Below are 57032 nucleotides of genomic sequence, written 5' to 3'. Positions count from 1 at the left end.
TGGTGAGCGGCACCGCCAAAGTCACCATCGATGGCCAAGAAACGCTGCTGGCCGAAAACCAATCCACCTACATCCCCCTGGGCCACACGCACCGCCTGGAAAACCCCGGCAAGCTGCCCCTGCATTTGATTGAAGTGCAGAGTGGCAGCTACCTGGGCGAAGACGACATCGTGCGGTTTGAAGACCACTACGGGCGCCCGCATTGACCAGCCAATGGGCTGCTTTCTACCCACATGACCCATCAAGACCCCACCGCATTGCCCACGGCTACCGATACCGCTTCTCTGCTAGAGCAGGCCAACACCCAATGGCAGACCGGCGACTGGCCTAGCCTGGCCAAATTGCAGCGCGACACCCTGCAACACCACCCCGACCGCGCCCACCTGGCACTGCTGGCTGCTGCAGGGCGGCTGCAAATGGGCAAAGACGCGGAGGCCAAATCCTTTATTCGCCTGGCCCAAGAGTGGGGTGCCAGCAAACAGCACATTGGCCAGATGCTGATTGCCGGCTTGCATAACAGCATCGGCCGGGCTGCTGCCATAGGAAACCAGGAGCAACGTGCTCTGCAGCATTTTGAAAATGCCATCCTGATTGGTACACCAAGTAGTGAGGCCAAGCTACTTACTCAGGCACGTGCTGGCGAGCAACTACGCCAATTAAAGGCTTCAGAAAAAAAACAGCTAAATCTAGAAAAAGATAATACGTTAGAAAATAACTACTGTATTAAGCTTGGTTATAAATCAAGAACTGAATATGTTCACTACGACGATCTTGAGGAAGAGGATGAGTGGCAGCTAGAGGTGTATCTTCGAGCCTACGGATTAATAAAGAGAAATGAGTGGAAGACTGTTGCTGATATTGGCTGTGGATCGGCGTACAAACTAATTAAGTATCTTGGAGATTTTGAAACTATTGGATACGAGCTTTCGGTAAACGTGGAAAAATTGATAGAGCGTTATCCAGGAAGGGACTGGAGAGTATCTGATTTAAGTAGTGAGGAAGAGATAAAAGCGGACCTAATTATTTGCTCGGATGTAATTGAACATCTTGTTGATCCAGATGTTCTTATGACATATCTTTCAAGGCAGCATTTTAAATTGCTTATTTTATCAACCCCTGAAAGAGATATATGTCGCGGAGTCAATGATTTTGGGCCTCCAAAAAACCCAGCACATCAAAGGGAATGGAACTTTGATGAATTTGGGCAGTATGTATCAAGGTTTTTTAAAATAAACGAGCATGTCATAACAAACAATGAGCAGGGAACCCAAATGGTGATATGTAATCGCAAGGTTGCATAATGTTAAGAGGCGGTTTAAATGGTGAGCGAGAAGAATGCCACTGAAGAATTTCCAATTAATCAACCCCGTGGCATTGGAAATCTTGCACCAAACCCATTGTGCAGGGCATTGATGTTGGCGCGAAAGAAAGATATATTCATCTCTCTGGGCGCGATATTCAATTCAGTACATTACGTGCGGCAAACTTATCTCGGGGGGGGGAGGGGGGGGGGCACGAAACGCGTACCCTGAAGCTGACATCTCGCTCAACGAGAAGTCACAGAAGCGACAAATTGGTGTTCGGCGGATTCAAGTATGAGCTGCAACATGGTTTAACGATGCGTGAAACATCTCGAGGAGTATCTTGAGTCTCAGCCGCACTTGCGCTCAACGATTGTCCTGATGGCTCGTACAAATGACGGTAACTAGCGTTGTACGTGGTCATGATGCCTAGACATCCTTATCCACCTATCACAGGGTTCATCTATATTGCACATCGTACTTGAATTTGCCCTTCAATTGATTTATTAATACGCAAGTTAAGAGGCACCATTGAGTAATTATTTTTCTTTTCAAAATGCTAACGCCCTCTTTCGCAATAACGAATTTGATAAGGCGCTGAAAATATATTACGAGCTGGAAAAAAGAAATTTACCCGATCAGCTCAGAAAATCGCTTCGCATAAATATTAAGTATTGTGCTGCAAGAGCAGTAGCCAGCGTGGGAAAAATCGGTTCCTTCAGAGTTGAATCAATCGATGAAGTATTGGTAGACATAAATTCATCGCTACAACCATCTGAACTAAAAACTGGAATTACTGCACTCATCCGGGCAAAAAATGCAAGTCGATTTCTGCGCCTTGCTGTCGAATCTGTAGCTCCGGTAGTGAACGAAGTTATTCTGGTAGACAACCTTAGCTCTGACGATTCAGTGCAAATTGCGCGTGAATTAGAACAAAAATTCAAAAATGTTAATTTCTATCGCTATGATATTAATATTCCAGTGGTAGGAAAACAGCATGAAGAGGCTGTTGCAAGTGGTTCAAAAAACACGCTAGGAACATACTATAACTGGTGTCTTTCGAAAGTGACGCACACGAGCGTCCTAAAGTGGGATGCTGACTTCGTATGTATACAGAATAATCTGAAAAAATTAATCAGTCTATACTCGCTTGACTCGGAGGACTTCGAAAAAGTGATCTGGTGCACAGGTCTGACTGCTTATAACGGAATCAATATCAATATAAATTCCTACTACGACGAGTTTCGTATATTTTCTAAGAAGCATGGCGGCTTTTGGGAAAATTGGAAGGGATGTGAAACACTAACGCCAACTATAAGTCGATCTCCTCGTAAATATATTTATCCGTCGCTTAAAAATGTCAAATCCGAGGAGCCAGATCAAATTAATTTGATGAAGCAGGCTAGCCCGCCAATATTTGTCGAAATAAAAGATCATCATAATCTAAAGTCTGAGACAATGCTCTTGGATAGACGCGACAAAATTGATAACGCGCTGATAGAAAAATATCGGCATGACCGGCTTGATTATATTGCGCCAAATATTCTGAACATCTTCCGTATACTCATTGTGCTTCCCAACTTAAATTTGGGTGGCGGTAATTACTGGGCTAAAATAATCATTGACCAATTCAGTTACATTGGCATTCAGGCTTGCATCGGCAGTCTTTCAGTTTCCGGTGGTGGGTCGTCGAACTCCTTCTACGGCGTAAACAAAGAATCGATAGTACACCTGAACCAAGATAATATAGTTGAAGTTCTCAATAAATTTGACGTAACCATTTCAACTTCCCGATTGGAGTTTTCTCATGAAGAACTCAGGACTAAGCTGTTTTTCTTTACGCATTCCGACACGAGTTATATAAATAAGCATATTATTAATAAGCCTTTTAAAATAATAGGCCTAAATAAAGCAACGCAAGAAAAATTTCGAGCAAATGGGCGTGAGATTGATATTCTCCGAAACTATCTCCCCAAGGTAATGGTTTCTAAAAATGTCCGCCGCAGTTCAAAGAAAGTGTTGTTCTGCAATCGGATATCCGAAGACAAAAACATTCCAATGCTCCTTTCGGCCTGGAAATTGGTAATCCAAAAAATTCCAGATGCTGTCTTGACAATATTGGCAGGCGGAGCTGACAATAAGTCTTCTGATTTTAATCATGCTAGGGCATTAATAAATTACTACGGACTTTCACACTGTGTTGAACTGCTACCTAGTGTTAAAAACGTTGAGCCTTACTATATCGCGACGGATCTGGTGGTGCTTCCCTCCTTATCGGAAGGCTGTTCCTATGGGCTTTTAGAAGCGATCAATTACGAGCTCCCAGTTATTGCAACTGATATTTATGCAAATAATGAAGTGACCCGCGGCTACATGCCGACATTTACATTCCCTGGTCTGAAGGACGTCGGAAAAGATATTTTCAGTGTGCCTGAGGGTGATTTATATGGATCTTTATTGAATGCGGTTGGGTACATGAATCTTAATATATTCTATCAGACAAGTACTAACGGTAGAGTTAATTATGAACTTGTTACTGGCTATTTCGATGCACTTGGTCTCGATTTCAAGTTGCATAAAAATAATATAAAAACTTTAGTTCCCACATTAGTGAGTAAAAAATTGCTTTCTGAAGAACTTCCCGCACTTCAACTTCATGGTGAATTATGTTCCAAGTATCTTGAAAATACGAGCAAGCTATCCGAGGAAATCTTATCCGCCTTCACTAATATTGAAAATCTCAAGGATAAGGCTATCGAGCTTAAAACGCTTATAAGCCCTGAATATTTTGATCAGGCTAGGCATCTTTCAAGTCTGTGTAATATTGTATTTGGAGATAAAATAAATTTTTTTGGCCATTTCGATAACTCGGATGATGGCTTGTAAAATTATCGGCGAGATCTATCTATTCTGGTTGATATTATGTATAAAGTTAAAGATGCCACAAGCGCTCTGGCTAAAAATGATTTTGAAAAGGCCATTGAAATATACAAAGATTTGAAATTTAAATATGCTACATCAGCTTTTGATTTAACGATTGATTATCTGGAAAAAAAAATCATCGATAATTTCGCGCTTAATTCTGAAAAGCCAACGAAATTTCCAGTAGGTATTTCCTCTATCTTTGAGGCGCTTGGCGTCGAAGCTATATATGTCGTTTCTATGCGCTCTCAGATCGAGAGGCGCATGCGAGTAATACGAGAGCTAGATCATCTTGGACTTTCTCATCTTCTTCGCTTTATCGACGGAATTGAAGGGTACTGTGATCCAGAGGCACAGTTGCTGTATCAGAATTATCTTCAGCGTAGTTGTGATACTTGCCTCAGCTCGAAGCACATACCGCTATCCGCACAGAAAATCATGAAGAAAAATGCAACAGTCGGCACTTTCGGCTATCTGTTGTCTCAAAAAAAGCTTTTTGAGGATGCCCTGCGTTCCGGATTGCAAAGAATTTGTGTTTTTGATGATGATGCTTTTTTTTCTGATCAGTTCGATTTGGAGGCGTGCACTCTTGCGATAAATAATCAACTCCCTAATGATTTTCTTATTTTTCATCTTGGGGCGTCTGAATATTCTGAAGAATATCCAGTTAATAATGTTTCTCCGGTCTCTCCGAAATTGTATTGTGCTATCCCGCACAAGACCTGCGGATCTTTTGCTACTGTATATACTCGCGAGGCATTTCAACTGATTTTAGATGGAATTAGTGAATTCGATGGTCCATTTGATAATGTTGCACTAGGCTCTGTCTACTTCAGATACCCGACAAGATGCCATGTTATTGCTCCAAATATCTGTGCTGCTGATGTACAAACTTCATCCATAAGAAACAGCCGTGATCAGTTTATCCATTCCGAAAAGATGCGCTGGTTATGCACTTCTGAGAGATACGAACAGTTTACAAAACCAATTTCTATTAATGTAATTGTTCGGAATATCTCTTCGTTGTCTGAGGATTTGGTTGGAAAAAGGGATAATAAATTTTTTCAAATTAGATTTTTTTATTGTAGTCAAGACTCAATTCGTCCTCTTCACTCCGCTCGATCTGCAAGTTATTCGTTCAATGCAAATGATAGTCAGCGCGCGTTCGATTCAATTTATTCAGCCTGCTCGAATGAGCTCCCGAATATTTTACCTCGGCTTCCGGATGCTGATTTTTGTGTTCTTTGGCCATCGAATATAAATTTAACCAACACTGAATTGGTAAATGCGTATTTCAGCCATCTTGGTTACCCGATCAGCACCACCTCTACCCCCAGCTCTTTCAAAACATTTGTTCAAAAATTTGAGTCGAAAACGGTCAACGGCAGGGTGTCAGTCATCATGCCAGTTGCCAGATCCTTCGATCTTGTAAAGCCAAGCATAGTGTCTGTCATTCAGCAAGATTATAATGATGTTGAGTTAATTATTGTTATCGACAGCCCTGCAAAAATTGATTTGGAGTGCATTAAAAGTTACATCGACGGAGAAATTGGCAAAAATAATCGAAAATCCTTTATCTTTAAGATTATTCAGCACTCTCAAGTTCGCTATGGATGCGGTGCCAGGAATACCGGCTTGTTCAATTCGTCCGGTGAGTATGTTTGTTTTTTAGATGACGACGATTTATATCTTCCGGGTCGAATTGCAAAGGCGATTAATTACTTGACATCCCCAGGTGGTTCAGAGTTCGAGGCCTGTTATTGTGGCTACAATGGCCTTTGGGCGCCAAGTGAAGGTGAGGATTTGTCTCGATATAAAGAAGGCAATCTCCTTTTTGATCTACTTGCCTTGCAGTATAAATCCCATTTTGTTCATACTGGAACTGTAACCTACAGAGCAAGGAGCTTATTCTTGCTCCAGGGCTTTGATGAAAAATATAAGCGTCATCAAGACATAGAGCTAAATGCGCGATACTTTAGGTATTGGCGGATTGGCTGTGTCAAAACTATGGGAATGGTGTTCAAGCCAAATCGGTCGAAAGTTAAACCTACTGTGGTAATTGATTTTTTATTAATGCTTTCTATTAAAAAGTATTTGCTTGAAGATTTTAGATTGGAAATCAGTCGATTCTCGAAAGATGAATTGGATGTTTTCTTGAGCGCACACGCTGCAGATCTCAAAGCACTGAGCCCCCACGGGGAAAATCTAGGCCCAGAGTCAGCAACTTCAATTTTAAGGTTGTTTCTAGAGTAAGAATATTTTAAGATATGCGAATTACTCACTGGGAAAATAGAAACTTAACATTCGACCGGAGTTTTGTTTCTGAATATATTAAGAAACGATAATTTAGCTTATCGATAGTGTGGTATCTAAGCGGGCGGAGGAGCAAGTGCTTTCCTATTCGTACAAGTACAAAAGCTATTATTGTGGTAGCAAGTTAGGGTACCTAGAGGATGCACTGGCTATTACTTTGAAAATTTCTGATGGGATGACGATTTTTTGGGTTGTTGAACGCGGTTTGTTGAGGAAAGTTCTGCGAGATGAGAAAAATTACTATTGTCGGTACCGGCTACGTTGGCCTGTCTAATGCGGTGTTGCTCGCCCAGCATAATGGAGTAGTCGCCCTCGACATCGTCTCTGAAAAGGTGGAGATGCTCAATCGTAGGGAGTCTCCAATTGAAGATGCGGAGGCAGAGGATTTTCTGCGCCACAGGCCGCTGAACTTGCACGCTACGCTGGATAAGACGGAGGCTTATGGTGGTGCTGATTACGTCATCATCGCAACACCCACCGATTACGACCCGGAAACGAATTACTTCAACACCCAGTCGATTGAGGCGGTGATTCGCGATGTCATGGCGATCAACCCGCAGGCGGTGATGGTGATCAAATCGACGGTGCCCGTGGGTTACACCCAGCGTATGCGCGAGGTGTTGGGAACGCAGAATTTGATTTTTTCGCCCGAGTTTTTGCGCGAGGGTCGGGCGCTGTACGACAACCTGCACCCCTCGCGCATTGTGGTGGGCGAGCGTTCTGAGCGGGCGCGGGTGTTTGCCGGGCTGCTGCAGCAGGGGGCGGTGAAGCAGGACATTCGAACCCTGTTTACCGACAGCACTGAGGCCGAGGCCATCAAGCTGTTCGCCAATACCTACCTGGCCATGCGTGTGGCCTTCTTCAATGAGCTGGACACATACGCCGCCACACATGGACTGGATACGCGCCAGATCATCGATGGTGTGTGCCTGGACCCGCGCATTGGCAACCATTACAACAACCCCAGTTTTGGCTATGGCGGCTACTGCCTGCCCAAAGACACCAAGCAGCTGCTGGCCAATTACCGCGATGTGCCGCAGAACCTGATCCGTGCGATTGTGGAATCGAACGCCACGCGCAAGGATTTTGTGGCTGAGGAAGTCATCCGCTGCAAACCGAAAGTGGTGGGAATTTATCGGCTGATCATGAAGGCGGGTTCGGACAATTTTCGTGCTTCCAGCATACAGGGGGTGATGAAGCGCCTGAAGGCCAAGGGGATAGAGGTCATCGTCCACGAACCCGTGCTGCAAGAGCCAGAGTTTTTTCGTTCCCGGGTGGTGAACGATTTGGAAGCGTTCAAGCAGCAAGCCGATGTCATCATCGCCAACCGCCGCACGGATGCGCTGGCCGATGTGGCAGAAAAGGTCTATACGCGAGATTTGTTTGGAGGGGATGCATGAGCGAACGGGAGCCCTTGGTCAGCGTGATCATCCCGGCTTTTAACCAGCAGGCCAGGCTTCAGCAGTGCCTACACAGCGTACTGGCACAGCCTGTGGCTAACATAGAAGTGCTGGTGGTGGACGATGGCTCTACTGATGCTACTGCGGCAGTAGCCCGTACCGTGGCACGCCAGGATGGCCGCGTCCGCTTGTTGCAGCAGGCCAATGCGGGGGCCGGCGCTGCGCGTAACTACGGGTTGCGCCATGCGCGTGGGTTGTATGTGCATTTTGTAGATGCTGATGATTGGTTGCAGCCTGATGCGTATGCACATTGGCAGCAAGCGGCTGTGAGCCATCCGCAGGCCGATGTGCTGCTGGCCAACTTTAACGAGGCCAATGCGGCCACCGGGCATGTGGCACGGGTGGCGGCCTATGCTGTAGAAGATGACGGTAGTGAAGTCGGCAGTTTTGATGCATACCATGCAGTGCTGCTGCAAGGCCCGGTCATGCCTTGGAATCGCTGGTTGCGGCGCGCATTTGTGCTGGGTTTGGGGGCCCAGTTTGACGAAATAGCCTTTGCTAACGATAGGGCGTTTCACTTTCGCACAGTGGTGCACGCGCGCCAGGTGGTGTTGCTGGGGGCTGCGCTGGTCAATTACCGGGTGGGAAACCCGCAGTCGTTGGCAGCGCAGGTGGGGCTACCACGCTTGCAGGCGAGTTTGTTTGCGTTTGAAGGCGCAACCCAGGCCGTCGCACATTTGCCACAGGCAATGCAGCACATGGTTTTTAGTCAGTGCATGCACGATTTGGTTGGCCTGTACGCGCGCGCTGCGCCGCAGCAGCAACCGGCTATGGCCCGTGCGCTGGTGCAGGGGTTGGCGGCACCTTGGGTGCCGTTCTCGCCATTTTTGTTTGATGGGGCCACGCCGGCATTGTTTGCGCAGGCCCCTTGGTGGGGCCAGTGGCAGGTGGTGCAACTGGTGGCGGGTGGTGCAGCCGCAGTGGATGCAGAGCAGGCCATTCCGGTGGTGTTTGCCGTTAATGCGGCTTATGTGCCATTCATGTCGGTGGCGTTGCAGTCTATTGACGATAGCTTAGCCCCTGGTTGGCGCTGCACGGTGTTTGTGCTGCACTTGGGCTTGCCTACAGAAACGGTGCATTGGCTGCAACAAGGTCTGGGGTTGGCCAAGCTGTCGGTGCACTGCATTCATTTGGGGGGCGCGTGCGGTGCTGTGGCTTTGCATACGCGCGCTCACTATTCGCCCGAGATGTATTTGCGGCTCTGGATTCCAGAGTTGTTGTCTGTTTATCCAAAGCTGGTCTATCTGGATGCCGATGTGGTGGTGCGCCGCAGCCTGCACCATCTGTATGCGGAAGATGTATCTGCCTGCGATGTGGCAGGTGTGCAAGATCCCAATAATGAAGGTCACAAGGCGTATGTGGAGCAGCGGCTGAATGTGGCCGCCGAGCAGTACATCAATTCAGGTGTGCTGGTGTTTAACACTGCCAACTGTCTGGCGCACAGTTTTCGGTCAGGTTGCTTTGCGGTGCTGGCTGCGCACGAAAAGCTGAACTGCCCAGACCAGGACATGATCAATGTGGCGTGCAAAGGCCGTATCGGGCTGCTGGACCCTGGATGGAACTACCTTTGGAACTACGGTTTTGCGCGCAAACGAAAGCCGCCAGACGGGCCAGCCTGGTTTGCCGACGTGTTTGAAGAGGCGCGCAGCAAAAAATACATCGTGCATTTCTCCAGTGCCATCAAGCCGTGGGATTACATGCACGATGAGGACGCAGACATTTTTTGGGAGGTGGCCAAGCGAAGTGCTGCCTACCGACAGGTTCTGCGCGAAGCCTGTCTTCGAAAGAGTGCAGCGCTGGCGCGGTTGCGGGCGGCGTTGGATGAAGCGGCCTGATCACCCTGTGTGGCACCAATTGCAGGCCCACGCCCAGCGTTGCTTGCAGCAGCTGGATTTGCGCCAGGCTTTACAAGCCACTGGGCGCTTTGCCCGCCTGAGCCTGCAGGCGCCCCATGTGCGGCTGGATTGCTCCAAGGGCCTGTGGGACGAAGCCGTGCTGCACGATTTGCTGCAGTTGGCCCAAGCTGCTGAGCTGCCACAGCGCCGGGCGGCACTGCTTGCGGGGCAGATGGTCAACCCAACAGAAGGGCGACCGGCGCTGCATGCGGCACTACGTGCTCCGTTTGCGCCGGTGGCACCCCATGGTTTGCAGCACCCCGTTGCAAGGTGCCCCGATGTAGAAGCGGGTATGCACACCATGCTGGCGCTGGCAGAGCAGTTGCGCACGCAAGGGCGGTTTACCGATGTGTTGCATCTGGGGATTGGCGGCTCGAGTCTGGGACCAGAATTGGCTCTGCAAGCGCTGCAGCCCTGGTGCCAAGGCGGGCCAAGGGTGCAGGTAGTGTCCAACATGGATGGGCACGACTTGCACCAGGCGCTGCAGGGTTTGGTGCCTGCACGCACGCTGGTGGTGGTGGCGTCCAAGTCTTGGACTACGGCAGAGACGCAGCGCAATATGGCGTCTGTTCTGGCATGGTTGCAGGCAGACCCCGCAGTGCATTGGCCGGATCATTGCGTTGCCATTACTGCCCGCCCTGCGGCTGCATTGCAAGCGGGGTTTGTACAGGTGTTGCCGTTGCCCGAGGGGGTGGGCGGACGGTTTTCGGTATGGTCTGCCGTAGGCCTGCCGCTGGCGCTGGCGGCAGGGCGTGCGGTTTTTGAGCGTTTTTTGGCAGGCGCCGCCACCATGGACGCCCACTTTGCCCAAACGCCACTTGCGCGTAATGCCCCCGTTTGGTTGGGATTGCTGGATGTGTGGTATTCCAGCTTTTTGCAGTGGTCGGGTCGCTGTGTGGTTCCCTACCACCATGGGCTGCGCCGTTTGCCTGCCTACCTGCAGCAGCTAGAGATGGAGAGCAATGGCAAGCAGGTGCATGCCGATGGTTCCCCCGTGGCACACCCAACTGCGGGCATGGTGTGGGGAGAGCCGGGCAGCAATGCGCAGCACGCATTTTTTCAGTGGTTGCACCAGGGCACGCAGCGCATTCCAGTGGACTTTATCGCCGCGCGCAAGGCGGCGCATGCCTTGCCTGGGCACCAGGATGCTCTGCTTGCCAATGCCTTGGCACAGGCGCAGGCGCTCATGCAAGGGGGGCAGGTGCAACCGGGGCAATTGCCCGGGCATCAGCATTTTCCGGGCAACCGGCCCAGCACCTTCATGCTGCTGGATGAGCTGACGCCCGAGTCCCTGGGCGCATTGCTGGCGCTGCATGAACACCGCGTGTTTGTGGCAGGCACGGTGTGGGGCATCAATAGTTTTGACCAATGGGGTGTGGAGCTGGGCAAAAACCTGGCCACCGATTTGCTGGGGCGCATGGCCAGCGGCGATGCGGCGGGACTGGATACTTCTACGGCGGGGTTGCTGGGGTGGTGTTTGGGTGCATGAAGAGGCTGACAAGCGATAATTCGAACTGCTCCTGGACCTGGGTTTCGACGTAGATTTTTTGATTAAATGATTTTGGGATTTATTATGTATGAAAAACGATTTTTAGCTTGCGGATTGGTTGCAGTTCTGCTTTTAGGAGGCTGCTCCAGTTATCCCGGGTGGATTGCTTCTTCTGGGCCCAATGTTTCGCAAATTACCGATCAAGATAAAATTGATAGCCCGATATTATTGGTTAATATAGATAGTACAGTGGTGCGCCAATTGACGGCTGCACAAAAGAAAGACTTTTTCGCAGAATCTTTAGCGACAAAAACCCCGCCAAAGTACACGGTGGGTGCCGGAGATGCACTGGAAATTGCTGTTTGGGAAGCGCCGCCAGCCGCACTGTTTGGCGCGAGTGTGGTGGATGCGCGTGCAGGTTTGACTTCGACCCGGCAAACCACTTTTCCAGAGCAAATTGTGAATGACAATGGTGTCGTCAATGTGCCTTTTGCAGGTGCTATCAAAGTGGTGGGTTTCACGCCGCAACAGATTGAGAAGACCATTGAAGCACGTCTTGCACGCAAGGCAAACCAACCGCAGGTATTGGTACGTGTGCTGCGCAACGCGACGTCCAATGCCACGGTAGTGGGTGAGGTTGCCAACAGCATGCGCCTGCCGCTGACCCCAAAGGGTGAGCGTGTGTTGGATGCTATTGCGGCGGCAGGCGGTGTGCGCCAGCCAATCGGCAAAATCACCATTCAGGTCAGCAGGGCAGGCAAGGTTTTCTCTATGCCGCTGGAGAGCGTGATCCAAGATCCGCTTCAGAACATTTATTTGCAGCCCGGTGATGTTCTTACGGCGCTGTTCCAGCCGCTCAGCTTCACAGTGCTTGGGGCCACTGGTAAGAACGAAGAGATCAGCTTTGAGGCGCAGGGCATTACGCTGGCGCAGGCGCTGGCCCGGTCGGGGGGCTTGCGTGACAACCAATCGGATGCGCGTGGCGTGTTTATATTCCGGTTTGAAGACCCGGATGCTGTACGGAATGCTGGTGACGCAGCCACTACACCTGAAGGAAAGGTGCCGCTGGTCTATCAGTTGAACCTGAAAGACCCAAGCTCCTTTTTGGTGGCACAGAGCTTCCCGGTCAAGAACAAAGACGTGATTTACGTGGCCAATGCACCTTCGGCAGAGTTGCAAAAATTTCTTAATATATTGACATCGTCTATTTATTCAATTAGTTCCACAGTTGATCTGGGTAAATAATTATTCTTGTTTGCCTGATACTGGTTTTGGTGTGATTTATATTGTCGATGTGACCCGATCTCTGGATCGGGCTATGCGTGGGCGTTTGCCAACGGGTGTGGATCGCGTCATCCTCGAATATATTAAGCATTTTCAGCAGAATGCCCAGGCTTTGGTGCGGTGGGGGGGGCGTTGGATCGTTATGCGGCCGCAGGCCTCACAAGAGGTGTTTTCTGCACTGTCAATGCCAGACGCTTCTTTGCCGTGGAGGTTACGCAGGTGGGTTGCACAGGCGTACGCATTCAGTTGGGATACCCCGGGTGAAGACTGCCTGCTTCTAAATATCGGCCACAGTGGTTTGCAAGATGCCGATTACGGCCTAAGAGTGAACGCCCTTGGCTGGCGAGCGTTGTATTTTCTGCATGACTTGATTCCTATCACACACCCCGAATATTGCCGGGCCGGGGAGGCCGTACTACATCACCAGCGTCTGCAAACCATGTTGTCCACGGCCGGTGCCATGGTGGTGAACTCTGCTGCAACGCTGGCTGATTTGCAGGCGTATGCACAGGGCCAGGGTGTGGCTCTGCCGCCCTGTGTGGTGGCACATTTAGCGCCCGGCAGGTTGCCTGCTGCCTCGCCGCAACGCCCACTGCAGCAGCCCTATTTCGTAATGTTAGGCACTATAGAGCCGCGCAAAAACCACTTGCTTGTGCTACAGGTATGGCGCCAATTGGTCGCACGGATGAAAGATGGAATGCCCCGTTTGGTTCTTGTGGGCCAGCGTGGGTGGGAATGCGAACAGGTGCTGGACCTTTTGGAGCGCTGCGATGTGCTGCGTGGAGTGGTGTTAGAGCAGCCCCGATGCTCCGACCAGGAGCTTGCCACGTGGCTGGCGCATGCACAGGCGTTGTTGTTTCCTTCCTTTGCTGAAGGCTATGGCATGCCTTTGGTCGAGGCGCTTTCAGTGGGCCTGCCTGTGCTGGCCAGTGATTTGCCTGCATTCCGAGAAGTGGCACAGCATGTTCCCGAATACCTTGATCCGCTGGACGGCCCTGCCTGGGCGCAGGCAATCATCGATTACATGCCCAACGCTGGCAACCAGCGGCGGCAGGCACAGTGTTGCCGTATGGCGGAATGGCAGGCGCCAACATGGGATGCGCATTTTGCGTGCGTGGACGATATGTTGCAAAGCAGTGGTGTTGGGTTGGCATGATGGCTCCCGATACCATGTATGCACTCGGTTTTGCGCTGCGAAAACGTCGGTATCTGCGCGCCTGCATTAAAACAGAACGGCTGGTATTTGTGGATTCAGTAAAGCGTGTGCCAGCAGGTGCGCAGTTATTGGTGTGGGGTTTGCCATGTCTGTCAACCTTGGCACCCGGTGTTCGAGTGATTCATGTGGAGGACGGCTTCTTGCGCTCTGTCGGCCTGGGAGCTGACTGGATCCGGCCTATGTCGTGGGTGGTAGATGGGCGTGGCATGTACTTTGATGCTACGCGTGAGACCGATCTGGAATCTATTCTGGCCACCGTCGATTGGTCTGCGGAACTGTTGCAACGCGCTTGTGCTTTACGCGAGCGCATCGTGCAGTTGGGTTTGACCAAGTACAACGTGGGTACGGGCTCTTGGAGTCGCCCCAAGGAATGCCGAAAGGTGGTGCTGGTGCCCGGGCAGGTGGAGACCGATGCGTCTATCCGTTGGGGATCGCCGGTTGTGCGTGGCAACTTGGCACTGTTGCAGCGCGTGCGTGCGGCCTGCCCAGATGCCTATATCGTCTACAAGCCACATCCGGATGTTGTTGCCGGACTTCGCCTGCGCGGGCTGCAGGAATCCAAGGTGGTGGAGTACTGCGATGAGCTTGTCTTGCATGCGCCTATGCACCAGTTGCTGGAACAGGTGGATGAGGTGCATGTCATGACATCACTGGCGGGTTTCGAGGCTTTGTTGCGTGGGCGCAAGGTTGTTTGCTATGGCCAACCGTTTTATGCAGGCTGGGGTCTTACCACCGATGTCCACCCACCGGAGCGCCGGAGGCGCCTGCTCTCGTTGGATGCCTTGGTGGCTGGGGCTTTGATTTTGTACCCCCGGTATTTCAGCCAAACTGGCAGTGCCGACTCCACGCCCGAACGGGCGCTGGACGACTTGGATGCTTGGCGCAGCAGCGCTGCTGCACAAATGCCCGCGTGGCGCCGAGCATGGAGACCTGTGTTGCAGGCTTTGGCGTGGTGGCAAGACGGCAAACGTCGCAAGGGCACATGATGCGGGCGCAAGTGTTTGAAACCATACATGATGTGGACCCCCAGGATTGGGACGCTCTTCTGAATGAGCGCTCTATTACCTTCTCGCATACGTTTTGGAAAATCATTGAGGAGTCACGTCTCAACGATTTTCGTTACAGATATGTACTATTTCGAGATGAAGACGATCAGCCAGTGGCGCTGGCGACCTTTTATGTGGTAACCACAGACATAGCCATTTTTTCTCCACCATGGTTACGCAGGTGGCTTGAATCGGTTCGCAGGGTTTTTCCGGGTTTTCTCAAGCTGAGAATGCTGGAGTGTGGAACACCCATTATTTTGAATAGTCCACCTATAGTTTTGCATCCTGATATTGATCCGGGCGAAATTGTGGATCGATTGCATGACGTCCTGAAAACCTATGCGCGCAAAAATCATATATTTTTGATGATTTTGCGGGATTTTGAGAAATTAGAGGCGAACTGGGCTTTGAAGCTTGGGGATCTTGGTTATCAATGGATTTTAGGGCTTCCGAATACCTATTTGAATATTTTCTGGGATTCGGTTGAAGAATATCGTGCGGCGCTGAAAAGTTACTACCGTAGCAAAATTAATAATCATTTGCGAAAAAATGCTGAGCTAGGTGTTCGGCATGATCTGATAGAGGATTTTTCAGGAATTTCTGAAGAATTGTGTCGTCAATGGCATGTGGTGCACGAGCGTGCAAATGAGTTTCAGCGTGAAGTCCTGACGTCAGATTTTTATAGAGAATTATCTCTACGGCTCGGTGGGCGGGCAAAAATAATACGTTTTTTTAGAGAAGAAATATTTGTAGGTCATGCGCTGCTTTTGCATGATAAAGATACTTTGCGCTGGCTGTATTTTGGAAGATCGGAGCCGGTGAACGATAGTCTGTATCTTTATGTGATTCAGGCGGTTATTCAGGCGGGTATTGATCTGAAAGTTCGGCGTATTGAAATGGGTTTGACCACCTACCCTATTAAACTTGATGTTGGAGCGCGGTTGGAGCCCATTCATTATGCAATTTGCTGCACCTATTCAGTACTGAATCCTTTGATAGGCTGGGGTTATGGTTTGTTGAATAAGCCGTCTAGTGTTCAAGATAAAGCGGTCTTTAAAAACGATGGCTCCAAGGAGGGCCCATGAGCCCCCAGGCAGACGCTTATCGTCACCAAACTGTGGCGGTAACCGGAGCCACTGGTTTTGTAGGGCAGTACTTGGTTCGTCGATTGTTAACCCATGGTGCCAAGGTGGTTGTATTGGTGCGGAATACTGTGCGCCTGCCTGCAGATTTGGCTCTGCAATGTCGTGTTGTCAACGGTGATCTATTGGATGTAGAAGCGCTGAATGCAATGCTGGAAGGTGTAACATACTTATTCCATTGTGCGGCCAATGTAGCCACATGGGGGCCATGGCAGACATATGCCAAGACCAATGTGGAGGGTGTACATGCTTTGCTGGCCGCCGTCACGAAAAATGGATCTTCCTTAAAACGTCTTGTGCATCTTTCAACGCTTGATGTTTATGGTTTTCCCGTATTACCTGCCGATGAGTCGACTGTTCTGCGAAAAGTGGCATACGGCTATGGCGAGAGTAAACGTCTTGGTGATCTTGCTGTACAAGAAAATGGTGCTCATACTGGGCTTTCCTATGTGGTGTTGCGCCCAGGAAATATAGTGGGCCCTCGGAGTCCCTTTGTCTCCCGGATTGGCAAGGCGTTGCGGGATGGCTGGATGTTGACAGTCGATGGAGGGTTACACCATGCGGGTTTGCTCGACATTGAAAACTTGGTGGATGTAATGCTCTGGGCAGGGATGAGCACGCAGGCGCACCAGCAGGTCTACAACGTGCGCGATCCGTGGGAGATCAGCTGGGCTGACTATCTGCGCGATGTGCAGAGTGGTTTGAACGTGCGTGGGAAGGTGGTTGATTTACCCTACGGTATAGTCAATTTGTTAGCGCATTCTTATGCTGCACCGTTTTTATGGGCAGCCCCAATGCGGGAGCCTGCATTGCATCCTTTGATAGTGCAGATTTTTGGGAAAACATGCGGACACCCTATAAGCAAGCTCAAATCCCACGGTGCTGAAGTGGGGCGGGTAGATTATCGACTAAGTTTGCAACGTTCTCTTGAGTGGTTTGTTGCTGAAAATAGTATATCTGATTGAAATATTAATCGTGCGGCATTTTGTTTTTTTGCAGGGTATGCCTTGTGACTTTTTCAGGTCTGTAGGTGAGGTGCTGGAACGGCATGGGCAGCGTGTTTCTCGTATCAACTTGTCTTTTGGTGATTGGTTGTATTGGCACGGGAAAAACGCAATGAATTTTCGGGGGTGCCGGAAAGAGTGGCCTGATTTTTTGAAAAATTATATTGTTAATTATGGTGTTACGGATTTGGTTTTGCTAGGTGAACAACGAAAATACCATAAAGAAGCGGTTGTGCTTGCGAAAAATCTGGGTGTGCGTGTAATGGCTACAGATTTTGGTTATTTTCGGCCGGACTGGATTACCCTGGAGCCTAATGGCATGGGTGGAAATTCTACCATGCCGAAAAATCCAGAAGATATTATGTTCTTGGCGCGAGACATACCGTCGATTGATTTCGCTAAAAAATATCAAGACAGTGGATGGCGCATGTCTGTCGGTGATTTGGTAGCCAGTCTTGGCGATGCGCTTTTAAGTGTTCTTTTTCCGCACTACGAAATATCAGTAGAGAGGCCACATCCTTTCGTTTATTTTCCTGCAATGGGCCGATCCTTGCTTCTCGCTAAACTCCGTACAAAAAAAGTAACAAAGATGCTATGCGAGCTGCAAAAAAATAATTCACCTTATTTCGTTTTCCCATTGCAACTTGACCACGACTTCCAAATTCGCGCTTATTCGCCCTACCCTGGAATGACGGCGGCTATTGACGAGGTGTTGGCCTCCTTTGCAAGTCATGCACCGAAGAATTTCAACTTATGGGTCAGGGTTCATCCGTGGGATCCTGGATTGATTAACTGGAAAGTCCACATTCATCAAACTGCACACCGGTGGGGTATCCAGGACCGTGTCCACTACCTGGAAGGTGGAGATTTGGATGGCATGATGGCTGGCGCAGAAGGCGTTGTCACAGTGAACAGTACCTCAGGCCTCAAAGCTCTTCAGTTAGGACGGCCTGTGAAAGTTTTAGGGCAGGCTGTTTATGATGTGCGGGGGCTGACCCACAGCGGAGGACTAGATGCGTTTTGGACCGAAGGTGTCGCCTCAGATCCGCAGTTATTGGATGCTTTTGTCAAACTGTTGGTACACCGAACACAGATTCGTGGGGTTTTTTTTCACCCCGAAGGTAGGCGTGTGGCGGTAGAGCAGTTTGTCCAGCGCTTGTTGGTAAAAGCAGCATCTCCAGATGCTTGAGGGACTCTCTAAAAACCCTCGTCCCCCGACCGGCTTTGTTGCACAAACCAGAAGCGAGCCGAGATAAGCCCAGCCCCAGACGCAGCTACGCCACAGCAGGCACAGGCACCGTTGCCGGGCGCCCAAGTTGTGTGAAGCGGTTGAGCAAAGCCACCCGCACATGCAGTTCTGTGACCTGGCGCTCAAACGTTCGCGCCATCACCCGCTCGCCCAAGCGCTTGAAGCAATGCATCTTGGTTTCCACCAGGCTTCTTCGGTGATAACCGCTCCACTTCTTCCAGATACGGCGCCCCAGCCTTTGGCAAAAAGTTCAAGCGATTTTCCGTTAGTAAAACTCGCAGGCTCCAAATAAAGCTTATTTTTCAATGCGTGGGATAGATATCTATCTGGAAACTGCAGTTTAGTCAGATTCGTAGCTTCAAGCCGCTTTTTTGTGTACTCCATTGCTAGTTTTATCTCATCAGCTGAATACTGCTTCATAAGCAATTGTGCTGATTTTTCACGGAATCCTAGAACAATCAACTGGGAGAAGAGTTCGAACTTTTCTGGGGAGTGACCTGCCAGTGCAACATTGTTGAGTGAGTTCTTGTTATTGTTGTGGGTAACGGCAATCCGAACATGGGTTATCTTCCTATTGAACTTCCGTTGTTCAATAGTAACTAAAATGTCAGTTTGCGCGTTCACATCCTCAACCGCTGGCATGAGATATCGGGCATTAAAAAGAGCCCAAGACTTAGCATTGTTTGGAATGTTATCAGCGGCAACAAGCATGTCTCTAAACTTATCCCACTCAAACCACCGGCTATAGCCAATATTCAAATAGCGGGACGCCAGCTCATAGAGGGGAATAGAGCTTTTCTTACTTAGCTTGCTGATTTCCTTCAGGTTGATGTTCGTATAAGACTCAAACTCATTCAGAAGTTTTATAACTTCAGTTTGGATCTCATATGTTATGACTCCCTGCTCGACCTTGCAGTAAGGGAATACAACCGCGTAGTTCTTAGCGATCCCCTTCTCGTTCATCACATCCCATCGCACTTTAATACTCATCATCTGGTTGATGATCTTTTCTAAGTGCTTGTGATTCCGAGTTGAAACCTCTAACTGACCGAATACTTCAGACGTGGGTATTTTCCATCTCACTTCCGACTCTGGGACAGCCGGGGTTTGCTGTGCATTCTTTAGCCAGATGTTGGTCATCTTCTGCTGCATCACGGTCATGGCCACCTGGGGGTTGTTGTGAACAAGAGCGTTTGACTTCTGAAACTTCCCTGTTCTGTTACCGCTTGAACCCTTGGTCCTCTTTGTAGAGAGGAAGAACTTTGGAAGATCAAATTCAGGGTCTTGAGGGCCTCTCATGAGCATGGGCAGCTGTGGCTCAGCTTGGCTTTGCTGCTCGACTGAAGTGCTCTTGCCTGCGGTCGGTTTGTTGGTGCTCTTCATATCGATCTCTATGAACTCTTGAACTGCCAGCCAGCTGTTAGGTGATTTAACAATACCCTTAAGGCATTTAATACCTTTAGGCGACGTAAAAGGCTTATAGATCAACAACTTAGTGTGTTGCCCATACCCTAGATTGTGCTCATCTATACCCTTTGTTGTGTCGAAGAATACCCTTTCTTGTGCAGTAGATCACCTGCGTTTGTGCGCATCAATACCCTTCTTTGTGCAAGCTGGAAGCCTTGGTGCATGCCTTCACTACCCTATCTTGTGCAAGTGGGAGAGAAGTTGGACCGGCACTAGGCGAATTGATGCGCGGTCTTCAGGCCACACCGATCCATGAGCGCCCTCTATACCTGATCTTGTGCACATGCCGTCTATCTCTGCACCTGATTGACCACTCGTAAGTCGCTGAATTTATTGCCAATTTCGTGGGCGAACATACCCTTTCTTGTGCAGCCGCACACAGAGCTTGCAATAGCATTCACCCCTTTTCTTGTGCAACATAGACAGCTAGGGGCGGGGCATCTATACCTTTTCTTGTGCAACTTCACCGCACTTTGTCGTTTGCTGAATGCTCTGTAGGTAGATCTATACCCTTTTTTGTGCAATTCTTGTTCACTGTTCGGCAAGTACGCCAGTCCGTAAGTGACTGAATTCAAAAGGAAAACTGGACCATCTATACCCATTCTTGTGCAACCCAGTGCAGCAGTGCCAGTGTGGGTAAGTGGCTTGCGGCCCTTGAAAAGCAATGCTTCTTCAATGGCTCCATGGCCATCGCCGGCAAGTTCTCGGCGGCAGTGGTGGTTTTTTGATGGAAGGGTGTCTGGTTCTATACCCTTTCTTGTGTCGGTTGGCCCCATGTGACTCCCAAGCGGGGGGGCCTGGTGTCGAGTTACACCGTCAAGCGCTACCGTTCGACCGTAAGGGTAGGACGGGCGCGTTGCCAGAAATACCCTTTCTTGTGCAACTCACCTCCCAATCTTGTGCAATCCACTGCGGGGTTTTGGGGTTCAATGTTTGTACTCACTCATCTTGAAAGGTGTGTACTTGAACAGTCTCGTCGGAATTAAAGAAAGACACTCATCCACCCCTTTCGCCAAGGAGTAGGACAAGTGTCATGCCTGGTCGCACCAGTGCTCGGTGTTGAGCAGAAGGGGGGGATCGGCGGGCGGGTCCATTTCGACACCGTGGGCCGGCAAAGTAATATGGAGCGCAGTGACTACAGGCTCTAGAGGCTGGATGGCCTCAGGAAGCATCCCTTCAAGCGCTGGGAAGGCGTGGATGAGAGATGAGCTTGAATGCGCGCATCATCGGCGCTTCACCCGTGGCTACCGCCTGGTGCGCGGGTGTGAGCAGCATGGGCCTTCAGAAAGCGCTGTGGGCTGTTTATTGAACCGCAAAATGCGCGACACGGCAGGGGGTGAGGGCAGGGCGTTCCCCCGCTGGTAGACAAGATCGATGCTGCGGTGGCCTTGTCGTCAATGGAGCGAACCTTCAGGCGCCCTGTTTCTTGACTTTGCCCGAGGCAGCGGTTGCCACAAGCGACCCCTTCGAATCGTTGGCATTCCCTTTGCCTTGGAGAATACCTTGGAGCTTGGCCGCCTCGGCAATAGCTTTTTCAGCTCGTTCTTGCGCAGCTTTACTGGCGGCCGATTCCCTGTCCAAAAGAGCTGCAAGCGTAGAGTGATCGGCCCGCGCTTTGTCAGCCGCAATGGTCATCTGATCGATGCGCTCCTGCAGCTTTGCGATCTCTTGTAGCTGGTGTTGATTCTGATCCATCAGCTTATCAACCGCGAGTTGGGATTGAGTTAGCTTTTCCTCAAGATCGTTCACGGTCGTGGCTGCGTCGTTTAACTCACGATCAGCATTCAGACGGATCTCACGGGCGTTTCGATCCGCTTCTTCGGCACGTCGCTCTGCATTCTTGATTGCGGTGGCATTGAGGCTGAGAGTGAGGGTGTGGAGGTGCTCAAGCATGCCTCTTTTAGCCTTCTCCAGCTCTTCAGCTACATCGGAGGGGAGGTCTGTAGCCAGTATGTTGACGGCTTCTCCCTGAGTCGTGGAAATGTAGTCGTCCCAGACCTGTTTCAGCCTGGTGGGGTTGCCCCCGCCTATCAGCTGTCGTAAAGCGAATCCAGTGACTCCACGAGCTGCAGCTTGCAACTGCTTTCCAGCGTTAATGATTTCGTCTTTGGTGAATTCGGTAGGGCGCATGGCACGAACGTTTGAAGAGGTGCGCGATTCTACCCATTAACAAACAAACAAACAAACAAACTAGAAAGCGTAGCCGCGATGGCCATGATCTTCATCTTCGCAGCGCAGACCAGGCGTAGTAGGAAGCTTTCAGGCTATGGCGTGGAAGGAGTGGAGGGTGGGCGAATTATTTAGCGTGTGGTACGATAAAAGGACTTGAACGCAAGTTCTTGTTCGCCTTGATGGCGACCCTTTTAAACCTCCGGGCAAACACTTTGCCTAGGCTGGTGAATGTTCGGTTTCCTTTGGAATTGGACATGAACCAAGCACCTACCCCCCCCAAGAAAGTCTGCATTGGTTTTGAGGCTTGGCACAACAGCCCAGTCTACAAAGCTCAATGCAAAACCTTTGCGTTGGCCTGCGACCTGATGGACGTGCGGTTGGCGCAAGGTGAAGGTTTGGCCCTTCGCTGGGATCGAGCCCCAGGCCTGGATACGTTCCGTGCGCTCAAAGAATACCGAGATGCAAACGCAATTTCGCTGCGCAACTTAGTTGCCCGTGAAATCCGTCGCGCTCGGGCTGATCAACGAAAAGTCACTTTGACGTGTGGGGCGTGATATGGCGACGACCATGCGCGCTGATCAGGTCAAACCTGGCGACATCTTGATCTTCAACGATTCGGTTCACACGATCCGAGTCTCTCGCGTCTCAGCCAACAAACTGGGCTGGGTACGATTTCATGCGAACAACGACACTTGGACGGGCTGCTGGAAGCCGCACGAACTGGTGAAGATTGCGCGTGTGCAATTGACGGCCAACGTCAATTAACTCTTGGGCTTAGCCCTTTAACCCTGGCGGGTGCCCCCCGCTCAGGGAGGGGCACCTGTCTCTTTTTTTTGGAGATAGGCATGTCTTACGAGTATTTTCCAACAGGAGCCCATACAGCACTGAAAATGGCAATGAAGTTCAAGCGACCCCTTGGACACATTTGCGATCCAAGCGCTGGTAAAGGCCACTTGTTGCGGCATTTGGACAACGGGTTTGAAGATATCAGCGATGATGAATTCGAGCCCTATATTGGTCAAATAATGGGCGAGCGTGATGATGATCGGCGATTCAGGCACCACGCGCGAAACAAATGGTGGCTCAGGTCAGTCGAGAAATCGGCCGTTGAAATTGATGTTTCTCACCATGCCGATCTTCGTGCTCTGGGATGCAAGATCGTCGGCTTTAATTTCATGGACGTTGAATCACTGGCAACAGTGAGTCACGTTATCATGAACCCACCCTTTTCGAAGGGCGCCGAGCATGTTTTGCATGCGTGGGATTGTCTCTACGATGCAGAGTTGGTGGCCATCGTTAATGCACAAACAATCAAGAACCCCTTCAGCGTTGAAAGACGCCGGCTGGTGGATTTGATTGCCAAGCACGGCAACGTTGAGTTCTACCAGGACGAATTCGTTGACCATGTGGAGCGGAAGACCACGGTCGAAATTGCTCTTATCTACCTCGAAAAGAAACCCACAGGCCTTGATAAGCTTCTGGATTTCATGGACGGGTTGAAACAGGGTGACAACGAACATGACATCGAAAAGATTTCCCCCGAGATCTGTCAGGCGGTGGCAATTCCGGAAAACTTTATCCAGAACACCATTCACAATTTCAAAGATGCAGTTCATGCGGCACGAATAGCCTCGGAGGCAATCGCAATTGCATCAAGGAAGTCGAATGGGCTTGGGATCTCACTTCAGGAAATGCAGGCCAAGGGAGTCGGAAACGACTTCAGAAACGTGTCATCTGAAAGTGTTCTCGAAGAAGCGCGAAAGGATTTCGAGAAGCGTTACCGCGAATTGAAGAATAAGGCTTGGGCGCAGATCATTCGCTCAAGTCTCCTGACGGACAAACTGTCCAACCAGGCACGAAGGAAAGTTGAGGCACAGGCTGAGCAAATTTATCAGCTTGAGTTTACGCTTTCCAATGTGTACGGCTTCCTTAAAGGAGTCGTGATGAATATGGGCGATATCTACAACGACATGATCTGTGGGTTGTTCGACAACATCATGAATCGGTCCAACGATAATGTCGTCTTCTACAAGTCGTGGAAATCTAATGCGAAGCACAAGAAGCTTGGAATGCGAGTGAAGCGGACACGTTTCATACTGCCTCGATTTACTTGCTCATATCTCAGCGGTCTCTCCTATGAGGGTGAACAATTCTTGTCGGATGTGGACAAGGTGTTTGGCTATCTTGACGGTGTTACTGACCGTTATGATGGATTGGTGAGTGCATTCAAAACCCAAAAGGTTGAGAACGGCAAGCGCTACTCGACACGTTACTTTGATTTTCGGTTTTACTTCGCAGCCGGCACGATTCACTTTTATCCCAAGAACATGGAAGTGATCGAGCGCTTGAATCGCTTTGTTGGCAAGATTCGCAATTGGATTCCCTCCGATTGGGAAGAAGCCAATCAGGACTTCAAGAAGCAATACGATGAAGGTGAAAAATTGCAAGATTCCTATCAAAAGGAGTTTCGCAAAAGTAGCTTCTCTCGGTACAGCAACGTCGCATATGCCATGCTTTCGGATCAGGCGAGTGATCGCTCGATGGAGCTGGAGGCGTTCAGTGGCGCTGTCGAAGCTGCGCAAGAAGCGGCTGGTATCTTTCCAGGCCCCGCGTTGGGCTATGAAAAGCAAACCCAGTTGATGCTTGAAGCGGCTTAATCAACCTAGTGCCGTATTTACGTGAAAACGTAGATACGGCATTTTTTTTTGGAGACACTAATGCTTGAATTTAATTCTTTGAAATTCTCTAAGCGAGGAAGTGATCTAGCCGAGGGTCACCACGGCTTTTACTCGATGAACGGTCAGAAGGGCATTCATCTGTATAAGCCAGATGGCGTGGCTGCTGCCTATATTGTGAACAACCATGCACAGGGGCAGTTTGTTGTAACGGCGTTCCCCACTCCCGAGGGGACACGCTACATGCAGTCAACTTGTTCCCACACAGAAGAGTGGCTCAATATCGATGGGATTTCGCTTCTACGAGAAGTAGAGCTGATTGATGAGATCAGGATCGAATAATGATTGAAACCATGAACTTGGCGGAAATCAAGAATCGGATTGATGCTATAAGCGAAGTAGGTTCGATCCGGATGCGGATGCGGATGGCAAGTCCACAGCTTGCCTCTGCAATGGGCGGTGCGGTAATTGACTTTCTATCGAAAGATGAGAGACATGAACTGCATTTGCTCCAGTTAAGACTCCCTACATTTGCGCAGGAATGGTTGGAGGCTCATGAACGCATTCAACAAAGAAATGCCGCGCGTAAGCGGGGCAAGGTTGAAATCCTAGCGACTTAAAAATAAAAACCCGTCTAACGTTAAGTTGGCGGGTTTTTTTCTTAGGCATTGCCGCATGAGTTTGGTTGGAATATAATTTATGCACTTGCTCATTGAGCTAGTGCCCTGCCTTGTGCAGGACTTCATCAACCCATGTCGGGGCTACGCCCCGTTATGGGGACGAGTCTCGACGCATATTTCGAAAGAAATTGCTTATGAACTAAGGAGACTCGTATGGATTTTTTGCTTCTGGCCGCTATGGTCGCATTCGTTGTTCCGGCTTTTGTCGGAGCTTCTTTCACCCTTGTTGCCAGCCTTCAGGTTATCTACCGATGGGCTTTTGGTGACGCAACCCTGTTCCAAACTGGGTTGAGCTTCTTCAGGTTTGTCATCGACAACATGGCTTTTACGGCCTTGTTTGTTGTTCTGACCGGCCAAAATGTCACTTTCGGAGATATGAGCAGCTTCGAGAGACTTCAGGCATTGGTCGTCTTTGTAGGAACCTACGTGGTCTCGAACATGGCAAAACGCTACGCTGAGATGACCAAATCCTAGGATTTTTATGATTGCCCCTCTTTTGAACTGGGCGACAGTTTCTGTTTTGTCAGGGCTGTTCGTATTTGGCTTTTTGCACTTTCGCCTTGAGCGGAAGAGAGCGAAAGAAAAATGTTGAAAGAAAGGAAAAGACCGTCATTGACGGTCTTTTTTTTTGGTTGCATAGTAGTGTCTGAGTCGAACGTAGTTCCGGCAATGGCCGGTGGAGTAGCCAGATGACAATGAACCTTTTGAACCTCCTATCCATCATCCTGTTGGTCAGCTTCGTTGTGCTGGGGGTGTTGCTCTACCGCCAGGAGAAGAAGGACCGCCGAAAAGGGAATCTCTGATTACCACCCACAAAAGAAAAGAGCCCTAGGTCGTAAACCCAGGGCTCTTTTTTTTGGTGCTGTGATTATGCTTTCGCAGTCACATTCTGTGCAAACAAACTCGATTCATTGACGATCACATCATCCAGGCCCACAAAGAGACTTTGCGAGAAGGCAACGGCTTCATGGCCGGCAACGGTCAACAGAGCCGCCTTTTCTTCAGACTTGGAATTGAATTGAAGGCTCTTCTTGCAAATCTTCACCGTCGCAAAAAGGTTGCCCAGCTCGCGTCGCAATTCACAGGCTACGCTCCCCACAGGTTCACCTCTATAGAGTAGCGTTCCATTCCTCGTTTCAAACTCAAGTTTCTTGGCCAGGCTCAGAGCTTCACTTTTGGTGATTTTCTTGATGCCGCGCGATGAAACGTGAGCGATGTAGCTATCGGCTTCAGTGGCACCCAACGACGCCTCAACCATATCTACTGACTTCTGGTGGTAACCGATGAAGTTGAGGTGAGTGCCATTCTTGCGGACAATCCAGATTGCCTGGGCGTTTGGATGCCACGAATGCTCAAGGGCTTTTTTGTCGTACTCGTAGAAGTCTTGCTGGTAGTGCTGTAGCAGATCGAAGTTTTTGGCTTCGATGATCTGCTTCATTGCTTCAAACACGCCTGCAGCCGTGGTCATTTGGGACATTTTGATTCCTCCAGGAGCTTTGCACGCTCATCTAGCGTCAAAAGGTGGCGCTGTAGGTTGCCGAGCTTCGGGTGCTTAGCTACGGCATCGATCAAAGCATTTTCAGCTATGACACGATGGTTCTTGGCTTCCAAGTACGGGCAGTTATCAGGCCTGCTGACTTTGAGGCCCGACAGATCGCGCGCCTTGAAGGTCTCAGCCGAATAAATTGCCCAATCGTCTTCCGATAACAGGTATGTCAACTTCGGATCGAGGATGACAGAACCTTTCAGTTCGTCAAACTCATCCCATTTGCTGCTCGCCTTGAATTGGTACTTCTCCAGCACTTCTTTGCTGTACTGCGTAACTACAGGCTCGACGGCTTCTTCAAGCACCTTCGCAAGCAAATAGGTCTCGGCCGCAGAAACCATCTCTTGGGTAATGCCCATGGGATATTTAGCTTTAGTCATGATTTTCCTAAGATGAAAGGGCCCCTTGCCCGTCAGGGTGGAGACCCCGAGGGTTGATAACTCTTTCGAGAAAAATCAGATGCCGTAAAAGGCTCTGACTAGGCGACGACGCACTGAATAACATGCACCCTTGGTGAATTCCAGGGGTGCGATGCAAACAAGATTGCGAAGTGCTGCAGATCGCACGAGAGGGGAGTAATGATCTTTGGCTTTTGCCACGCGTACCAAATGGCACATGGGCAAAACATACGTTGCACGGATGAGGCCAAAGAAACGTTGCCTCCTGAAGCTAGCGAGAACACGGACCGTGCTCATTTGACAAGTTCCTTGTTGAAAGGACTTGCACCCTATGGACGCTAGTCCCATGAGGGTTGATAAAGGGCCGCACTAGGCGACGAATGCCGTGGGCATTGGCGCAAATTTTACTCGCTGAATTCCCTGAAATGCAAGGGCTAGCGAGTGCTTGATAAGAGGTTAGCGAGCTTGAGATGGTTCGGATCACAGAACGCCCGCAGCTTCAAGCCTAATGCTTGGCTGAAAGAGTGTGTACGCACCTGGAAAGCTATACCAGCCACTCGATGGCGATTGGTGAGCTATTTTGGGAGTCATTGCTGGCAAGTACGTGAGCCATTCTGGGAGTCATACCGGCTCAGTATGTGCAAGGATATGAACTACTCCACCCTATGCTGAAGCAAAGGATGGAGTTTCACGGGGGATGAACCCCGTCTCGGCCAGTTCCTGACCGGGTTTTGATTCGAGAGCCCAGCGCAGCACGACACGGGCTGACGCTGTGTCTCTCGATTCCTTGTGCCCGCAGTGCGCGCAGTCATGCACGCGCTGCGAGAGCGTTTTCTTCTCCACCCGCCAGCAGCTGGGGCAGCGCTGGCTGGGCTTGAGCTGTCTCGTTGGGGCATCTACCCATTCGCCACCAGTTTCCAGCACTTTGTAGCGAAGCAACGACGTAAAGAGGCCTGGGGCCGTATCCAGGATTTCCCGGTTCAGGCCCGCCTTCTGGGCCATCTGTCGGCCCGGCTCCTCGGCAGTGCCCTTGGCACTGCGCGTCATGTTCTTGAGCGTGAGTTCTTCCGTTGCCACCAAGGCATATTTGCCTGCCAGCGCTGCCGTTTGCTGGTGCGCCCAGTCCAGACGCTTGCGGGCCACCTTGGCGCGAGCTGCTGCCAGGCGGCGCACAGTCTTCCTGCGGCGGTTGGAGCGCTTGTTGGCCTTGCGCGAGACGGCCTGCTGCAGCGCCACGATCTCACCCTTGGCCTGCTGCCACCAGCGCGGGTTGTCGATGTTCACCCGATCGCCAGCGTGCGTGATGCCGCTGAGGAAGGTTTCCACGCCCCAGTCGTAGGCCATCGCAGCATTGCCTGTGCGTTCACGCTCGGGCTGGGCCACAGCCAAGGTCAGCGACAGATACCAGCAGCCATCCTTGTGCAGGAGGTCGCTGGAGCGAATCTCGCCACCCTGACGGGCCTGCCCACGGGCACGGATCTGGCCCACGCCCGACAGGCGCAGCGTGCCATGGCGCCAGTCGGCCCCCGGCGTGAAGCGCCAACCATCCCCATGGCCCTTGAAGCTGAAACCTGGGAAACGTGCGAGCGACTTGAAGCGAGGGAAGCCCGGTTCCTGCCCTGCCTTCACGCGCCGGAAGAATGCAGCGAACGCCTTGTTCAAGCGGCGCAGCGTCATCTGCTGGCTGGAGCAATTGGCCAGCGCCCATTCGGGCAACTCGGTGCGCAATTGGGTCAGGCTCTTGCACTGGTCGGCGTAGCTGATCGACTTGCGAGCCTTGGCCCAGGCGCTGATGCGTTCTTCCAGGGCTGCGTTATAGAGCTGCTGGTGCGAGCACAGCAATTGGGCCAGTGCAGCAGCCTGCTTCGGCGTCGGGTACAGCCGGTAGGTTGTCTTGCGCAGGTTGCTCGCTTCGCTCATGATTGGTTACTATAGCAGCACCATGCAGATAAACAAGCTACATCATTGCGTTTACGCACTTCAGTATCACTTGGTTCTTGTGACGAAGTACCGCAAGAAATGCCTCACTGCTGCGATGCTCAGAGAGTTCGAGAGTCAGGCCAGGGAGCGCTGCCAGGCCTGGGGCGGCAAGTTGTTGCAAGCCAACGGCGAGAGCGATCATGTGCATCTGCTGATTGAGCTGCCGCCATCAGCAGCGCTGGCGGACTTCGTGAATGCGCTCAAGACGGGCACCAGCAGGAGGCTGCGCAGTGTGTTTGCTCAGCACCTGGCGGGCTACTACAGCAAGCCCGTGCTCTGGTCGCGCAGTTACTGCGTGCTGTCGTGCGGGGGCGCTCCACTGGAGATCATCAGGCAGTACATCGAGCAGCAGGACAGGCCCGACGACTGAGCCAGCCTGCGGCTGGCGGCGCTATCCCCCTCCAGCCAATGCGGACGGCTTTGCCTCCAGGCCGCAAGCGGCTAACCGCATTGGATGGAGCCCCTCGCGCTATTCGGTGGAGTCTTCCTTGGTCGATAGGTGAGCTTATTTGGGAGTCGATTTGAGGCATCAAGGATGAATCCCAAAACCTCTCACCTATCGAGCAGAACTCACTTTGATCTAAGAAAACCCTCGACCAGTTTGGCCAAAGCTGTATGTCGATTGGGCTCAAGTACGCCCGCCTCGAACTCAATGGAGGCCTTCCCCTTTGCGCCGATCTTCAAGTGGGCTGCTGGGCGACCACGCACAGTGATCGTAATTGCACCTCCCACATCTTCGACCCTCCCCCTGCCCACCAGTCGAGCCAAGATCTCAGCGGGCGTAAGAGATCCATTGTTCGATTTGAGCTGTCGTGCTCGCTCCAAGATGCCCGTTGGATCATTCTGATGAGCGTCGTGCAGTTCCTTGGCCCACCGTACCTGCACAACCAATGGCGATGGAAACGCCTCAATGATCTCATCTGGTAGTTGCGCAAGCTTGCAACTGCGCGATGTGTTCGAATGGTTCAAACCCAGCTCAAGGGACAACTGGCGAAGACTCGAAAAAAGTCCTGCTTGGAGCGCTTGGGTATACATACGCCCCTGTTCCCAAGCGCTGAGATTTTGTCGAACGCGGTTCTCACGGTCCATTTCGGCAAATAGCGCTTTGTCTTCCATTGACTCAGCCACAAGCGCTTTAACGGGAAGGCCAAGCTCCATGCATGCTTGGTGTCGGCGGTGCCCGAACACGATCTCGTAGGTGTGCTTAACCTCTGGCGTATCTTGGGGTGGTTTACCGTAAACCACCCTTCGGACCTTGATGGGCTCGACGTTTCCTCCGGCATGCCGGATCTCCTCTTTAAAGGCTTCCCAAACTGGCCCCACGAAATTCGATGGATCTCGATTTGCCCATCGGCTTGGTCGGATCGTAGTCGGGTCGATGCCAAGCACTAGCTCAGCATCTTGAAATTGGGCAAGCTTTTGTTGGGCCTGATCCAACTCGTGCTTGGTATCGGACAGCTGTCGCTCCAAACTCCCTTTTTCTGAAATGGCACTCATCACCATACCTACCCCCGTGTGGGGACGGGATGACTGCTCAGGCGACTCGGCGCCTGCACCTGATGCCTTCTTCCTGTTCTCGAAAGCAGACATATCAATCGCGGCGACTTGCTCGCCGATGTTCCTACGCTTGGTGCTCACGTACTCTGCCCCCTACTGTTTACGGTAAAAAGCCAGCCTTACTCGGCTTGCTGGCGTTGCCAAGAAGCACGCACCAGCGCCTCGATTTGATCCGTCGCCTGATCGTAGGCACTTATCGCGCGCTTATAGGTACGTGGATCGATCATGGATTTGGATGACTCATCGTAGATAGTTCCGAAGGACGCAGCGCTTGTTTCTGTAGCCTTTGTTTCGGGGATCTCGGCCGACATCACCTTACCCTCGTAGGTTTTGTGAATCCAGTCTTTGATTGCCATGGTTGCGTCATCGTTGCCTCGCGTTTTCACCTGGGTCACCAGAACACGAACAAAATCAAACTCCTTGGTCACTCCTCGTTGCTCCACAAGACCGCCAGCCAAATCGGAGAAGAGCCGCCAGAACTGAGCCGCAGAGGCCACGGCGAGCGCATTTGGTGGCAGGGGCATCAACAGACCGTCAGACGCAAAGATTGCATTGATCGTCACATAGGAGAGCGAAGGAGGGGTATCCAACAGAATGATGTCGTACTCACTTCTTGCCTCGTCAAGCGCAACGTTGAGAACGTCCCAGAATTTAAAACTATCGTCTTTCATCTGACGCGATGGCAGCGTGAACTCTGCGGCATATAACAAAGGTGCCGCGCTCACGACATCCATCCCGTGCCAGTACGACTTGCGAATTGCGGGGGTTATGCTTTGTTCAGCTCCGACACACACGGGCAAGATGGTGTCTTCCTCACGGACTTCTGTTGCCGGCAGTATCCCGAACAGCGTAGTGAGTGAACCCTGTGGATCGCAATCCACAACCAGCACTTTATGCCCCTTGCAGGAAAGCCCTTGAGCCAGGGTCATCGTGGTTGTGGTTTTGCCCACACCTCCCTTGAAGTTGGCGACGGCAATGCACACAGCATCGGCTTTTGGGGGTTTTAGGAACTTGGCCCTGTACTCTCTCACCCACACTTGGGCTTCCTCAAGAGAAAACTCCCTGCGGTTGCCGCTCTCGTTCATCACCCCTTTAGGTAGGTCACCTTTGGTAAGTCGATAAGAGATGGCATTCCTGTCAACATCGCAAAGTGCAGCTAACTGTGTTGCGTTGAAGCGGGGCGCTTCTTTCTTGTTCTCTGGTGCCAGGAGCTTTCCTCGTACAGCTTCCATCAGGAACTCGGCACGATCTGCCTGCTCCATGATGCTTGCCAGAGACTCAGGTTTGAGTATTTCTTGAAGAATGGTCATGGTGCCTCACTTGGTTGCGTCTCAGCACATTTTCCACCACTCATACATAAAACACCAAAATGCGTAGAAACACTTCTGAAATTTTGTGTTCTATGGCGTGATCAGTGCCCCTTTCTTCAAGGGGATGGCTTTTTTCAAAGTCTCTTCTTCGGTTTGAAAGATTCAAGACCCTTCAAGCCCTATAAGACCTTTAGGAACCAAAAAAGGCTTAGACAACAAGCACTTACAACCAAATACGTGAGCTGCTGTGGGTGTGTTTGTGAGTGCTTTTGGGTTGCAAGGTGAGCCTTTTTGGGCTCCATTGTGAGGTTCCATGGGTGTGAGCGTGAGTGAGTATGGGGGCTCAAGAAGGGGGCGAATAAGTCCCAAATAAGCTCACACATGGACGTATGAGAGTACGTCACCTGCACATGATCCAGCCATACCCCCCACTGGGTCGCTTCAAAGATGGGGCCCGGTCTTCCGTATGTGAGTCTCATTGGGCGTTCTGTTGCAATGCATGCGTCTGAATACGTGAGGAAAAGGTGGCCGCAATCTCACGCATGCCCTATGATCAATGCATGAGCCAATCGGACCTGTTCCCTGTTGAATCACCGCAGCGTGATGAGCGCATGCTCAAACATGTGAACGCGGTCGCCATCATGCCCATCAAGGGTGGCGGAAAGATCAGTGTCTTTGAACGCCGGCTGTACAACGTCTTGCTTCATCGGTCTCAAGAGGAGGGCGATCGGACCGAATACTCGGCTCGCATGCACGAGATCGCCAAAGACTGTGCTTTCGACAGCAACAACACGGCGCACATAAAGAAGGCGCTGACGAACCTGATGAAGACGATTGTCGAATGGCAGAGCCCAACGACGAACGAGATCGAGGATGTCTGGGATGCGTGCGGCTTACTCAGTGGCGCGGCTGTCAGAAAAAACAAGAAGACCAACGCGGTCATCTTGGAGTGGCGTTACGACAGCAAGATCAAACAACAGCTTTTGAGCCCGGATCGCTATGCAAGGTTGACTTTGGAGTCGATTACGCAGCTACGAACCCATGCAGCGCTGGCGCTCTACGAGATCTGCGCCAGATACGTTGACAACCCTGGCCACAAGACTGCTAGACAACACTGGCGCTGGTGGCGACCAGTGCTTTGTGGGCAAGCTTACGATGAAGAAAAAGGGGAGTACCGCTACTTCAAGCGCGACGTGCTGCAGCCAGCGATTGCTGAGATCAACAGCAATACTGAACTACAGGTTCGTCTTCTTCCTGAGTACCGCGAACGCGACAACAAGACGATTTCAGACATCCAGTTTGAGGTGCACCTGAAAGCGCGGTCCCAGGCGAAAGTGGGGATACAGAAAAAGCCACTTGAGAAGGTACAAGACGGTGATCTTCAGATCATCGGCAGAGCGGTAAAGGCTGGCGTCCCACAAGCCGATGCTGAGCGGCTCTACCGTAGCCACGGAGCTGAGGCTTTCGAAAACAAACTTGCCGAACTGGAAAACCGCATCTCAATGAACCTGAAGCTGGGGCCTGTTGAGAATCCATATGGCTATTTGCGCACACTTTTGCGCAATCCCATCCAAGAGCCGACAGGCCAATCCGGCCTAAAGCAAGCTGATTCTCCAAGGCCAACGGCCAAGGAGATTGAGATGAACAAAGCGGCACTGCATGAGGAGTGGCTTAGGCGAAAAAAGGATGAATTGCGAGCAGTGTTTCAAGAGAGTCCGGAAGATGAGCAGCAGGAGCTGCTGGCACGGTTCCGCGCATCGCTAACCATCCAGCCGATGATCAAACGCTTTGACTCCAGCGGTTGGAACCACAAGATGATTCGAGACGCATTTGCTGGATTTCTTGGGGAGGAGTGGTTCGGGGCGGACTGGAACAAACCAAGTCCCGATGACATTCTCTCGCTTGCTTTAGAGAAGACGCCGCCAGCCAGTTGATCAACCAGGCGAAGGATTTTGCTCGGTGTGGGAGGAGGGTGCCAACCCCTACATTCGTTCAATATCCTGCCGCCACGCCCTTCGGTCCTTGTGGTCATACCTGGCAGTCACGAGGAGGCTGGAATGGCGTGCCTGTTCTTGCACATATCGTGGGTTCACGCCAGCCTCCATGGCGTGTGAGATGCCAGTATGACGCATCCAGTGCGGGCTTGCCTTGTATAGCCGCTTTGCAGCCATCTGATCGGTCTCAATGAGGCGATCAGCAGTCATCCTGAAGATCTCCTTGCACAGCAGGTAGATAGCTTGCGCTGTGACCCCTTTATCTGTGCCAGTCACCGACATGATCACAGGCCGCATCTCGCCGGGGTAGGGTAGAGGGGAAAGGCCAAGCGACTCCCGATACAGCTTGAGTTCTTCCATGAGCTTGGCCGTGGCGATTATCTTTCTTTCAGTTTCACCCTTGCCTGTCACATTGATGCTCCAACCGTCAGTTGATGGCTCAAAGCAGGCCATAGTGAGCTGTGCAGCCTCTTCGCGGCGCAAGAAAGTGCGGTACAGCAACTGGAAGACCCAGCGAGCGCGGTGGTAGTGCTGCCGGTCTCGTTCAGTTTCGCGTGGCAGACCTTCAATGGTGATCAGCACCGCCTCCCACTCTGCTTCGGTCAAGGCTTCCTCAACGTCCTTTATTTTCTTTTTCCCGCCGATCCCATCGTGGGCAAATTTAGTTGGCGCGAAGCGGCAGTAAGGCTCACCACTCGAATTTTTCAGCTCGCGTAAGGCCGTAAACATCTTGTGCAAGATGGTGATGGTGTGCTTCATGCTCTCACGCGCAAGAGGCTTGCGAAAGGGCTGGTTCTTCAGGCCGTTCGCCTTCAGAAATTCCTCTGGGAGTTGCTCTGGTTTGCTGAGAAAGTCTTGGTAGTCGTTGATGTGCTGCACCTCAACGGCCGGCAGCAGGCAAGGGCCCGGCTGATGCTTGTACCAGAGCCATATGAGGAAGCGTTGGCAGACTTTCGCGTATGCACGCTGGGTGTGACGGGACTTGCCCTTGTAGGTGTCAAGGAAGATTCGGATCGCATATGCATCGTTATCCACCTTCGAGGACAAAACCTCAACTTGGCCATCTACATGCGCTTGGAGGGTAAGCGCAGATTTCATGGTTGCTCCTGCAGTTCGGCCAGCGCGCTTTGGGCTGATGCTTTGGCCTGGTCATCTGTGATGTCGAAGCAATCGAACATGGCATTCCCACGCGCGAACAGATCCATGAGCTTGCGACTAAGGTCATCTGCATCCAAGAATTCGACGCCAATGACACCCCTGCTATCGCGACAGATTTCTGAATCGCAGAGCAAGGACATGAGTAGCGTGATCGACCCCGTGCGACGGGTCAGGAACCAGAGCCAGTGCGGCCAGTGAATCGTCAGGGAAGCAAAAAAACCCCGCACTTCAGGAATCTCTTGCAACTCTCGGGGATCATCGTCATAACCGTCAACGACAAACACCAGACTTTCTCTGTAACGCAATGCCGACTCGCGGGAGCCCGCCAGTACATGCAGGCGCTCTAGGGCGCTAGCGAAGAGACCAGATTCGATCTCTTCGCGTGTAAGCGCGAGCACAACCAAGGCATCTTTTGTGGAAGATTCGAGGCCATGTGCGTCGGTCAGGATGATGAAAGGGGAGGTGTTTTCTTGCATTGCTTCTTAGACGGTTCTATTTCGGCCTGTGCTGGAGAAGAACGTGTGAAATTCCTCTTGGGTGAACCAGTCCTCGGCATCTGGAGCCCTCACCAGGATCTGTAGATTCGAGCCCCTACCGCGAAGGCCGGCAATGACAGCTTCTTGTTCTTCATCGCAGATGCCGGCGTGCTTGGTGGCCATTACGACATCCCCCACCTCAAATTCCACGGCTGTGATCTTTACCCTCGGTGCCGGCTTGGGGCGTTTGTCGCGCGCCTCTTTGAGGGCCTGGGAGATTTCAGGATTGCACGTTGGCATCCCTGCAATAGCGCACTCCCATAATCGCGCTCGGCCAGGGTCATCGAAGACGGTGTAAAGCCGTTGGCGCGAAACACCTAGGTACTGTGCTGCATCGCGGATAGTCCAACCTTTGGAGCGGAGGCGCTGGGCAAGCACTCCACCCCTGGGCATTCGGGCTAGGGTGGTCGCGGGGGGTAGCTGGGACATCACAGGCATGCGGGGCAGTCCGGTTTCATTCGATCCTTGCCTCACGTGGCAAGGCGCCCGATTCGCTCAGTGGCCAGCGCAACATGGCGCTGTAGTTCTGCAATGCACGGAGCAAAGCCAGCGCTCAGACCCGTTGCGTCTTGAAGGCGTCTAACGAATTCTTGCGCCAAGGGCAGAGCCTGGTGCCAAGTACGGGCGCTCACCTGATCTCCAATGGTTAGATCCAGACTTCGCAACGGTAGGTCACCTCCCGCCGTTGGCGCAAATGCCATTGGTGTCATATCGTAGGCGGGCGCAAGCTGGTACGGGCGGCCATGCTCAGTGATGCATGAGAGGTTTCCGCTGTGCATGTCGGTGTTGCCGATAAGCGAGCCAAAAGCCCAGAGCAAACATGCCCTGTCCATGGCCTGGGGCGCGATAACGCCCTCCCGCTCCAGCGCGCGAGCAATCTCAGGCCAACGTCCGCCGCAGCCAACGAACTCAGCATCCAACGCCGCGAATGACAGCAGTCCACGCCGGCCCTGGGCGCCAATCCGGTCAAAGCGGTGCACTTCGAGGAACCTTTGCATGCCATGGTCCCAGATAGAGGAGGGCGCAGCATCGACGCCCCCCTCTCGGAGCACCTGAAGAGCGAGGTGCTCGGCCCAGAGAAGATCGCGCCAACGTGCGCTCACAGGGCTGTCCAGCGTGGAAGTGAACTTTACGAGCACATGCACAGCTGGAGCCCCCTCTGGTTGCACGTAGGCCGTGAACTTGGGCTGCTCACCCGCAGCTGAGGAGCCGACCACCTCACCGCGTGCAGCCGATGCGGCCAGCGCGACGTACGCCTGCAACCTTTGGTTCGAATCGATGGGTAAAGGCTGAGGGGCGTTCACGAAATCGTCGCGCGCTGCAGAGCCAATGAGGAGGTTGCCTGGCAGATCCGACCCTTGGTAAAGGAGGGCGCGCAGCGCATGCGTGTCTCCCCAATCGCTGAGCCTCTCTGGGAGGCCGAGGCGTGACCCGTGGCGCTGGCTGTAAGCACGCCCAAGGTAGCCCTGGGGGCGCATGTCATATATCCACCACGGCAGCCCATCGCTGTGAAGCCGCTTGCCATCGGTTTGGATCATCACGAAGCCTTCGGGGCACACCGGGACCAGTGTGCCCAGCAACTCAACCGTGCCCTGCGCAGTGACACGGTGGACGGGAGCCACCAGATCCACACGCGAGGTATCCCGAAGCGCATATTGAATAGATCTTCCAGCACCAATCTGCACGATTTCTTCGCCCAGGATCTTGAGTGCGCGCGAGACAGTTGGCTGACTTACCCCCAGCTTTTCCATCAAGCTTTGTGTCCTGTTTGGACCATGGCGGAGCGCATCTCGAATCTGGTGGGCAAGGAGCTGAGCTGCGGGTTGCATGATTCGGAGGATACATCAAAAGCATTGATCTATGAATACATAGATGAATAGTAAAAACTCTGCTCTAGGGAAACAACACCCAGTAGCTGGACTTGTGATGCGCTGGCCGGATGCGCATCCACAAGGTTGGTCCTTGTGAAATATTCCATACGTTCCATCACATAGGGAATATTTGCGTTATCATTCGTCCATTCCAACTCAGAGGAGCCACCCCATGTTCACCAAGCAAGCGATGGAAGCGGAACTCTCGGCCTTCATAGGCGCGTACCTTCAGTCGGTTGAGCGGATCTTTGATCTGGGAGGCACTCCCAAGCCAACGGAGTTAGCCCCGCGTGACCAACGGCTTGTCCGGGTGTGCGGTGAGCTTTACGACTTCGCCTTCAAGGGGTTACTCCCCTTAACGAATGAGCTTCAGAGGTTGAGTGAGGAGTCAATGATCGACGGCTACCTGGCGGACATTGAACTCTTCCTCCTGAGTTTGGAGCGGCCCAACCTCTACCAGAAGCTTTTCTGGGAAGAGGACGACGTACGCCCACCCACGTTGGCTGCGAAAACCGTCCAGGCAGCGGTAGCCCGGTATGTGCTGTACGGGGGAGAGAGGTACACCACGCCCGAGGAACTCGGAGAGAGTGGGACAAGCCTGAGCTTTCAAGACCTGGCACTTCTTGCAGATATGGATGAGAAAAGCGTGCGCAACGCTGCAAACCCCAAAGGTAGGGAGCATCTGGTCACCCAGGTCAGCGGCCGGCGCACGTGGATCTCCCGTATGGATGCGTACACCTGGCTGAAGAAACGACGGGGGTTTGTTCCAACCCAGGGCGTGCAGTTTCGTGAGACCGATGAATAACGCAACAGGACGAGGAAAAAAATGACCACACCCTTTGAAGCGGCAACTGACATTTTCGAAGCTGCCCATCCCATCTTGAAGATCCACGGCTTTGGCGGTAGCCGGTGGTGCCGCGATGTCGCTAGTGGATCTCGCATTGGGCCTTGGCTGGAGGCCAGCTACTCAATCCTGGATGAAAAGGCCTGGAAGTCGAAAGGCCCCTGCTTGTATCTCGTTCGCGGCGATGACAAGCGCATTCGGTATGTAGGAATTTCAAGGAACGGGGTGAAACACCGCTGGCGTCTATCCCCGGCGCTGGACGCGGAAACGAAGCGCCCCTTGGCGAAGCGTCAGCTCTTTCACAGCCAATGCTGGAAGCACATGGAGCTGGAGTACCAGAATGCCCCCGGCGTCCAGTTCGAAGTCCGGTTCATTGGTGGCGAGAGCCTGGCGCGGGTTCTTTCTAAAACAGAAGGACCGTTGCGGGGATTTCTGCCCCTGGCAGACGATCATGAAGGGCTCACGTCTGCCGTTGAGCGGTGGCTGTGCAACAACAAGTCCAAAGATCTGGTGAGCTGGAATAGTGCGATGACAGGAAAAGGGAAGTAGTACGGATTTTGGTTGTCAAGTGTGTACCTCTTTGCCCGGTGTGCGAACACCGGGCTTTTTTTCGTTCGCGTAACGTGATCATTCGTCACAACTAAGTTTGCAGGTTCATTCAGAACGTGCCGCCGAGCCTCGCCTGCAAGCCCGCTAAGGGCAAGCAAGTGTCAAGCAATTGGACACGCTTTTGGGCGGTGCGGACCTAGATCGAAGCGATGACCTCGCTAAGCCTTTGATTTTCATTGAGTTTTGTATTTTCCCGTCGCCAAGCCGGGGTTGGCATGCAGCTCCAGTTTTTGGTTGCTCGGACAACCAGACCGCATTTTCGAAATTGATCGCGCAGAAAGTTATGATAAGACAAGTTATCATAAAAACCATGGGAAAAACGTTATAGGCGTAACGTTACCCGTAAGGGTTACGGCAAGCGTAACCGCAGTACAATCGGGTCAGTTTCACCGCATGTGGAGTCCTCATGACTGGAAAGCTAGAAAAGCACACTCTTGTAGACGCTGGAATCCAGGCGACGCTAAGGGCGCGAATGCCGATTGAGGCGCCGCGCAAGGAAAAGACGCGTCTTGCGGCTTCACTGCTGTTCTTTGAACACGGGATCTATCCCTCAGCCAAGGTCGTGCTGGCGTACACCCAGCAAGGGTCGCTCACGGACATCAACCGCGACTTGCATGAGTTCTGGCAGGAGTTACGAGACAAGGCCCGCGTGCGCCTCGATGCCCCATATCTCCCACAGGAACTGCAAGATGGATTCGCAGACGCATTGGGCCGGATGTGGGAACTGTCGGTCACCAATGCTCGGGCCTGTTTTGAAGCGGAACGCCTGGACGCCCAGAATGAAGTGGCCAGAGCGCAGCGCTCTCAAATCGAGGCCGAGCGGATGGCCAGCGAAATGTCATCACGACTGCAGTTACTGGATGCAGAGATGCATCAGGAGCGGGAGCGACGTGAAATTGCTGAGAAACTGCTGGAGGGCCAGAGGGTAGAGATCCTGGCACTTAAAGAGGCGTTGCTGAAATGGCAGGATCAAGCCGAAACAGAAGCCAAGGCACGGCAAGAAGCAGAAGTACGGTTTTCTCGCGATCTCGAATCTGAGCGGTTGCTGCGCCAAAGCGATGCCCAGAGATTTGAGGGGGAGATCAAGTTTTCCAAGTTGCAAATCGATTCAGCCCGCACGGCCGAGAGAGAGATTCGAGAGCAGCTGAAGGCGTTGGCCGAGAGTAAGGACATTGAACTCTCTACCTATCGCCAGCGGGCGAACAACGCCATGGAGACGGTTGCAAATATTCAACTTGAGTTAGCAGAGGTTCGAGGTCTTAACCGTGGCCTGGAACGCCAGCTTGCGAGTATGAAGTCACACGAAGATCGGAGTGCAACGTCCCCCCTACCCCAGAAGACTCGAAGACCAAAGCCTCTTAGTGCGCGAGCTTTGACTGTCAAGAAGCGTCGTCTCGGGTAGAAAGGCAAAGCTCGCACCAGGTGGGTGCGAAATAGTTTGCCGTTGTTGCAGAAAGAATGAATGTGCTTCAAGCCTCACGGGGTTAGCACCGAGGCATCCTTTTAAATCATGTGCTTATGGGCACCTGGCACTTTGTTCGCTGCTCGTTACTGATGCTCTCTGAAGATCGGGGGAACCTTGAGACGAGGTATCTAAAGCACATTTGAGTTTCTTGCGAGAACCTAATTCTTGTGTTTTAATTAACTCGATAGATCAAACATTCATGAAGGGCAAAGCAAATGAGCACCACCTACCAGCAACTGTTGGAACAGCGCGAAGCACTTGATCGACAAATCAAGGAAATGCGCAATGCGCAGCGCGCGGAAGTCATCGAGCGCATCCGTCAGGACGTTGCGAATTTCGAACTCACCGAGCGCGATGTTTTCGGCAGTGCTACTCGTTCTGGCGCCCGCAAGGGCGGCACTGTCGCGGCCAAGTACCGCAATCCTGAAACGGGTGAAACGTGGACCGGCCGTGGTAAGGCACCGAAGTGGATCAGCGACAAGGATCGCACCCAGTACCTGATTCCTTAATTGGATTCGGGCACCACAAAGAAGCGACTTCCAGTCGCTTTTTTTTATGGTCAAGAGAGGGAGTGGTGCTGGTCTGTATGGTCCAATGAGCCGGCATGTGGCATGATTAGAGGACGTAGGCGTAGCCTTCGTGCGCCTTATGGCGCCCCTTAAAACCCTTGCAGGGCCCCACCCTGTAAGGTGGCCTTGCTTCAGTATGGAAAGAAATATGCAAGGTCAATCTATTGGATCTCTGGAATTCTTCTACTCCACAATGCAAGGAGGGAAAAGTACGGCACTCTTGCAGTACCGTTACAACCTCCTGGCGATTGGGAAGACCGTTCGTGTTATGACAAGCGCAAGCGATGATCGCTTTGGCACAGGACGCATTACTTCCCGAATGGGCGTCTTTTGTGATGCGGAGGTTTTCTCCGAGAACACGGTCTTTAAGCGCACCGCGTTTGAAGGCGTGGACGAATTGTTCATCGATGAGGCGCAATTCCTCACGCCAACCCAAGTGCGCCAGCTCCATCAGGATCTGCGTGCGAAGGGTGGCATGCGAGTTTCTTGCTTCGGTTTGCGCACAGACTTTCAAGGGAACCCGTTTCCTGGCGCTGCGATGTTGTTGGCCCTGGCCGACGACCTTCACGCCATCAGCACTCTTTGCCGATGCGGGGAGAAAGCGACGATGAACCTACGCATCGAAGCAGACGGCAAACCCGTCCGAATGGGCGATGTGCTGGAAATCGGCGGCGACACGCGCTACAAACCAGTCTGCCCCCGTTGCTTCTATTGAAGGCGCTGGCACGCACCCGTGCTGGTGCATAAAAAGGAAAGGCCACTCCCCTCTATGGGGCGTGGCCTTTTTCTTTGGGGGTTGTTGGTGGTTGAGGCGTTTAGCTTTTGGGCCAGCAGTTGGCGCACAAATGGAGTGGCATGTAGACGGGCTCATTTCCACAGATGCAGGGTTCCCACAGCTGCCCGGTCTTGAGGGGTGGCGTTGGTAGTGTTGTCCCAGCCTGGGGCTTTTGTGAGGTTTGCTCAGGCAAGCTCTTGGACTCGGCCTCCAGGGCAGTTTTCCGGTGGCGTGCGAGAGCTATCTGAACGACGGTTTCTGGGCTGTACTCAGGAAAACCAAAATCGCCAAAGTCCACACCATACGAGCTTGTGATTTCCTGATCACTGAAAGCAGCAACGCCGGCTTTTGCGCACGCGGACTCGTAACCAGTCCTGGTGTTGCACTCGCCCTTGAGGTGGCTTGCAACACTCATGCGACGCTCGGCATCGGCTGAAAATCTCATCCAGCCGACCGCACATGGCCACTGCCTCTGCGATTTTGGGAGCCAGGCCGTCGATAAGTGCCTGGATTTCAGCCCCCGTGCGCAGCGGGGCGCAATTCTGGTAGGGCAAGACAGGAAGCACGAGATTGCGAGCACGGCCGGCAGCGCCATACGCACTTATGAAGTAGTGGGTAACACAGACATCCGAGCCGTCAGGGCCGTAAGTCCATGACTCGCCCAACGACACTGTGACGTGAGGATGGGCATCAATTGATTCCCCCGTGTCGGAGACGAACGAGACGGCCCTGCCCGTGGCTACGAGCAGTACAGGTATCGACCCTTGTGCCAAGACCCGTGGAGCGATAAGTCCCTGACTGGTGGTTTTGCCTTTCAGGTTCCATTTCATGCTCGTCAACCCCTGGTTGGTTATTTGGCACGTGCCCAGTTTTCGCATCCAGGGCACGAGCGGCCCAAGGGGGCTTTCAAAGAATCATTCGCATCAATTTTAAGATAAAGTTTCCCAATCACACTCTGGATTACCAGATTGCCATCCTCCTCAGTTGCATGGTAAACAGATACAGCAGGCTCACCTCGGAAGATCATTCTGTCAGTAATAGTGAAGGTTTTTCCGTTGGAATCTTTCACTATTTCCAACGTAGTTTTTGGATTGTATCCATTAATCCATTTACCCACGAACTTATCGCCGTCCGAGCCGGAACAGGCGGAAAGGGTAATGACTGCGATGGCCGTGAAAATGTGTTTGATGCTCAACATACTTGATTTCTCTGTGGTTTGCTTATGTAGTTGATGATCTCACGAAAACGGGTCTTGTCAATGTCTAGGACGCGATGCCAGATCCCGAGAGTTTGGCCTTTTTATCGAATGATCGGTGCTGGTTTCTAGCGGATTAATCTGATGGGTTTTATTCATTGATCTGATCTTGCGGTGATCCCAGCCATCTTGCATCACCGCCATGATGATATTTGCAGCTGCTGCGATTTCTTCTCCAAAGTACCTGCTGGTCAGGCCGTCCTCGATTCGATCTTCGAGCTGATCAAAGAAAGCCTTGCCAATAGTGCAAGTCACTTCCTGAAGCTGTTTAAGACCCTCGTCTTTTAGAAACACGCCGAACGTAACCGCACATAATTCTTTCTGTTTCGGGGGAAGATCAAGACTTTTATCCTCGATCAGTATTTGGTAAGCGGGTCCGATCAAACCGTTTCCAAGCCCGAAATTGACAATATTCCTTGCAAAGAATTCAGGCGTTGAAATGTCCTGCGGCATCGCCGAAGTTGTCGGTGCCTCAGGCGCCTTCCACGGGGTGATGCACTTGTTGTCTGCGAAGTGTTTGCTTTGCTCAAATTCAAGCGGCAAGATGCTGCTTATAAGGGCCAGGGGGTGAGCAATACGGGCCTTCAGAGCATAGGGCTTGAGTGCACCCAGGTCCAGTTGTGAGTATTGCTCTTGAATGAACGCTTCGATGTGAGAGCTGTCGAGCTGGCTCAGGTGCTGGACGTTCTTGGCGCTCATGAATGAACAAAACGTCTGCCAATTGCGGGCACGATTCGCGTTACTCTGGCTCAAGACATCAGACCCAGCCTTGTCGCTTCGTAGCTTGATGATTCGCTGACCGACGATCAGCATCGAGGAGCCAAGGTAGTAATTCTGCCGCGCGTCCTCGCGCACATGTGGGGCCTTGAGGGACGATTTGGAAACTGGGACTGTGGTCTTGTGCGCCTCAGCTACAGCAATGGATGAGATGGGTATTTGTGCTGGATGAGGCACCCGTGCCACCTCTTCGGTGGTGAACGGTTGCTCAACGTGCTTCCAGTGCTCACCACGCAGGCGTGCAAGGCCGTCATTCACCATGTTCAATGCGAATACACCAACCTCTACCGGCAAGGGGTCAACCTTGTCGTCAGCCCGGTCCAGAAGCCAAAGGGCGAAAGCCGTGATGTCCTCGTGCGTCAGCTGGTCTGTCGTCTCGTATGGGCACCACTTCATGAAGGCGCTCCAGGCCTTTTTGTATGTCGAAATCCAGGAGTGAGCCAGTTCACCGCGATAACAATGCGCGTAGATCTCCGCTCCAAGGCTACGCATGGTGCTGGCCGCCCCAGAATTGATCACAGCCATGCAGCGCCCGAGCCATTGCATCTTCTGGGACTGGTAGTGGGCATCGAATTCTGAAAGTGCCGGCTCTTCTGGGAGAGTCCATTTCAGAGACACGTTCCCATCGGGTTGATAACCCATAGGGTTCCATTGAAGCAAGGGGAGCACAGAAAACACGTTGTTGATCGTAAAGAGCAACTCCTTTTTGTGTTTAATGGCTTGGTCGTTGTCCCTGGCAGTAGCGTCAATCTTCTTGTAAATCTGTTTGATCGCCCAGATAATGAGTTCTGATTCGAGTTTGCCGGCTGTAATGACGCCACGCTTAGAAAGCAAAGCCGCAAACTCTTGCCACTGCTTGCGCATCCTTGATTGCACGGTGGGGGCGATAGACCACACGTGACAGCGCATTTGGATCATGGCGTAGCCGAGGTGAAACAAGCCACAGTCCAGGCCATACCCCTTGCAGAAGCGTTCTTTAATTGTTTGGCTATCTCTTTTTTCAGTCATCTAGAATATTTGCACGTTATCGCTATTGCCATATTCTATAGATAAAGCTGTAGCGCGCAATTTTTAATTCGGAAAAGTGATATCCCAGAAAACACAAAGCCCCGTCAGCTTCTGGGCTGATGGGGCTTGTGGTTTATGGTGGGTTTCATTATCCAAATATTGGTTTGAATATGGGTGGAGTGCACCCCGGAGTTACCGAATCAAATCAAACCAGCTTCTTCCGCAGCATTCATGAATGGTTTCATGAATTCCTGTGCAAGTTCCTCAGGTGCGGGCTGGCGACCCTTCTCGGAGCAAAAATACTCGGGTGACAATTCAATCCAAAGTCGCTTCATCAAGCAGAATTTGGTTTTCTTGCCATCCGAGTTGTTGCGCGTCAAAAGCACGGTGAATTCACCGCAGCCTCTGGTGTTAGTGCGCTGGCTCGTTCCGTAGGCAACAAGTACCTTTCGGCGCCCATTGTTTTCATCAAAGCCCAGGATTAGGCCTGGCCTGAACTTCGGGCCAGGTTGCATGATGGTTTCCGTTTCCGGGAACCACACACGCACCACTGCCCCTATCGGGGCAGAAAGATTAGACATGCTACTCTCCCTGCCCCGTTTGGGGCTCTATGGTTTCTTGATCAAGCCGCGATCCTGAAAGAATTCACGCAAACTTGCTGGGCGAGACACCTGGGGCTCCACGTTGCCATGGGTTCCTAGGTAGCCTGCGATTGCCCTCTTGATGAGCATTTCCGGCGTGATCCCCTCCTCCATTGCCTTGCTTTTCACAAGGTCAGGAATCGTGGATTCAGCATCGAAATTGACGATGAATTGCATGCGCGCCCTTCCCTTCCACTGCCCTCTTGCGAGGGTCGTTTTCAGGGTTGATCGTACAAGCATCATCTTCATGCGCAAGGCATGCTCCCTCGGGGCCATCTTCTTGAAATGGCTCACGATGGTTCCTTAAAAGAGGCTTGTGCTGTGCACAGCCGATGGGTTGATATGGAGAGCAGGCTTTGGTTGCGGCTTTTCCCAAAGACGACCAGCCCTACTCCATCATCAAAACGAAGCCCGCGCCTTGCGGGCGCGGTCCGTTTTGTCCCGTCCTTGGTTAGGACGCCAGCATCCAAATGCCCCGCTCGGGTGAGCTGAACATGCCAGAGCTGTTGAGGACTTGCCGGATCTTCGCCTGCCAATTGGGGTTCATGGATAGCTTTTCGGGAGCTGCCCTCGAAACCTCCTGGTAGATGTCATCCAGCTTCGCCCTTCCGCCCAGTCGTTGCATAACGAGGCCAACGATGGACTTCCACGTCCCTGTCAGTCGCGCGTACTGCTCCTTTGCAATGGTGCCCAGCAGCACCAGAACGGGCGTGGACTTCTTGCGCCAGAGGAGGACATATTCGTGAATCACACGAGGCAAAGTCAGTTTGGAATAACTGCGCGAGTCGGACACACAGTTGTGCTGTTGCTTGATGATTACGGCGGCCAGTTCATCACTCGGCAGGCGCGAAATCATTTCAGCCTGATAGGAGCAATAGACGCCGTTCTTCCGATAATCACCTATGATGGTTCCGTAAAAGCCCTGCGGCTTGGTTGCATCACGCTGATTCAGTAAGACCAGTTGCATCTTCTCGTGAAATTCCTCATTGGAACTGCACCGAGAAAGATCAGCAGGATCGGGCTTGGAACCCCAGACCTCGCCGCTATAGGTAATCATCGAGCCGTACGGTGGGTGGGAAAGGCACAAATCCACCTGCTGGCCCACAGCCAAGAGAATGGAATCACTCACGGCGTTGAAGCCCTGGTGAAGATCCAGCCCCCAGGCCTCAATACCCATCTCGCGAGCAACTTCTACCGAGGTGCCCGAGCCGACCATAGGATCGACAAAGGTAGCCGGCTTCAGCTGCTCAAACAGGTCGCGGTATACGAATCCCGAACAATTACCGCGCCACTTTGAATCTCCCCAGTGGCCGCGATTCGGATAAGAAATAATGCTTTGCATTTTGGTTGCTCCAGTTGGATGGGCAACCACCCTGCGGGAGTTGCCCGAAGGGTTGATGAGGGATGGCACAGAGGCCATGACTGCAGAAGCAGATAGGCCTATTCTGCACGAAAGAGCCTCGCTGGGCCAGAGGATCGGCAAGTGTGGACCTATTGCGGAAAATTCCTGCCCACGCGGGCCACGGACTGCTGCGGCATGTGCTACCGCGTCATCTCCATCTCAAGTATCTTGTCCATGATGATTCCAATGCCCTTCTCCACCTTTTCATGCGGGTAGGAGGTGGGCACATCGATGAGGAGGGTCAACATGTACCAGGTCTTCCCGTTGTACTTGGTGCTGGCCATGTCCAAGCAATCACTGAAATTCCTCGTGTAGAAGTCGAGCTGGTCCTGGCCAATGAGAAGTGTCTGGAAACGGGGATAGCTCGTGTGCAGGAGCATGGGAACCGACCTCGTGCCCTTCTCCACTGGGACACACCATGAAAAGTCGCTCACATCGGTGCTATCGGGATCGCCGCTCAGATTGATCCCTTGCGCGAGGTAGCGCATCAGCGCCGCCACCGGCTTAGGGACAGGCAGATCGCTCGTTTCGTGGGCGCGCAGGAATTCCGGTTCCATGCCTATCAACGGAGCGAATTGCTCCACCGAGGCATTCATTGCCCTGCGGAAGTGGAGATAGTCCTGGGAAGAGAATTGGTCGCTCATAGCGGGCTGAAACTGAAGAAGTGGCTCAGAAGTGAGAGGGCCGTGAATGCTGCTGCAATGCCCAGAAAATTGATGGCCAGCCAGTTGAAAAAGCTCCTCCAAGGAGTAAGCAAGGGGGCGGGCGGTGGGCGCTTTTCTTTCCGGATTTCACCGGCCTTCTGGCCCGCCCTGATCAAGTGGAGATTGTGAATCATCGCCAGCTGCCGACTGTACGTCGCGAATCTCTCAGGGTCTTCGAACTGCTCACGAGCCACATCCAGTTCGATGGCGGTGAAGCCTTGGCGCACGTCCAGAATTTGTAGGCCGCCGATGTACTCGGCTGGCGAGAGCTTTGTGATCACCGCGTTGCGTTGGTATTCATCTGCAGGTAAGAGCAGTGCCACCGTCACCACACGGTGAAACGCATGAGGATCTGCATCAGGCAGCATCGCGCGAATGCAATCTTCGGCGGAACTGGTGTCGTGTGCTTGAATTTGTTCTTCGTTCATAGAAGCACTCTCCCACACTTCGACAGTTGTGCAACTCGCCATTACGACGGACTCTGTGGCCTATACAGAAACGGGACGCTAGAGTTTTCCTTTTATGGAGGTGAAATGGACATTGCTTTGACACAACGTGCTGCAAGCGCGGTTCCTGATCCCAGCGGTGTTAAGCCGCCGAAGCGCAATTTCACGCTTAAGCAGGCCCTGATCGCGGGTTTCCTGCTGGGAAGTCTCTACACGGTAGTTGCAGGTGTCGTCGCGCACCAGATGGCGGCTGATGGTGCGTGCCTGGCCAGTCAGTACCGCTGATCCTTTCGGCCAAAAAAAAACCCGCCACGGCTTCCATGCCAAGGCGGGTTTTTTGTTTCATGCGATCTCGTTTTGGATCGCTACCATCTCGCTGGCCCGTTCAAAGGCTTCTTCGATGGTGGTTGCCGTGAAGGGCGTGTGCACTCCCCTGATGTAGTCCACCAAGACGAATTGCTCGCTGGAGTCAGGTTCCTTGCGTTGAACGACGTAGCCCAGGGCGAGAATTCGTTGTAGGCCCGCAAGCGCCTTGGTTGTGCTCGTGTTGCCAACAATTGCCCAGGATGAAGTGAACGCCTGTGCAGCTAGCACCCTTGCAGATCCCGCTTCGAAAAGTACCTCGTGCTTCACGATGGTGCCATCTGCCAGCTGAACCAGTCGGCTCCAGAGTCTTTCTGTCCCGGAACTATCCGCTGCAGACGATTTCGCGACTGGGTAAGGAAAGTCGTGCGCCTTGAAGTAGACCTCTGCGTGGAGTTCGCGCATTTGGTGAATATTCATGGTTGCTCCAAAGAAAAAGGCAACACCTTGCGGGGAGTTGCCTTTGGGTTGAGATGCGCCTAGATGGCGCTGGGGTCAGTCGGTAGGGCCCTCGATCCGCAGGAGATCGTAAAACCCAATGCGATTTTTCCCATCGTAGTTGGCCTGAGCTTTCTCGACTGCTACCTTGAGGGTTTCAATGAGATCAGCGCCGGCCTGCTTGGGTGTGATGCGAACGTTGTTCACATAGCCATCGTCGCCAATGGGGTGCGCATGCTTGAGCATGCGCCTGACTTTGGCAATGTACTGCTCTGGCAACAATGATCCCGAGGAACCAAAGTTTCCGAAGAACAACCCTCCTCGATCAAATCCACTGGATACAGTAATAGCATCAGCAATGATCATGAGCGCAGAGCCCACGGATTGGATGTACCAGCTCCTCGCACGTTTTCCAGAGTGGGTGTAGCAGTTGCTATCACCAGCCAGGGAAATCAGCATGAAGTGGTCGTTATTTCCACCGTGGACCTCCGCAGGGAGTTTGGCGGCGAATTCCTTGTAAATGCAGCTGCTCGACACGTGGCATCCCCTTAGAACAATGACATGGTTTCGCCAAACACCGAGGGTGCCGTGACGATTTCAATCAGGCTAATGTCCGTTCCCAGCATTGCGGGTTCTGACTCGGCCATGGGTTGAAGCGATACCCTCTTTGGTGTGCCAGACCAAAAGCAGGTTGCGACCAGGTAATTATTGAAGTTGATGACTGGAATGGTTGCTTTAAGCAGATCACCTTGACTCTCCAGCGAACAGGTTGCCTTGTCGAAGGTGTAGCCGAAGTAATCGTCCGCGAGCAGTTTTTCCAGTTCGTCTGGTTTGACATCCATCTCCACGATCAAACGCGAATCTGCCATCTTGGTCACGTCGGTCAGCTCCACCTGCCGCCAGCTTCCGATGTACGTTTCAGCGTTCATCTTCTTGCCTTTGACAGTTCGCAAACCGATTTCTGCTTCGAAGGCTGCACCGCTGCAATAACCGTAGAGGTCATGATCAGAGAATGTGCCCCGTGCGTTCGTCTTGATGAGTGTCCAGGTCGGATCTCCACCAGATTCCAGGAGAGCGAAGTCAAAGGTTGTCCTTTGGGCTTCGTTCACCATGTAGCCTTGTTTGACGTTCGTAGGGTCAATGGCTTTGAAGCCAATGCGCATGCGACGAAGCTCGTTAACAGCGTTCATCTTTGCTCCTGAGGTAAGGAGCCACACGCGCCCTCAGAGGGCACGATAGGCCCCTGAGGGTTGAATAACCCACCGGCTTGCGCCGTTGGTTTGAAGTTGTTGCTCAGTATTCGCTGGGCAACAGAATGGTCGTAGCAGAGCGGTCTGCTTCGGTGATCACGTAGATGACCTGGTTGGAGGCAACTTCGTATCGGGAAAAAACGCGCGTGCCGTTTTCGATGGCGCGCATGTTCGCTTCGTGGTCTTCATCACACATCTGGCCTTTGAGTTGCCCCACGTGCATGTGGATGTAGTCAAGGGGTTGTTTTCCCAGACTGCCCAGCAGTTCCGCAGCGCCATTGGTCATGACGCAGCGGCCGGGATGGAATAGGATTTTCATGAGACTCTTTCAAGAGAACGAGCCCACGACCGTCAGGTCTTTGGACCCGAGGGTTGATGTACCAGTCAGACTGGATAAGGGAGTGACACGCGATCACGACAAGCCATTGCGGCAAGTCCCTAGAAGTCTAGCGTGACAGCATAAGTGCGTCAAGATTGGGCCGAAAAAAAGCCCCCGTGAGGGGGCAAAGTCGGAGGTGAATCGTGAGTGCTGGATCTTGATCAGGAGGCGTTGGACTGCGGCTCTTCTTGCGAATGGTCCGGGTCGGTATCGCCGGTACTGGACAGATCCAGTGGCAGAGTCTTGTCGTCGGAGGGGCTGTCGCCGGCATCGGTCGAACTTTCAGTGCCCTGCGCGGCTTTCTTGCCCGCCCCACCCTTCTTCGCAGCCGGTTTCGTGCCCTTCTTCGCGGTTTCTGCGCTCTTTTCGGCCTTGGGAGCCGAATCCTTGGTGATTTGGCTGATCAGGGATTCGATCTGTTCCTTGATTTCGTCGTTCAGAAGTACGTAGGCCTCGGAATCACGCAGGCCGACGATGACGGCGTGCATGGAGGTGGCGTGCTTCTTGAGGGACTTCTCCATCATGTTCTGGGGCAGGTGCTTGGCAGTAGCCTTCGTCTTGCCTTGCTTGGTGGCGTTCTCCACTGCCGCTTCCAGCGTAGCCACCGGGTTTTCAATGTTGCCGCTGCGTACCACTTCAATTGCCATGGCGGCGGGAACCGTACCCTTGCGAACCATCTCGCGCACCTTGGTGGGTGCAGAGGCCAGGGCCAGCAGTTGGTGCACGTATTCGGGCGAGCAGCTGAGGTTTTCTGCCACTTGCACAACGGTGCGGCCGGAGATCATCTGGCGCTGAGCGAGGAGCGCTTTTTCCAGGGGGGTGAACTCGCGTCCCTTGTTCGAAGGGGCCAGCTGCAGCATGATTTGCTCGATGCTGGTGCCTTCGGGGGCCAGGCGCACAGGGATCTCATCAATTTCGGCGCCGCGTTCCTTGGCCAACATGGCAGCGCGGAAACGGCTTTCGCCATCGGCGATGTAGATGACGTTGTTCTTGCCCATCTTGGACACGAAGCCATAGATCGGCTTGTGCGCCCAGTAGCCCTGCTCCAGCATCACCGAAGCGAGGTACTCGATGTGAGCCTCCCATTCTTCGGAAGGCAGGCGCGGATTCAGGCCGGGGTAGATGCGCAGCTTGCTCAGTTCGACCATCAGAGTGCCGGTGTCGCGGTTGCTGATGACACTGGTGCTGAGGTCTTTCATCTTCAGCATCCGGATCTCGTCATCACTGAAGTCAACGATCTGCTTGACGCGATCCGATTCGAGAGCCGCAATCTCGGATTCGGTTACGCGAACGGCGTTGTTGTCACGCTCTTCCTGCACATACACGTTTGGTACGGATTGATTATCTTGGCTCATTTACTTCTCCGACTGGTTTGTTTGGGGTTGTTGATGTGCTTAGTAAAACACAATCATTGACTGACGCAAGTCCCCTTTAATTGATTCTCTGCTGCTGGCGTTACGCACTCATGCGTAGGCGGGAAGGGTGCAATTCTTGCCTTCTATTTCGGTGTCTGAATTGAACAAGCATAGTAGGCGTTTAGGAATGTTGGATTCAGCTGAAGGCTGTTTGATTCCCCAGACCATTTGAAGGGTCAAACTGCCCTCATTTACTTCGTGTATCAAGCCCCAATCGTTGTCAATTTTTCGCTCTTGGCTCTTCACGGAAAAGTGGAAGAACTTGGCAATTCGCTTGGATTCGAGGTAGTCACAGGCCTGGGCAATTGTTTTGCCTGGGTACATTCTCAGGAAGTTTTCTCGCTCATTCAGGCCTGCTTCAACAAAGGACATACCCTGTTCAGTAATCGTGTAGCGAGTGGCCTTGCTATGTGTTCCGGGCACGTGGGCAAGTAGGCCCTGTTTCTTCGCGTTGATCGCGTGGTAGAGGATCTGGCGGAGCCGGTGCGCTCCGACGTTGCGCAGCGTTGCGTCATCGGGCGTGGCCCCGTCGTTCATCGGAGATCCAGGGAAGAAAACGCGCTCGCGCAGCTGCTTGCCGCCGATTTCGTCGCCGCAGACGTAGAGCATCAACACCGAGAACATGTTGATGTGACTTCCCCAGTTGAGCCCCTCGTAATAGGCCGTGATCTGTTCCCTAACCATTGAGCACCCCAAGTTTGTGAGTGCTGCAATAGTCGGCGGTATCAACGCCGCGACCGATACTACCAAATGACCGTTTTGGTCAATGGGAACCCCAGTTCTTGCTCTTTGCCGCCAAATTCTCGTGGCGAAGTGGTTTGGATTGTTCCGTCACAACGGGAGCATGAGTTCGAACCGCTCCTCGTCTTGCAGGATGACCCCTTCGCTCTGCATCACGCAACGCCGGCTCGTGTCCCTGGCGACAGCCTCTTCAAGGGTCCGCATCTGCTCAGGGGTAATGGGCACGCTGGACCGCAAACCGTTGGGTAGGAACCAGCCCGCGCACGTGAGCAATGGCATGCCCTGCATGAGCTGGCCGTTGGCCTCAACACCTGTGATGTAGACGCGAAGATCTAGGTCGGCATTGTCTTTTGACAAGTGACTTTGAAGCACCTTTGCTGCTCGCACCAAATGGCTCTGCGGTGAGGTCAGCTGACCATTGAGCATGGCAAGGTGCTTCTTGCGCTCGCGTGACATCGCAGGGACACTGCCAAGGTAGGCGCTTGTGATGTCCAGTCGCGAATGCCCCAACGCCTCTGTAACGACAGCCCTAGCCTTTTGGTCGGTGTCCTTCTCAGGAACCTTGTCGCCCACGACCGGGGGCTTATCACCCGAGACTTGTTCGTAGAGCAGCGCTGCGTACTCGTGCCGCAAGCCGTGGGTTGTCACACCCATCTTCTTCATATTCACTCCCGCCACACGCAGGTAGTGGTAAAAGCTATTCACGGCCCGAGTGACCTTCCAGCCCCTCGGCCTCAACACGCCCGATGAGCTGGCCATGGCGTGCGCCTTGCTGATTACCTGGCGCTGGTACTCCGTTGTGTAAGGCACCGTTCGACCGCGACCGCCCTTGGAGCCCAGGATCACCAGTAGATAGTCTCCCCTGTCCGAGTCGGCCGGCTTGAGCGAAGCGGCCTCAAGCACTCGCAAGCCGAAGGCCATGCAGAGTTCCAAATAAAGGCCAGCATAGGCATTCAGTCCCGTCACCTTATCGATGACTGCCTGAATGTCCACGCCATTTTCAGACCACGCTTTGGACTTTGTTGCTATCCGGGTGCGGCGTGTCACCTTCTTGCTGGAAACCAGCTCGCTTGCGCTTTTCTGCGGCAAGGGGTTGTCGATCCACTCATACATGCGCTTGATGCACGAGAAATAGGTGGTCAGGGTGGATGCGCTGGTGTCCTTGGCCTCCCATTGCTCGAACACAATCTTCAGGTGCCGATGGGTGAGCTGCGTCAGGTTGTTGATCTTGATGCCGACATCCGAGAGCGTATTGATCAGGGCGAAGATGGCGTAGACATATTTCTTTGTCGTTGCCGAGGAAACCGAGCGCTTGCGACCTTTGCTAGCCGGAATGCGGTAGTAAGAGAAGAAGAAACTGATCTGCCCCGCGATATTGTTGGGGAGTTCGCGCACCGCGCGCTCAACCAGGGCCCGGCCATCTTCGACTTCGAGCATTGCCGGTTTCTTGCCGATCTTTGCGGGTGATTTTCTTTTGTCTTGCATTGCCTCCGAGTTCACCGCCAAACAGCATGATTCGCAACAGCCTCAAACGCAACGCATCACTGACGCGCAAATGAGAAAGCCCGCATGACGCGGGCTGGAGAAAGAGTAGTGCAGGCTACGCGCTTGATATTACTGGACCTCGACGCGCTTGATGCCGAGCTTCTGGATGGCGCCGGATTCAGACAGGGCCTGCCAGGGGTTGATGGTCACCACCTTGGTATTCCAGTTGGGGTTGTCCCAGAGCTTGCGGGCCTCGTAGGGCATGTGGCCAGCAACGTAGGCCTTGGTCACGCTGGTGGGAATGAAGGGCGCCTTGAAATCGCTCGTGCAGGGGTTGTAGCGCTGGGTCTTGATCGACCTGTACTTGCCCTGGCAAGCCATGATGCGCGTCTTCTGCCCGTAGTTCTGGTAGTCCACGAAGGTTTCCCAGTCGTACTCGTCGTAATCGACTGCAAAGCGGGTCAGGTCTGCGTTGAATGCCACCCGTTCCTGGCGCACATTGGCGATTTTGGGCTTGACCTTGGAGATGCTGACAAGGCGGTACTGATTGCCGCCCGGTTCTTTTTCCAGCAGGACATAGGTGAGATTCACCGTATCGGTCTCGGGCAACACAGGGTCAGAGAAGCTCACCTTTTCGTTGTTGGGGTTGACATGGTGAAAACCACCTGCACAGCCGGCGAGGATGAATGCAGCAAGGAAGGGAAGGCTTTTTTTGATCATGACGATGGTCAGGGAGTGGATGGGGAAAAGCTACTGTTGCACAGGTGACCGCCCTGTCAAGGCGGTGATGAGCGGGGGTTCTACTGGGCTGTGGCCAGGGTGTAGACGAGGTAGATCAAGAGCAGGGCAAGACCGATGCGGATCATTGATTTGATGATTGCGGAAACCACCACGACCCCCAAAAACAAGACCAGGCCAGCCAGGAGCTGGCCTTCGGATACCCCAGTAGAAATGGATAGGCTGTGCAGCGCTTGCAGGCCCGAATCCAGAAAGCCACTGCTCATTTTGTAGAGGGCTCGCCGCCCTGTATCAGGGGGTGTTGGCCTTTCATGCGGGAAATCGCCGGATCTGTGCAGCCGGATTCCGAGTCAGACGACACGGCCGCAGTCCAGCGGCAGGCGAACTCGTCAGCAAGGCTGTGGAATTCAGGCTTGAACAACAGGTATGCGCCGCCGAGGGCAATGCCATAGATGGCGAAACGCAGGATCTCCAACCTGGGGTTAAGTTTGGATTTCTTCGAAAACTTGAAGATTGCATGAATCACGGGCGGCCTCTCTGGCGCCATCATGCGGCCCTCAATCAGGTGCGCAACAGGGACTGTCGAATCCGCCCTCTCAGCTGATGGCGAGCTGCTCGCGCCCATTGACGGGCCGATGAATAGATTCCCCTTGGGCAGCATGAATTCCTGAGCTTGTCAGAAATTTTGTGTGTGAGGCATAGCATGTCGACAAGGAGCATGAATGCCACGCAAGACCAAACCCACCGCTTTGGCGGACCAGGCGGCACAGCCGCAATTTCACATCCCGGCCGAGCTGCTTGACCAGTTGGTGACCGGGCCCATGACGCCGGGCCAAGTCCAAGGGCTGTTCGATCAGTTCAAGAAGTCAATTCTTGAGCGGGCGCTGGGCGCCGAGATGAGTCATCACCTAGGCTATGCGCCCGGCCAAGCCAAGCCCACAGGCGGATCAGCCAACCACCGCAACGGCAAGAGCACCAAGACCGTACTGACCGATGTGGGGGCGCTGCGCATCGATGTCCCACGCGATCGCGAAGGCAGCTTCGAGCCGCAGCTCATTGGCAAGCACGAGCGGCGCTTTACGGGTTTCGACGACAAGATCATCGCCATGTACGCACGCGGCATGACGGTGCGCGAGATCCAGGGTTTCCTGGCTGAGATGTACTCGGTGGACGTCTCGCCCGAGCTCATCAGCCGTGTCACCGATGAGGTGATGGGCGAGGTCACGGCCTGGCAGACACGGCCGCTGGAGGCGATGTACCCGGTGGTGTTCTTCGATGCGCTGCGGGTCAAGATTCGCGAGGATGCGGTGGTGCGCTCCAAGGCCGTCTACCTGGCGCTGGGCGTACTGCCTGACGGCTCGCGCGACATCCTGGGAATCTGGATCGAGAACACCGAGGGGGCGAAGTTCTGGATGAAGGTCTTCAACGATCTGAAGACGCGCGGGGTGCAGGACATCCTGATTGCCGTCACCGACGGCCTCAAGGGCATGCCAGAGGCGCTGGGCGCAGTGTTCCCGGCGACGACGCTGCAGACCTGCATCGTGCACCTGATCCGGGGTGGCCTGGACTTTGCGTCATGGAAAGACCGCAAGGCGCTGGCCGCAGCCATCAAACCCATCTACACCGCGGTGAGCGCCGAGGCGGCCGAGGCCGAGTTGGATGCGTTTGCGGCCGGCCCCTGGGGGCAGCGGTTCCCGACCGTGGTCAGCGCCTGGCGCCGGGCCTGGGACAAGGTCATCCCGTTCTTCGCCTTCCCGCCCGAGGTGCGGCGCGTGATCTACACCACCAACGCCATCGAGAGCGTGAACGCACGGCTGCGCAAGATCATCAAAACGCGCGGCCACTTCCCCAGCGACGAGGCGGCCACCAAGCTGATCTGGCTGGCGCTGCGCAACATCACCGCGGACTGGGGGCGGGCGGCCAACCACTGGAAATCAGCGATGAACCAATTTGCGATCCTCTACGAGGACCGATTTACCAGATCGGGCCAGTAAGATCACCAAGCCGCCTCACGATTGAGTGACGGATTCAACAGCCTCACACACAGAAATCCTGACACTCCC

The 57032-nt window shown here is 52.8% G+C and carries 56 protein-coding genes and 1 pseudogene (1 of these 57 running past the window's edge); 28 read left to right on the top strand and 29 right to left on the bottom strand.

Translation table 11 applies throughout. The annotated features are described in order from the left end of the window. The 13 genes from BV908_RS08755 to BV908_RS08695 all read left to right on the top strand — a co-directional run. On the top strand, positions 1–206 hold the 3' portion of the coding sequence (locus tag BV908_RS08755) for a mannose-1-phosphate guanylyltransferase/mannose-6-phosphate isomerase (RefSeq protein ID WP_103737863.1). The gene continues 1267 nt to the left of window position 1, outside the view; the window shows 206 of its 1473 coding nt (coding positions 1268–1473); its start codon lies off the left edge, out of view; its stop codon occupies positions 204–206. A 27-nt stretch (positions 207–233) separates the two neighbouring features. Next, positions 234–1301, top strand: coding sequence for a methyltransferase domain-containing protein (locus BV908_RS22115; RefSeq protein ID WP_146052226.1), 1068 nt, complete (start codon positions 234–236; stop codon positions 1299–1301). 531 nt (positions 1302–1832) lie between these two features. After that, positions 1833–4187, top strand: a complete 2355-nt coding sequence (locus BV908_RS22110; RefSeq protein ID WP_146052225.1) for a glycosyltransferase — start codon at positions 1833–1835, stop codon at positions 4185–4187. 36 nt (positions 4188–4223) lie between these two features. After that, positions 4224–6476 (top strand): glycosyltransferase, encoded by a 2253-nt coding sequence (locus tag BV908_RS08740; protein ID WP_103737860.1) that lies wholly within the window; start codon positions 4224–4226, stop codon positions 6474–6476. A gap of 287 nt (positions 6477–6763) precedes the next feature. Then, positions 6764–7936, top strand: a complete 1173-nt coding sequence (locus BV908_RS08735) for a nucleotide sugar dehydrogenase (protein WP_103737859.1) — start codon at positions 6764–6766, stop codon at positions 7934–7936. Then, positions 7933–9831 carry a glycosyltransferase gene (locus BV908_RS08730; protein WP_103737858.1) on the top strand — a complete coding sequence of 633 codons (1899 nt, stop codon included), beginning with the start codon at positions 7933–7935 and terminating at the stop codon, positions 9829–9831. The genes BV908_RS08735 and BV908_RS08730 overlap by 4 nt, the downstream gene beginning before the upstream one ends. Further along, complete coding sequence (gene pgi / locus BV908_RS08725; RefSeq protein ID WP_103737857.1) at positions 9818–11380, top strand: glucose-6-phosphate isomerase; 1563 nt, start codon at positions 9818–9820, stop codon at positions 11378–11380. Before BV908_RS08730 ends, pgi begins: the two co-directional genes overlap by 14 nt. A 66-nt stretch (positions 11381–11446) precedes the next feature. Beyond that, positions 11447–12625 carry a polysaccharide biosynthesis/export family protein gene (locus tag BV908_RS08720; protein ID WP_246867479.1) on the top strand — a complete coding sequence of 393 codons (1179 nt, stop codon included), beginning with the start codon at positions 11447–11449 and terminating at the stop codon, positions 12623–12625. After that, positions 12609–13820, top strand: coding sequence for a glycosyltransferase family 1 protein (locus BV908_RS08715; RefSeq protein ID WP_246867478.1), 1212 nt, complete (start codon positions 12609–12611; stop codon positions 13818–13820). The genes BV908_RS08720 and BV908_RS08715 overlap by 17 nt, the downstream gene beginning before the upstream one ends. A 14-nt stretch (positions 13821–13834) precedes the next feature. Continuing rightward, positions 13835–14866 carry a beta-3-deoxy-D-manno-oct-2-ulosonic acid transferase gene (locus BV908_RS08710; protein ID WP_246867477.1) on the top strand — a complete coding sequence of 344 codons (1032 nt, stop codon included), beginning with the start codon at positions 13835–13837 and terminating at the stop codon, positions 14864–14866. Beyond that, complete coding sequence (locus tag BV908_RS08705; protein ID WP_103737854.1) at positions 14803–16011, top strand: GNAT family N-acetyltransferase; 1209 nt, start codon at positions 14803–14805, stop codon at positions 16009–16011. Before BV908_RS08710 ends, BV908_RS08705 begins: the two co-directional genes overlap by 64 nt. Continuing rightward, positions 16008–17033: an NAD-dependent epimerase/dehydratase family protein gene (locus BV908_RS08700; RefSeq protein WP_103737853.1), complete on the top strand. Its 1026-nt coding sequence runs from the start codon at positions 16008–16010 to the stop codon at positions 17031–17033. Before BV908_RS08705 ends, BV908_RS08700 begins: the two co-directional genes overlap by 4 nt. Then, positions 16996–18261 (top strand): capsular biosynthesis protein, encoded by a 1266-nt coding sequence (locus BV908_RS08695; protein WP_146052224.1) that lies wholly within the window; start codon positions 16996–16998, stop codon positions 18259–18261. Before BV908_RS08700 ends, BV908_RS08695 begins: the two co-directional genes overlap by 38 nt. Before the next feature lie 85 nt (positions 18262–18346). Here the strand turns inward: BV908_RS08695 and BV908_RS08690 are convergent. The 3 genes and pseudogenes from BV908_RS08690 to BV908_RS08680 all read right to left on the bottom strand — a co-directional run. Next, positions 18347–18565 (bottom strand): annotated as a pseudogene (locus BV908_RS08690) (IS5/IS1182 family transposase); the annotation flags it as partial. Further along, positions 18460–19620, bottom strand: coding sequence for a replication initiation protein (locus BV908_RS08685; RefSeq protein WP_281631030.1), 1161 nt, complete (start codon positions 19618–19620; stop codon positions 18460–18462). The gene BV908_RS08685 and the pseudogene BV908_RS08690, both read right to left, overlap by 106 nt. 1578 nt (positions 19621–21198) lie before the next feature. Then, positions 21199–21918, bottom strand: coding sequence for a DNA-binding protein (locus BV908_RS08680; protein ID WP_103737850.1), 720 nt, complete (start codon positions 21916–21918; stop codon positions 21199–21201). 296 nt (positions 21919–22214) lie between these two features. Between BV908_RS08680 and BV908_RS22105 the strand changes: the two genes are divergently transcribed. From BV908_RS22105 to BV908_RS08655, 6 genes are all read left to right on the top strand, one after another. Next, the gene (locus BV908_RS22105) at positions 22215–22514 is read left to right on the top strand and encodes a hypothetical protein (protein WP_146052223.1); all 300 of its coding nucleotides are present in this window, start codon (positions 22215–22217) and stop codon (positions 22512–22514) included. A 1-nt stretch (position 22515) separates the two neighbouring features. Continuing rightward, on the top strand, positions 22516–22725 hold the full coding sequence (locus BV908_RS08675) for a hypothetical protein (protein WP_103737849.1): 210 nt from the start codon (positions 22516–22518) through the stop codon (positions 22723–22725). Positions 22726–22805: 80 nt separating this feature from the next. Further along, the gene (locus BV908_RS08670) at positions 22806–24617 is read left to right on the top strand and encodes a DUF4942 domain-containing protein (RefSeq protein ID WP_103737848.1); all 1812 of its coding nucleotides are present in this window, start codon (positions 22806–22808) and stop codon (positions 24615–24617) included. 60 nt (positions 24618–24677) lie between these two features. Next, positions 24678–24977 carry a hypothetical protein gene (locus BV908_RS08665; RefSeq protein WP_103737847.1) on the top strand — a complete coding sequence of 100 codons (300 nt, stop codon included), beginning with the start codon at positions 24678–24680 and terminating at the stop codon, positions 24975–24977. Beyond that, positions 24977–25255, top strand: coding sequence for a hypothetical protein (locus BV908_RS08660; protein WP_103737846.1), 279 nt, complete (start codon positions 24977–24979; stop codon positions 25253–25255). Before BV908_RS08665 ends, BV908_RS08660 begins: the two co-directional genes overlap by 1 nt. A gap of 213 nt (positions 25256–25468) precedes the next feature. Then, entirely contained in the window at positions 25469–25789 is a 321-nt protein-coding gene (locus tag BV908_RS08655) for a hypothetical protein (RefSeq protein ID WP_103737845.1), read from the top strand. 394 nt (positions 25790–26183) lie between these two features. On the opposite strand, the gene BV908_RS08650 is transcribed toward BV908_RS08655, so the two are convergent. From BV908_RS08650 to BV908_RS08640, 3 genes are all read right to left on the bottom strand, one after another. Next, on the bottom strand, positions 26184–26792 hold the full coding sequence (locus tag BV908_RS08650) for a hypothetical protein (RefSeq protein WP_146052222.1): 609 nt from the start codon (positions 26790–26792) through the stop codon (positions 26184–26186). After that, a complete protein-coding gene (locus tag BV908_RS08645) occupies positions 26780–27241 on the bottom strand; it encodes a hypothetical protein (protein ID WP_172751366.1) in 462 nt (153 codons plus the stop codon). The genes BV908_RS08650 and BV908_RS08645 overlap by 13 nt, the downstream gene beginning before the upstream one ends. 681 nt (positions 27242–27922) lie before the next feature. After that, positions 27923–29179: an RNA-guided endonuclease TnpB family protein gene (locus BV908_RS08640; RefSeq protein ID WP_103737842.1), complete on the bottom strand. Its 1257-nt coding sequence runs from the start codon at positions 29177–29179 to the stop codon at positions 27923–27925. On the opposite strand from BV908_RS08640, the gene tnpA reads away from it, so the two are divergent. Further along, entirely contained in the window at positions 29178–29609 is a 432-nt protein-coding gene (gene tnpA / locus BV908_RS08635; protein WP_210434004.1) for an IS200/IS605 family transposase, read from the top strand. The two genes, BV908_RS08640 and tnpA, sit on opposite strands and share 2 nt — an antisense overlap. A 200-nt stretch (positions 29610–29809) precedes the next feature. Here the strand turns inward: tnpA and BV908_RS08630 are convergent, their stop codons facing one another. Both BV908_RS08630 and BV908_RS08625 read right to left on the bottom strand, forming a co-directional pair. Then, a complete protein-coding gene (locus BV908_RS08630; RefSeq protein WP_146052221.1) occupies positions 29810–30877 on the bottom strand; it encodes a ParB/RepB/Spo0J family partition protein in 1068 nt (355 codons plus the stop codon). A 38-nt stretch (positions 30878–30915) separates the two neighbouring features. After that, a complete protein-coding gene (locus BV908_RS08625; protein WP_103737840.1) occupies positions 30916–32106 on the bottom strand; it encodes an AAA family ATPase in 1191 nt (396 codons plus the stop codon). Positions 32107–32666: 560 nt separating this feature from the next. Here BV908_RS08625 and BV908_RS08620 point away from each other — a divergent pair. Beyond that, entirely contained in the window at positions 32667–34040 is a 1374-nt protein-coding gene (locus BV908_RS08620; protein ID WP_172751365.1) for a replication initiation protein, read from the top strand. Between the two features lie 48 nt (positions 34041–34088). On the opposite strand, the gene BV908_RS08615 is transcribed toward BV908_RS08620, so the two are convergent. The 4 genes from BV908_RS08615 to yjjJ form a co-directional block, all read right to left on the bottom strand. Next, positions 34089–35198 carry a site-specific integrase gene (locus BV908_RS08615; protein ID WP_103737838.1) on the bottom strand — a complete coding sequence of 370 codons (1110 nt, stop codon included), beginning with the start codon at positions 35196–35198 and terminating at the stop codon, positions 34089–34091. Beyond that, on the bottom strand, positions 35195–35734 hold the full coding sequence (locus tag BV908_RS08610) for a chlororespiratory reduction 6 domain-containing protein (RefSeq protein ID WP_103737837.1): 540 nt from the start codon (positions 35732–35734) through the stop codon (positions 35195–35197). Before BV908_RS08610 ends, BV908_RS08615 begins: the two co-directional genes overlap by 4 nt. A 6-nt stretch (positions 35735–35740) precedes the next feature. After that, entirely contained in the window at positions 35741–35917 is a 177-nt protein-coding gene (locus BV908_RS22420) for a hypothetical protein (RefSeq protein WP_172751364.1), read from the bottom strand. Positions 35918–36264: 347 nt separating this feature from the next. Further along, a complete protein-coding gene (gene yjjJ / locus BV908_RS08600) occupies positions 36265–37623 on the bottom strand; it encodes a type II toxin-antitoxin system HipA family toxin YjjJ (protein ID WP_103737835.1) in 1359 nt (452 codons plus the stop codon). Positions 37624–37837: 214 nt separating this feature from the next. Between yjjJ and BV908_RS08595 the strand changes: the two genes are divergently transcribed. The 5 genes from BV908_RS08595 to BV908_RS08575 all read left to right on the top strand — a co-directional run bounded on the left by BV908_RS08595 (position 37838) and on the right by BV908_RS08575 (position 41867). Further along, entirely contained in the window at positions 37838–38470 is a 633-nt protein-coding gene (locus tag BV908_RS08595) for a hypothetical protein (RefSeq protein ID WP_103737834.1), read from the top strand. A 21-nt stretch (positions 38471–38491) separates the two neighbouring features. Next, positions 38492–39058: a hypothetical protein gene (locus BV908_RS08590; protein WP_103737833.1), complete on the top strand. Its 567-nt coding sequence runs from the start codon at positions 38492–38494 to the stop codon at positions 39056–39058. Positions 39059–39524: 466 nt separating this feature from the next. Then, positions 39525–40520, top strand: a complete 996-nt coding sequence (locus tag BV908_RS08585) for a DNA-binding protein (protein ID WP_103737832.1) — start codon at positions 39525–39527, stop codon at positions 40518–40520. A 278-nt stretch (positions 40521–40798) separates the two neighbouring features. Then, complete coding sequence (locus tag BV908_RS08580; RefSeq protein ID WP_047350941.1) at positions 40799–41092, top strand: H-NS histone family protein; 294 nt, start codon at positions 40799–40801, stop codon at positions 41090–41092. 208 nt (positions 41093–41300) lie between these two features. Then, positions 41301–41867, top strand: a complete 567-nt coding sequence (locus tag BV908_RS08575; RefSeq protein ID WP_052952273.1) for a thymidine kinase — start codon at positions 41301–41303, stop codon at positions 41865–41867. Between the two features lie 910 nt (positions 41868–42777). On the opposite strand, the gene BV908_RS22100 is transcribed toward BV908_RS08575, so the two are convergent. From BV908_RS22100 to BV908_RS08550, 7 genes are all read right to left on the bottom strand, one after another. Beyond that, complete coding sequence (locus tag BV908_RS22100) at positions 42778–43125, bottom strand: hypothetical protein (RefSeq protein WP_146052220.1); 348 nt, start codon at positions 43123–43125, stop codon at positions 42778–42780. Between the two features lie 57 nt (positions 43126–43182). After that, complete coding sequence (locus BV908_RS08570) at positions 43183–44967, bottom strand: hypothetical protein (RefSeq protein ID WP_047350939.1); 1785 nt, start codon at positions 44965–44967, stop codon at positions 43183–43185. A 200-nt stretch (positions 44968–45167) separates the two neighbouring features. Continuing rightward, entirely contained in the window at positions 45168–45548 is a 381-nt protein-coding gene (locus BV908_RS22095) for a CcdB protein, toxin of addiction system (protein ID WP_146052219.1), read from the bottom strand. 27 nt (positions 45549–45575) lie between these two features. Next, on the bottom strand, positions 45576–45902 hold the full coding sequence (locus BV908_RS08565) for a hypothetical protein (RefSeq protein WP_146052218.1): 327 nt from the start codon (positions 45900–45902) through the stop codon (positions 45576–45578). Positions 45903–46059: 157 nt separating this feature from the next. Next, the gene (locus BV908_RS08560) at positions 46060–46950 is read right to left on the bottom strand and encodes a hypothetical protein (protein ID WP_047350937.1); all 891 of its coding nucleotides are present in this window, start codon (positions 46948–46950) and stop codon (positions 46060–46062) included. Positions 46951–47150: 200 nt separating this feature from the next. Beyond that, entirely contained in the window at positions 47151–47654 is a 504-nt protein-coding gene (locus BV908_RS08555; protein ID WP_047350936.1) for a hypothetical protein, read from the bottom strand. Then, complete coding sequence (locus BV908_RS08550; RefSeq protein WP_146052217.1) at positions 47651–48142, bottom strand: hypothetical protein; 492 nt, start codon at positions 48140–48142, stop codon at positions 47651–47653. The genes BV908_RS08555 and BV908_RS08550 overlap by 4 nt, the downstream gene beginning before the upstream one ends. Before the next feature lie 105 nt (positions 48143–48247). Here BV908_RS08550 and BV908_RS08545 point away from each other — a divergent pair, with 105 nt between their 5' ends. Beyond that, on the top strand, positions 48248–48445 hold the full coding sequence (locus BV908_RS08545; protein ID WP_047350934.1) for a hypothetical protein: 198 nt from the start codon (positions 48248–48250) through the stop codon (positions 48443–48445). A 57-nt stretch (positions 48446–48502) separates the two neighbouring features. On the opposite strand, the gene BV908_RS08540 is transcribed toward BV908_RS08545, so the two are convergent. The 10 genes from BV908_RS08540 to BV908_RS08495 all read right to left on the bottom strand — a co-directional run bounded on the left by BV908_RS08540 (position 48503) and on the right by BV908_RS08495 (position 55630). Further along, positions 48503–48943 (bottom strand): hypothetical protein, encoded by a 441-nt coding sequence (locus BV908_RS08540; RefSeq protein WP_146052216.1) that lies wholly within the window; start codon positions 48941–48943, stop codon positions 48503–48505. A 75-nt stretch (positions 48944–49018) separates the two neighbouring features. Then, positions 49019–49498 (bottom strand): hypothetical protein, encoded by a 480-nt coding sequence (locus BV908_RS08535; protein WP_047350932.1) that lies wholly within the window; start codon positions 49496–49498, stop codon positions 49019–49021. 11 nt (positions 49499–49509) lie between these two features. Then, positions 49510–50151, bottom strand: coding sequence for a hypothetical protein (locus BV908_RS08530; RefSeq protein ID WP_146052214.1), 642 nt, complete (start codon positions 50149–50151; stop codon positions 49510–49512). Positions 50152–50254: 103 nt separating this feature from the next. Continuing rightward, positions 50255–50530 carry a hypothetical protein gene (locus BV908_RS22725; RefSeq protein ID WP_047350930.1) on the bottom strand — a complete coding sequence of 92 codons (276 nt, stop codon included), beginning with the start codon at positions 50528–50530 and terminating at the stop codon, positions 50255–50257. Positions 50531–50751: 221 nt separating this feature from the next. Beyond that, positions 50752–51945: a ParB/RepB/Spo0J family partition protein gene (locus tag BV908_RS08520; protein WP_146052213.1), complete on the bottom strand. Its 1194-nt coding sequence runs from the start codon at positions 51943–51945 to the stop codon at positions 50752–50754. Positions 51946–52053: 108 nt separating this feature from the next. Continuing rightward, positions 52054–52689: a hypothetical protein gene (locus BV908_RS08515; RefSeq protein WP_103737830.1), complete on the bottom strand. Its 636-nt coding sequence runs from the start codon at positions 52687–52689 to the stop codon at positions 52054–52056. A gap of 147 nt (positions 52690–52836) precedes the next feature. After that, a complete protein-coding gene (locus BV908_RS08510; protein ID WP_103737829.1) occupies positions 52837–54231 on the bottom strand; it encodes a tyrosine-type recombinase/integrase in 1395 nt (464 codons plus the stop codon). A 129-nt stretch (positions 54232–54360) separates the two neighbouring features. Then, positions 54361–54951 carry a hypothetical protein gene (locus BV908_RS08505; RefSeq protein ID WP_103737828.1) on the bottom strand — a complete coding sequence of 197 codons (591 nt, stop codon included), beginning with the start codon at positions 54949–54951 and terminating at the stop codon, positions 54361–54363. A gap of 80 nt (positions 54952–55031) precedes the next feature. After that, positions 55032–55235 (bottom strand): hypothetical protein, encoded by a 204-nt coding sequence (locus BV908_RS08500; protein ID WP_103737827.1) that lies wholly within the window; start codon positions 55233–55235, stop codon positions 55032–55034. Beyond that, entirely contained in the window at positions 55232–55630 is a 399-nt protein-coding gene (locus BV908_RS08495; RefSeq protein WP_146052211.1) for a hypothetical protein, read from the bottom strand. The genes BV908_RS08500 and BV908_RS08495 overlap by 4 nt, the downstream gene beginning before the upstream one ends. A 61-nt stretch (positions 55631–55691) precedes the next feature. Between BV908_RS08495 and BV908_RS08490 the strand changes: the two genes are divergently transcribed. After that, a complete protein-coding gene (locus tag BV908_RS08490; RefSeq protein ID WP_047350851.1) occupies positions 55692–56963 on the top strand; it encodes an IS256 family transposase in 1272 nt (423 codons plus the stop codon). Positions 56964–57032 lie beyond the last annotated feature (69 nt).

Origin of the sequence: Diaphorobacter sp. LR2014-1 (genome assembly GCF_002916785.1) — a bacterium.
Taxonomy (GTDB): Bacteria; Pseudomonadota; Gammaproteobacteria; order Burkholderiales; family Burkholderiaceae_C; genus Diaphorobacter; species Diaphorobacter nitroreducens.
The sequence above is the reverse complement of the archived record's forward strand: the minus strand, read 5'-3'. Positions and strand labels throughout refer to the sequence as shown.

What these genes read in the sequence shown, in the direction of transcription:
- BV908_RS22115 (WP_146052226.1), top strand. Translation starts at nt 234, where the DNA reads ATGACCCATCAAGACCCCACCGCATTGCCCACGGCTACCGATACCGCT.
- BV908_RS08740 (WP_103737860.1), top strand. Translation starts at nt 4,224, where the DNA reads ATGTATAAAGTTAAAGATGCCACAAGCGCTCTGGCTAAAAATGATTTT.
- BV908_RS08735 (WP_103737859.1), top strand. Translation starts at nt 6,764, where the DNA reads ATGAGAAAAATTACTATTGTCGGTACCGGCTACGTTGGCCTGTCTAAT.
- BV908_RS08730 (WP_103737858.1), top strand. Translation starts at nt 7,933, where the DNA reads ATGAGCGAACGGGAGCCCTTGGTCAGCGTGATCATCCCGGCTTTTAAC.
- pgi (WP_103737857.1), top strand. Translation starts at nt 9,818, where the DNA reads ATGAAGCGGCCTGATCACCCTGTGTGGCACCAATTGCAGGCCCACGCC.
- BV908_RS08720 (WP_246867479.1), top strand. Translation starts at nt 11,447, where the DNA reads ATGATTTTGGGATTTATTATGTATGAAAAACGATTTTTAGCTTGCGGA.
- BV908_RS08710 (WP_246867477.1), top strand. Translation starts at nt 13,835, where the DNA reads ATGTATGCACTCGGTTTTGCGCTGCGAAAACGTCGGTATCTGCGCGCC.
- BV908_RS08705 (WP_103737854.1), top strand. Translation starts at nt 14,803, where the DNA reads ATGGAGACCTGTGTTGCAGGCTTTGGCGTGGTGGCAAGACGGCAAACG.
- BV908_RS08700 (WP_103737853.1), top strand. Translation starts at nt 16,008, where the DNA reads ATGAGCCCCCAGGCAGACGCTTATCGTCACCAAACTGTGGCGGTAACC.
- BV908_RS08685 (WP_281631030.1), bottom strand. Translation starts at nt 19,620, where the DNA reads ATGAGAGGCCCTCAAGACCCTGAATTTGATCTTCCAAAGTTCTTCCTC.
- BV908_RS08680 (WP_103737850.1), bottom strand. Translation starts at nt 21,918, where the DNA reads ATGCGCCCTACCGAATTCACCAAAGACGAAATCATTAACGCTGGAAAG.
- BV908_RS22105 (WP_146052223.1), top strand. Translation starts at nt 22,215, where the DNA reads ATGAACCAAGCACCTACCCCCCCCAAGAAAGTCTGCATTGGTTTTGAG.
- BV908_RS08675 (WP_103737849.1), top strand. Translation starts at nt 22,516, where the DNA reads ATGGCGACGACCATGCGCGCTGATCAGGTCAAACCTGGCGACATCTTG.
- BV908_RS08670 (WP_103737848.1), top strand. Translation starts at nt 22,806, where the DNA reads ATGTCTTACGAGTATTTTCCAACAGGAGCCCATACAGCACTGAAAATG.
- BV908_RS08665 (WP_103737847.1), top strand. Translation starts at nt 24,678, where the DNA reads ATGCTTGAATTTAATTCTTTGAAATTCTCTAAGCGAGGAAGTGATCTA.
- BV908_RS08660 (WP_103737846.1), top strand. Translation starts at nt 24,977, where the DNA reads ATGATTGAAACCATGAACTTGGCGGAAATCAAGAATCGGATTGATGCT.
- BV908_RS08655 (WP_103737845.1), top strand. Translation starts at nt 25,469, where the DNA reads ATGGATTTTTTGCTTCTGGCCGCTATGGTCGCATTCGTTGTTCCGGCT.
- BV908_RS08650 (WP_146052222.1), bottom strand. Translation starts at nt 26,792, where the DNA reads ATGTCCCAAATGACCACGGCTGCAGGCGTGTTTGAAGCAATGAAGCAG.
- BV908_RS08645 (WP_172751366.1), bottom strand. Translation starts at nt 27,241, where the DNA reads ATGACTAAAGCTAAATATCCCATGGGCATTACCCAAGAGATGGTTTCT.
- tnpA (WP_210434004.1), top strand. Translation starts at nt 29,178, where the DNA reads ATGATTGGTTACTATAGCAGCACCATGCAGATAAACAAGCTACATCAT.
- BV908_RS08640 (WP_103737842.1), bottom strand. Translation starts at nt 29,179, where the DNA reads ATGAGCGAAGCGAGCAACCTGCGCAAGACAACCTACCGGCTGTACCCG.
- BV908_RS08625 (WP_103737840.1), bottom strand. Translation starts at nt 32,106, where the DNA reads ATGACCATTCTTCAAGAAATACTCAAACCTGAGTCTCTGGCAAGCATC.
- BV908_RS08620 (WP_172751365.1), top strand. Translation starts at nt 32,667, where the DNA reads ATGAGCCAATCGGACCTGTTCCCTGTTGAATCACCGCAGCGTGATGAG.
- BV908_RS08615 (WP_103737838.1), bottom strand. Translation starts at nt 35,198, where the DNA reads ATGAAATCTGCGCTTACCCTCCAAGCGCATGTAGATGGCCAAGTTGAG.
- BV908_RS08610 (WP_103737837.1), bottom strand. Translation starts at nt 35,734, where the DNA reads ATGCAAGAAAACACCTCCCCTTTCATCATCCTGACCGACGCACATGGC.
- BV908_RS22420 (WP_172751364.1), bottom strand. Translation starts at nt 35,917, where the DNA reads ATGGCCACCAAGCACGCCGGCATCTGCGATGAAGAACAAGAAGCTGTC.
- yjjJ (WP_103737835.1), bottom strand. Translation starts at nt 37,623, where the DNA reads ATGCAACCCGCAGCTCAGCTCCTTGCCCACCAGATTCGAGATGCGCTC.
- BV908_RS08595 (WP_103737834.1), top strand. Translation starts at nt 37,838, where the DNA reads ATGTTCACCAAGCAAGCGATGGAAGCGGAACTCTCGGCCTTCATAGGC.
- BV908_RS08590 (WP_103737833.1), top strand. Translation starts at nt 38,492, where the DNA reads ATGACCACACCCTTTGAAGCGGCAACTGACATTTTCGAAGCTGCCCAT.
- BV908_RS08585 (WP_103737832.1), top strand. Translation starts at nt 39,525, where the DNA reads ATGACTGGAAAGCTAGAAAAGCACACTCTTGTAGACGCTGGAATCCAG.
- BV908_RS08580 (WP_047350941.1), top strand. Translation starts at nt 40,799, where the DNA reads ATGAGCACCACCTACCAGCAACTGTTGGAACAGCGCGAAGCACTTGAT.
- BV908_RS08575 (WP_052952273.1), top strand. Translation starts at nt 41,301, where the DNA reads ATGCAAGGTCAATCTATTGGATCTCTGGAATTCTTCTACTCCACAATG.
- BV908_RS22100 (WP_146052220.1), bottom strand. Translation starts at nt 43,125, where the DNA reads ATGTTGAGCATCAAACACATTTTCACGGCCATCGCAGTCATTACCCTT.
- BV908_RS08570 (WP_047350939.1), bottom strand. Translation starts at nt 44,967, where the DNA reads ATGACTGAAAAAAGAGATAGCCAAACAATTAAAGAACGCTTCTGCAAG.
- BV908_RS22095 (WP_146052219.1), bottom strand. Translation starts at nt 45,548, where the DNA reads ATGTCTAATCTTTCTGCCCCGATAGGGGCAGTGGTGCGTGTGTGGTTC.
- BV908_RS08560 (WP_047350937.1), bottom strand. Translation starts at nt 46,950, where the DNA reads ATGCAAAGCATTATTTCTTATCCGAATCGCGGCCACTGGGGAGATTCA.
- BV908_RS08555 (WP_047350936.1), bottom strand. Translation starts at nt 47,654, where the DNA reads ATGAGCGACCAATTCTCTTCCCAGGACTATCTCCACTTCCGCAGGGCA.
- BV908_RS08550 (WP_146052217.1), bottom strand. Translation starts at nt 48,142, where the DNA reads ATGAACGAAGAACAAATTCAAGCACACGACACCAGTTCCGCCGAAGAT.
- BV908_RS08545 (WP_047350934.1), top strand. Translation starts at nt 48,248, where the DNA reads ATGGACATTGCTTTGACACAACGTGCTGCAAGCGCGGTTCCTGATCCC.
- BV908_RS08540 (WP_146052216.1), bottom strand. Translation starts at nt 48,943, where the DNA reads ATGAATATTCACCAAATGCGCGAACTCCACGCAGAGGTCTACTTCAAG.
- BV908_RS08530 (WP_146052214.1), bottom strand. Translation starts at nt 50,151, where the DNA reads ATGAACGCTGTTAACGAGCTTCGTCGCATGCGCATTGGCTTCAAAGCC.
- BV908_RS22725 (WP_047350930.1), bottom strand. Translation starts at nt 50,530, where the DNA reads ATGAAAATCCTATTCCATCCCGGCCGCTGCGTCATGACCAATGGCGCT.
- BV908_RS08520 (WP_146052213.1), bottom strand. Translation starts at nt 51,945, where the DNA reads ATGAGCCAAGATAATCAATCCGTACCAAACGTGTATGTGCAGGAAGAG.
- BV908_RS08515 (WP_103737830.1), bottom strand. Translation starts at nt 52,689, where the DNA reads ATGGTTAGGGAACAGATCACGGCCTATTACGAGGGGCTCAACTGGGGA.
- BV908_RS08510 (WP_103737829.1), bottom strand. Translation starts at nt 54,231, where the DNA reads ATGCAAGACAAAAGAAAATCACCCGCAAAGATCGGCAAGAAACCGGCA.
- BV908_RS08505 (WP_103737828.1), bottom strand. Translation starts at nt 54,951, where the DNA reads ATGATCAAAAAAAGCCTTCCCTTCCTTGCTGCATTCATCCTCGCCGGC.
- BV908_RS08500 (WP_103737827.1), bottom strand. Translation starts at nt 55,235, where the DNA reads ATGAGCAGTGGCTTTCTGGATTCGGGCCTGCAAGCGCTGCACAGCCTA.
- BV908_RS08495 (WP_146052211.1), bottom strand. Translation starts at nt 55,630, where the DNA reads ATGCTGCCCAAGGGGAATCTATTCATCGGCCCGTCAATGGGCGCGAGC.
- BV908_RS08490 (WP_047350851.1), top strand. Translation starts at nt 55,692, where the DNA reads ATGCCACGCAAGACCAAACCCACCGCTTTGGCGGACCAGGCGGCACAG.